The sequence below is a fragment of the Sphingobium agrisoli genome (assembly GCF_041877245.1).
Taxonomy (GTDB): domain Bacteria; phylum Pseudomonadota; class Alphaproteobacteria; order Sphingomonadales; family Sphingomonadaceae; genus Sphingobium.
On record NZ_JBHDJI010000018.1, the window covers coordinates 1 to 49,375 of the forward strand.

45 protein-coding genes and 2 pseudogenes are annotated in these 49,375 nt (G+C 64.1%); 24 read left to right on the top strand and 23 right to left on the bottom strand.

The features are described 5' to 3' along the window. Positions 1-91 precede the first annotated feature (91 nt). A pseudogene (locus ACETPF_RS19720) lies at positions 92-460 on the bottom strand (phenylalanine 4-monooxygenase); the annotation flags it as partial. A 185-nt stretch (positions 461-645) separates the two neighbouring features. Here ACETPF_RS19720 and maiA point away from each other — a divergent pair. Further along, positions 646-1,290, top strand: a complete 645-nt coding sequence (gene maiA / locus ACETPF_RS19725) for a maleylacetoacetate isomerase (protein WP_373936362.1) — start codon at positions 646-648, stop codon at positions 1,288-1,290. After that, the gene (locus ACETPF_RS19730) at positions 1,287-1,757 is read left to right on the top strand and encodes an Lrp/AsnC family transcriptional regulator (protein ID WP_373936317.1); all 471 of its coding nucleotides are present in this window, start codon (positions 1,287-1,289) and stop codon (positions 1,755-1,757) included. Before maiA ends, ACETPF_RS19730 begins: the two co-directional genes overlap by 4 nt. Before the next feature lie 31 nt (positions 1,758-1,788). On the opposite strand, the gene ACETPF_RS19735 is transcribed toward ACETPF_RS19730, so the two are convergent. From ACETPF_RS19735 to ACETPF_RS19745, 3 genes are all read right to left on the bottom strand, one after another. Continuing rightward, positions 1,789-2,202: a hypothetical protein gene (locus ACETPF_RS19735; RefSeq protein WP_373936318.1), complete on the bottom strand. Its 414-nt coding sequence runs from the start codon at positions 2,200-2,202 to the stop codon at positions 1,789-1,791. Positions 2,203-2,212: 10 nt separating this feature from the next. Then, on the bottom strand, positions 2,213-2,572 hold the full coding sequence (locus tag ACETPF_RS19740; protein WP_373936319.1) for a RidA family protein: 360 nt from the start codon (positions 2,570-2,572) through the stop codon (positions 2,213-2,215). A 141-nt stretch (positions 2,573-2,713) separates the two neighbouring features. Continuing rightward, entirely contained in the window at positions 2,714-3,622 is a 909-nt protein-coding gene (locus tag ACETPF_RS19745) for a LysR substrate-binding domain-containing protein (RefSeq protein ID WP_373936320.1), read from the bottom strand. Between the two features lie 174 nt (positions 3,623-3,796). On the opposite strand from ACETPF_RS19745, the gene ACETPF_RS19750 reads away from it, so the two are divergent. Genes ACETPF_RS19750 through ACETPF_RS19760 form a run of 3 tightly spaced genes read left to right on the top strand, consistent with a single transcriptional unit; the run spans position 3,797 to position 6,578 of the window. Next, complete coding sequence (locus tag ACETPF_RS19750) at positions 3,797-4,108, top strand: (2Fe-2S)-binding protein (protein ID WP_373936321.1); 312 nt, start codon at positions 3,797-3,799, stop codon at positions 4,106-4,108. Between the two features lie 14 nt (positions 4,109-4,122). After that, positions 4,123-5,466 carry an FAD-dependent oxidoreductase gene (locus ACETPF_RS19755; protein WP_373936363.1) on the top strand — a complete coding sequence of 448 codons (1,344 nt, stop codon included), beginning with the start codon at positions 4,123-4,125 and terminating at the stop codon, positions 5,464-5,466. Beyond that, positions 5,463-6,578, top strand: a complete 1,116-nt coding sequence (locus ACETPF_RS19760; RefSeq protein WP_373936322.1) for an NAD(P)/FAD-dependent oxidoreductase — start codon at positions 5,463-5,465, stop codon at positions 6,576-6,578. Before ACETPF_RS19755 ends, ACETPF_RS19760 begins: the two co-directional genes overlap by 4 nt. 221 nt (positions 6,579-6,799) lie before the next feature. Here ACETPF_RS19760 and ACETPF_RS19765 read toward each other — a convergent pair whose 3' ends face one another. The 3 genes from ACETPF_RS19765 to ACETPF_RS19775 all read right to left on the bottom strand — a co-directional run bounded on the left by ACETPF_RS19765 (position 6,800) and on the right by ACETPF_RS19775 (position 14,203). After that, entirely contained in the window at positions 6,800-7,669 is an 870-nt protein-coding gene (locus ACETPF_RS19765) for a hypothetical protein (protein WP_373936323.1), read from the bottom strand. 157 nt (positions 7,670-7,826) lie between these two features. Further along, positions 7,827-8,861: a hypothetical protein gene (locus ACETPF_RS19770; RefSeq protein WP_373936324.1), complete on the bottom strand. Its 1,035-nt coding sequence runs from the start codon at positions 8,859-8,861 to the stop codon at positions 7,827-7,829. 209 nt (positions 8,862-9,070) lie between these two features. After that, positions 9,071-14,203, bottom strand: coding sequence for an NACHT domain-containing protein (locus ACETPF_RS19775; RefSeq protein WP_373936325.1), 5,133 nt, complete (start codon positions 14,201-14,203; stop codon positions 9,071-9,073). A gap of 120 nt (positions 14,204-14,323) precedes the next feature. Between ACETPF_RS19775 and ACETPF_RS19780 the strand changes: the two genes are divergently transcribed. Next, positions 14,324-15,214, top strand: coding sequence for a hypothetical protein (locus ACETPF_RS19780; protein ID WP_373936326.1), 891 nt, complete (start codon positions 14,324-14,326; stop codon positions 15,212-15,214). Here the strand turns inward: ACETPF_RS19780 and ACETPF_RS19785 are convergent. Beyond that, positions 15,209-16,288, bottom strand: coding sequence for a DUF4238 domain-containing protein (locus ACETPF_RS19785; protein ID WP_373936327.1), 1,080 nt, complete (start codon positions 16,286-16,288; stop codon positions 15,209-15,211). The two genes, ACETPF_RS19780 and ACETPF_RS19785, sit on opposite strands and share 6 nt — an antisense overlap. Before the next feature lie 35 nt (positions 16,289-16,323). Between ACETPF_RS19785 and ACETPF_RS19790 the strand changes: the two genes are divergently transcribed. Next, positions 16,324-17,745: a hypothetical protein gene (locus ACETPF_RS19790; protein ID WP_373936328.1), complete on the top strand. Its 1,422-nt coding sequence runs from the start codon at positions 16,324-16,326 to the stop codon at positions 17,743-17,745. Positions 17,746-18,056: 311 nt separating this feature from the next. Here the strand turns inward: ACETPF_RS19790 and ACETPF_RS19795 are convergent, their stop codons facing one another. From ACETPF_RS19795 to ACETPF_RS19835, 9 genes are all read right to left on the bottom strand, one after another. After that, positions 18,057-18,242: a hypothetical protein gene (locus ACETPF_RS19795; protein ID WP_373936329.1), complete on the bottom strand. Its 186-nt coding sequence runs from the start codon at positions 18,240-18,242 to the stop codon at positions 18,057-18,059. Positions 18,243-18,297: 55 nt separating this feature from the next. Next, positions 18,298-19,257: a GAF domain-containing protein gene (locus ACETPF_RS19800; RefSeq protein WP_373936330.1), complete on the bottom strand. Its 960-nt coding sequence runs from the start codon at positions 19,255-19,257 to the stop codon at positions 18,298-18,300. Beyond that, positions 19,254-19,502 (bottom strand): hypothetical protein, encoded by a 249-nt coding sequence (locus ACETPF_RS19805; protein WP_373936331.1) that lies wholly within the window; start codon positions 19,500-19,502, stop codon positions 19,254-19,256. Before ACETPF_RS19805 ends, ACETPF_RS19800 begins: the two co-directional genes overlap by 4 nt. A gap of 464 nt (positions 19,503-19,966) precedes the next feature. Beyond that, positions 19,967-21,334 (bottom strand): MFS transporter, encoded by a 1,368-nt coding sequence (locus ACETPF_RS19810; RefSeq protein ID WP_373936332.1) that lies wholly within the window; start codon positions 21,332-21,334, stop codon positions 19,967-19,969. Next, positions 21,331-23,076, bottom strand: coding sequence for a hydantoinase B/oxoprolinase family protein (locus ACETPF_RS19815; RefSeq protein ID WP_373936333.1), 1,746 nt, complete (start codon positions 23,074-23,076; stop codon positions 21,331-21,333). The genes ACETPF_RS19810 and ACETPF_RS19815 overlap by 4 nt, the downstream gene beginning before the upstream one ends. Positions 23,077-23,088: 12 nt before the next feature. Next, positions 23,089-25,128 carry a hydantoinase/oxoprolinase family protein gene (locus ACETPF_RS19820; RefSeq protein WP_373936334.1) on the bottom strand — a complete coding sequence of 680 codons (2,040 nt, stop codon included), beginning with the start codon at positions 25,126-25,128 and terminating at the stop codon, positions 23,089-23,091. A gap of 145 nt (positions 25,129-25,273) precedes the next feature. Continuing rightward, a complete protein-coding gene (locus ACETPF_RS19825; protein ID WP_373936335.1) occupies positions 25,274-27,769 on the bottom strand; it encodes a TonB-dependent receptor plug domain-containing protein in 2,496 nt (831 codons plus the stop codon). Positions 27,770-28,010: 241 nt separating this feature from the next. Continuing rightward, on the bottom strand, positions 28,011-28,733 hold the full coding sequence (locus ACETPF_RS19830) for an alpha/beta fold hydrolase (RefSeq protein WP_373936336.1): 723 nt from the start codon (positions 28,731-28,733) through the stop codon (positions 28,011-28,013). A gap of 129 nt (positions 28,734-28,862) precedes the next feature. Continuing rightward, positions 28,863-31,202 carry a TonB-dependent receptor gene (locus ACETPF_RS19835; protein WP_373936337.1) on the bottom strand — a complete coding sequence of 780 codons (2,340 nt, stop codon included), beginning with the start codon at positions 31,200-31,202 and terminating at the stop codon, positions 28,863-28,865. Positions 31,203-31,681: 479 nt separating this feature from the next. Between ACETPF_RS19835 and ACETPF_RS19840 the strand changes: the two genes are divergently transcribed. From ACETPF_RS19840 to ACETPF_RS19865, 6 genes are all read left to right on the top strand, one after another. Next, positions 31,682-32,686, top strand: coding sequence for an alpha/beta hydrolase family protein (locus ACETPF_RS19840; protein WP_373936338.1), 1,005 nt, complete (start codon positions 31,682-31,684; stop codon positions 32,684-32,686). Positions 32,687-32,791: 105 nt separating this feature from the next. Continuing rightward, positions 32,792-33,577, top strand: coding sequence for a LuxR family transcriptional regulator (locus ACETPF_RS19845; RefSeq protein ID WP_373936340.1), 786 nt, complete (start codon positions 32,792-32,794; stop codon positions 33,575-33,577). A 72-nt stretch (positions 33,578-33,649) separates the two neighbouring features. Beyond that, positions 33,650-34,252, top strand: a complete 603-nt coding sequence (locus tag ACETPF_RS19850; protein ID WP_373936341.1) for an acyl-homoserine-lactone synthase — start codon at positions 33,650-33,652, stop codon at positions 34,250-34,252. After that, the gene (locus ACETPF_RS19855) at positions 34,249-35,112 is read left to right on the top strand and encodes a phytanoyl-CoA dioxygenase family protein (protein WP_373936342.1); all 864 of its coding nucleotides are present in this window, start codon (positions 34,249-34,251) and stop codon (positions 35,110-35,112) included. Before ACETPF_RS19850 ends, ACETPF_RS19855 begins: the two co-directional genes overlap by 4 nt. A gap of 7 nt (positions 35,113-35,119) precedes the next feature. Further along, complete coding sequence (locus tag ACETPF_RS19860; RefSeq protein WP_373936343.1) at positions 35,120-35,308, top strand: transcriptional regulator domain-containing protein; 189 nt, start codon at positions 35,120-35,122, stop codon at positions 35,306-35,308. Positions 35,309-35,378: 70 nt separating this feature from the next. Further along, positions 35,379-35,855 (top strand): DNA -binding domain-containing protein, encoded by a 477-nt coding sequence (locus ACETPF_RS19865; protein WP_373936344.1) that lies wholly within the window; start codon positions 35,379-35,381, stop codon positions 35,853-35,855. Between the two features lie 25 nt (positions 35,856-35,880). Here the strand turns inward: ACETPF_RS19865 and ACETPF_RS19870 are convergent, their stop codons facing one another. Then, complete coding sequence (locus ACETPF_RS19870; protein WP_373936345.1) at positions 35,881-36,096, bottom strand: helix-turn-helix domain-containing protein; 216 nt, start codon at positions 36,094-36,096, stop codon at positions 35,881-35,883. A gap of 74 nt (positions 36,097-36,170) precedes the next feature. On the opposite strand from ACETPF_RS19870, the gene ACETPF_RS19875 reads away from it, so the two are divergent. From ACETPF_RS19875 to ACETPF_RS19890, 4 genes are all read left to right on the top strand, one after another. Further along, on the top strand, positions 36,171-36,434 hold the full coding sequence (locus ACETPF_RS19875; RefSeq protein ID WP_373936346.1) for a hypothetical protein: 264 nt from the start codon (positions 36,171-36,173) through the stop codon (positions 36,432-36,434). Between the two features lie 365 nt (positions 36,435-36,799). Beyond that, the gene (locus ACETPF_RS19880) at positions 36,800-37,771 is read left to right on the top strand and encodes an ArdC family protein (RefSeq protein WP_373936347.1); all 972 of its coding nucleotides are present in this window, start codon (positions 36,800-36,802) and stop codon (positions 37,769-37,771) included. Continuing rightward, the gene (locus tag ACETPF_RS19885; protein ID WP_373936349.1) at positions 37,768-38,202 is read left to right on the top strand and encodes a DUF2958 domain-containing protein; all 435 of its coding nucleotides are present in this window, start codon (positions 37,768-37,770) and stop codon (positions 38,200-38,202) included. The genes ACETPF_RS19880 and ACETPF_RS19885 overlap by 4 nt, the downstream gene beginning before the upstream one ends. A gap of 89 nt (positions 38,203-38,291) precedes the next feature. Further along, on the top strand, positions 38,292-40,049 hold the full coding sequence (locus ACETPF_RS19890) for a ParB/RepB/Spo0J family partition protein (RefSeq protein ID WP_373936350.1): 1,758 nt from the start codon (positions 38,292-38,294) through the stop codon (positions 40,047-40,049). Between the two features lie 89 nt (positions 40,050-40,138). Here ACETPF_RS19890 and ACETPF_RS19895 read toward each other — a convergent pair whose 3' ends face one another. Genes ACETPF_RS19895 through ACETPF_RS19905 form a run of 3 tightly spaced genes read right to left on the bottom strand, consistent with a single transcriptional unit; the run spans position 40,139 to position 42,661 of the window. Continuing rightward, positions 40,139-41,335: a hypothetical protein gene (locus ACETPF_RS19895; RefSeq protein WP_373936351.1), complete on the bottom strand. Its 1,197-nt coding sequence runs from the start codon at positions 41,333-41,335 to the stop codon at positions 40,139-40,141. Between the two features lie 31 nt (positions 41,336-41,366). After that, entirely contained in the window at positions 41,367-42,296 is a 930-nt protein-coding gene (locus tag ACETPF_RS19900) for a RusA family crossover junction endodeoxyribonuclease (protein ID WP_373936352.1), read from the bottom strand. Further along, complete coding sequence (locus tag ACETPF_RS19905; protein ID WP_373936353.1) at positions 42,251-42,661, bottom strand: thermonuclease family protein; 411 nt, start codon at positions 42,659-42,661, stop codon at positions 42,251-42,253. Before ACETPF_RS19905 ends, ACETPF_RS19900 begins: the two co-directional genes overlap by 46 nt. Positions 42,662-42,978: 317 nt before the next feature. On the opposite strand from ACETPF_RS19905, the gene ACETPF_RS19910 reads away from it, so the two are divergent. The 7 genes from ACETPF_RS19910 (at position 42,979) to ACETPF_RS19940 (ending at position 48,885) form a co-directional block, all read left to right on the top strand. Further along, a complete protein-coding gene (locus tag ACETPF_RS19910; protein WP_373936354.1) occupies positions 42,979-43,278 on the top strand; it encodes a DUF736 domain-containing protein in 300 nt (99 codons plus the stop codon). A gap of 165 nt (positions 43,279-43,443) precedes the next feature. Beyond that, a complete protein-coding gene (locus ACETPF_RS19915) occupies positions 43,444-43,683 on the top strand; it encodes a helix-turn-helix domain-containing protein (protein WP_373936355.1) in 240 nt (79 codons plus the stop codon). Beyond that, positions 43,670-44,254, top strand: coding sequence for a S26 family signal peptidase (locus ACETPF_RS19920; protein ID WP_373936356.1), 585 nt, complete (start codon positions 43,670-43,672; stop codon positions 44,252-44,254). Before ACETPF_RS19915 ends, ACETPF_RS19920 begins: the two co-directional genes overlap by 14 nt. Continuing rightward, a complete protein-coding gene (locus ACETPF_RS19925) occupies positions 44,242-44,850 on the top strand; it encodes a lytic transglycosylase domain-containing protein (RefSeq protein WP_373936357.1) in 609 nt (202 codons plus the stop codon). Before ACETPF_RS19920 ends, ACETPF_RS19925 begins: the two co-directional genes overlap by 13 nt. 206 nt (positions 44,851-45,056) lie before the next feature. Next, positions 45,057-45,425, top strand: a complete 369-nt coding sequence (locus ACETPF_RS19930; RefSeq protein WP_373936358.1) for a hypothetical protein — start codon at positions 45,057-45,059, stop codon at positions 45,423-45,425. 261 nt (positions 45,426-45,686) lie between these two features. Further along, positions 45,687-47,663 (top strand): relaxase/mobilization nuclease RlxS, encoded by a 1,977-nt coding sequence (gene rlxS / locus ACETPF_RS19935; RefSeq protein ID WP_373936359.1) that lies wholly within the window; start codon positions 45,687-45,689, stop codon positions 47,661-47,663. Between the two features lie 49 nt (positions 47,664-47,712). Then, the gene (locus ACETPF_RS19940; protein WP_373936360.1) at positions 47,713-48,885 is read left to right on the top strand and encodes a DUF3800 domain-containing protein; all 1,173 of its coding nucleotides are present in this window, start codon (positions 47,713-47,715) and stop codon (positions 48,883-48,885) included. Here the strand turns inward: ACETPF_RS19940 and ACETPF_RS19945 are convergent, their stop codons facing one another. Both ACETPF_RS19945 and ACETPF_RS19950 read right to left on the bottom strand, forming a co-directional pair. Further along, on the bottom strand, positions 48,886-49,017 hold the full coding sequence (locus ACETPF_RS19945; protein WP_373936361.1) for a hypothetical protein: 132 nt from the start codon (positions 49,015-49,017) through the stop codon (positions 48,886-48,888). Next, positions 49,017-49,375, bottom strand: a pseudogene (locus ACETPF_RS19950) (hypothetical protein); the annotation flags it as partial. The gene ACETPF_RS19945 and the pseudogene ACETPF_RS19950, both read right to left, overlap by 1 nt.

A 49,375-nucleotide genomic window follows, 5' to 3' on the forward strand; every position in this document is an offset into this window, starting at 1 on the left:
TTGAACTCTTCACTATGCTTGATCATCTCGTCGGTCTCCTTGAACGAGCCTTAAACTCTCAAGTGACCGGCACAAAACCGTTACAAGTCCAGTCGGGCTCCTGTAGATAATCGAGCTGCTCGGGTGTGCGGATGAAGCGGCCGGCAACGAAGCGGCGATTGGCGAGGTGTTCGAAGAACATTTCGTCGGGGACGAGGCCGGGCACCGCGACGACCTGCCAGCCGGTCGCGCGATGCAGCCGTTCATTCAATTCGTCGAAGTCGGGAATGCCGGGCTTCGACATGCGAAGGACATCGAGCCCTTCCATAAAGGCGGGAACAACTCGGTGGGGCAGCATCTCGGCCTGACGGGCGAACAGCCGATCCCACATCGCATGCTCTTGCGCCGTATATGAAGTCCAATCCTGCGGAATGGTCCAGTCGGGGGCCGCACCGGGCGGCAGTGGGTCTGTGTTTGCCATGATGGCAATATATCATGGTGGATCGGAAATCCGTTTCAATCATCAGGCGTGTTGGACCTAGTTTGTAACAAAACCATCATCATTGGCTGATTGGGGATTTGAATTTATCATGCCCTTCGTGCGAAAATGTGGTGGATCGGCGCCCGTCGGCGACAAATGACAATGCGGAAAGTGAAGCAATGACGATGACCCTTCATGGCTATTGGCGATCTTCGGCCTCGTATCGCGTCAGGCTCGCCGCGAACCTCAAGGGGCTGGCTTATGACCAAGTGAGCTACGACCTGAGAAAAGGCGAGCAGGGATCGCCCGCGCTGCGCCGACTTGCGCCTCTCGGTCTTGTGCCCGCGCTCGAGGTCGACTGCGGCAGTCTCACGCAGAGCCTTGCGATCCTGGAATGGCTGGAGGAAGCCCATCCCGCCCCGCCGCTGTTGCCCGCCGGAGCGATGGAGCGCGCGACCGTGCGCACGATGGCCTCGACCATCGCGTGCGACATTCATCCGCTCAACAACTTGAGGGTGTTGCAGGCTCTCAGGAAGGACATGGGCGCATCCGACCAAGCGGTGCAAGATTGGATTGCCCGCTGGATAAGGGACGGCTTTGCTGCGCTAGAGGTCATGGTCCGCGATCATGGCCGGGACTTCTGTTTCGGCGACACGCCTACGATTGCGGACTGTTGCCTGATTCCGCAAATCTACAATGCGCGGCGCTTCGGTGTCGATCTGACAGGTTTTCCCGAACTGCTGGCTGTGGACGGCCGATGCGGAGAGATCGACGCATTTGTCCGCGCGTTGCCTAAAAACCAGCCCGATGCCGATGGAGCGAACGCATGACCGAAGAACGCAAGATCGATGCGATCGACCGCAAGCTGCTACATGAACTGCAGCGTGACGCGTCGATCAGCCATGCCGAGCTTGCCGAGCGTGTCGGTGCTTCGACAGCCTCCTGCTGGAGGCGGATGCGTGCGCTGGAGGCCGATGGCGTACTGGGACGGCAGGTCCGGCTGGTCGATGCAGCGCGGCTCGGCCGCGGCGTCAACGTGATCTGCCACATCAAGATCAAGAACCATTCCATCGAGACGACGGAAGCGTTCGAGAGCTTCATCGCGTCGCGCGACGAGATCATGGAATGCTACTCGATGTCAGGGGACTGGGACTATCTTTTGCGGATTCTGGTTGCTGACGTAGAGGACTACAACCGCTTCCTGATGCGGACTGTGCTGCGACACCCTTCGGTCGCTACCGGCGCGTCTCACTTCGCGTTGTCGCAGGTCAAATACACGACCGCCGTACCGCTTTGACACGATGGCGCCTGCTTGCACCTATGATTGATCAAGCGACCGAACGAGGAAGGGCGGCAACGGCATCGCGCACCCAGATGATGAAGCCACGGTTCGCCTCACGCATTTCGCGGACCGATGCGATGTAGCCGGGGTCGGCGGAATCGATCGAAACAATCGGCCAGGATGCCTGATGATGGGCGAGGATCGCCCTCATGCTCGAGAACTTTCGCTGGAATGTCGCGCTCTGATCGGTATCCCTGAACGCCGCTTGGCCAAGTTGGCTGACGATCAGCAGTTTCTCTGCGATCACCCGGCGGAGTTTGATGCCCTCCTGCCGATTGTCGTTGTCCCTGTCGTCGGCAAGGCGCGCCGAGGCAAGAAGGGTTGCTTCGAGTTCGTCGATCACGGACAGGAATTGTTGCCTGAGCGCTGCGGCAGTTGCCGTTCCGCCGGAGAGGGTCATGATTTCGAACTCACTGCGGCAGCGCGGCCGTCGCTATGATTTCGATTAGAACATCGGCAGCGCCCATTTCACACTGCGCCGTCGCGCGGGCGGGAGCATGCTCGACATCGACCCAATCATCCCAGACGGCGTTCATGCCGGCAAAATCGCGCTCAATGTTCTGCAACCAGATCTGCACCGACAACAGACGGCGTTTGTCGACGCCTGCGCTTTCGAGAATCTGGTCGATCTTTGCTAGTACCTGTCGTGTCTGATCTTCAATGCCCGAGGACCTGTCCTCGGCAGCCTGACCGCCCAGGAAAAGCATGCCGTTGAAACCCACCGCCCGGCCCCGCCGGGAATTGGTCACCAGTCTGAGGATGTCGCTCATGTCCGCTCCGAAAATATGCATGGCGCATGTCGCCGCCGATCGACGCTATGGCCTCGCGCGCATCGGGTCCAAGTCGGAAAGGCGTGGCTGCTATTCTTGAAGGCTATGGGCTAGTCGGTGGCAACGAGCCGGGTGGGAGGCTCACCCCAAGCCCTGATACCGCGCCGATGCCTTGGTCCGCAGCTCCTCTACAAAAGCCTCGACGATATGGGCGTTGCGGCTGTCCGTGCTTCGGCAAAGCTGGAAATTATAAGGGATCGACGGCTCGAAGCGCTTGATCGTCAAGCGATCCTCAAGGCCGCTCACCATCAGTGGATGGATGAGCGCGATGCCAAGTCCCGCTGCGACGAACTCGCACATCGTTGGCGCTGCGTTCGTGACCAGCACGGTTTGAGGCTCTACTTTATACTTCGCAAAGACGTTGCTCACCAAATGCGCAACGTAGACGTCCGAGTCGAACGATATGAAGGGATGATCGTCGAAATCGGCGGGCTCGACCGACGTCTTGCCCGCTAGGGGGTGGTCTTTGGGCATGATGCAAATCAGATCCTGATCGAGGATCGGTTCGAGGGTGATGTAGGGGTTATCAACCCGTGCGCTGACCAGGCCGACATCGAGCTTCCGCGAGACCAGCCACTCGACTATCCATTGTGATCCAAGCGCCTGTACAGTGCAGAACACGTTTCTGCGCTCCTGCAGGAACGGCGTTGTCACGCGCTGGATAAAGGTGTTGGCCAAGGCCGGAAGGACACCGATGGCGAGACGCCCCTGTTCCTCGCGGCGGATGGCTTCGACTGCATTTTCGACCTGACGAACACCGGAAAAGATCCTCCCAACTTCGTCATACAGGCGCATAGCCTGCTCGGTCGGGGCGAGCCTACCCTTTACCCGATCGAACAAGCGGAGGGCCGTGTCGAATTCGAGATGGGCAATCAGTTTGCTGAGAGCGGGTTGCGAGATATTCAGGACTTCCGAGGCGCGGCTGACGGTACCGTTCTCGATGACGGCCTTGAACGCCTCGATCTGCCGCAAGTTGATGTGCCTCGGCATCCTCTGCTCCTCGTCTAAAGCGTGGCAAGCCGATCCGTCCCGAAAAAGCCGGCGACGCCCACGCCACATGCACGGGTATAACTCCAAAGAATACATCTCGCATAAAGCGATCTTTGACGTTCTGCAATCCGCGGACCATTTCCGACGGCCAAAGATCCTGCCGGGAGCAGCAGAATGTATCGCAAGATTGGCGGCGAGCGAGAGCAGGCCAAGGTGAATGTCAGGGTGGATGGCGAGGTCCACAGCGTAGATCGTGGGGAACCTGTCGCTGCCATTCTTCTTCGCTTGAGTGACAACGGGGTTCGTCGGACGCCGATCAGCGGCGCGGTTCGGGCCCCCTTTTGCATGATGGGTGCCTGCTTCGACTGCCTCGTCGAGATCGATGGCAGACCTTCCACGCGCAGTTGCATGACCTTTGCGCAGGAAGGAATGGAAATACGTCGCCAGATGACGCGCCCGAATCCCTCTCGGGAGCATGCCGCGTGAGCAAAGTTGTCATAGTGGGAGCGGGACCGGCTGGAATGTCTGCGGCGGTCGAGTTGCGGCGGCTTCGATGCGAAGTCACGGTGATTGATGACCAGCCGTCGCCGGGGGGGCGGATTTTCGCGGGCATCGAGACCCGCCAGCCCCACGGCCGTGAAGACAGGTCTGGGGCGACATTGGCCAGGCATTTTCGGGAGAGCGGGGGCACTTATCTGTCTGCAACGGAGGCGTGGCAGATCGAAAGTGGTGCAAAGGTATTCGTCACGCACGCCGGGCAAGCTCGTGTGCTGGAAGCGGATTTCGTTTTGCTCGCGGTGGGCGCGCAGGAGCGCCCGATGCCGTTCCCGGGTTGGGAGCGGCCCGGTGTCATGACAATCGGAGCGGCTCAGATCCTTCTCAAAACAGCAGCCCAGGTCCCACGAGAACCGGTATGGCTCGCTGGCAGCGGACCGCTCCTGCTGCTGTACGCACGCCAGCTTCTTGACGCAGGCGGTTCGATTGCGGGTCTGCTCGACACCACGCCCAAGGGTCGGGTCTGGCAAGCCAGGGGCAAGGTTTACGGCGCCCTGCGATATGGCTGGCGGGACATGGCGCGCGGCTTGAACTGGCTCGTGCAAATGCGCGGGGTGAGGGTAATCCGGCACATCGTTGGACTTGAGGCTGTGGGGGACCCGACCCTTTCAAGCATTCGCTACAGGACTGCGAATGGTGTGGCAGATGAGGTGGGCGCCAATCTCCTTTTGATCCACAACGGTGTCGTTCCGGCGATCCACGCAACATTGTCGGCCGGCTGTTCCCACCGTTGGAACGCTGACCAGCAATGTCTTGAACCGGCTTGTGACGAATTCGGTCGGACTTCTCAGCCTGATCTTTTTGTCGCGGGCGATGGCGCCGCTATCAATGGAGCCCGTGCCGCCTTCCTGTCAGGGCGTCTTGCCGCCCTCGGGATTGCCCACGCGGCTGGTCTCCTGCCAGGCGAGGAGGTGGCCCGTTCAGCCGCCAGGCTGACGCGGGTGTTGAATGATGCGCGAGGCTTCCGACGCCTGATCGATACGCTCTACCCGCCGGTGGATCTCGATCTTCCCGACGATACCATGGTCTGCCGATGCGAGGAGGTGACCGCCTCACAAGTGCGGGAGGTCTTGAGCGGGCGCCCCCACCTGGGAGCGGACGGCGTCAAGATGATTACGCGAGCTGGCATGGGGCCGTGCCAAGGACGTCAATGCGGCTATACAATTCACAGGCTGATCAGGGAGTTGCACGGAGGCCCACCCGAGGATGCAGGGTTCCTGCGCGTGCGGCCTCCTTTGAAGCCGCTCACGCTAGGCGAGCTTGCCAGCCTGGAGGCGCAATCGGCATGAGCCTCGAAACCGCAGATGCCATCGTTATCGGTGGAGGGCTGCACGGTCTGTCCGCAGGTCTACAGCTCGCGCGGCGCGGGTGCCGTGTGGTCGTTCTCGAGCGTTCGCGCGTGGGTCGACACTCTTCAGGCGCTTCCGCCGCCGGAGTTCGGACACTCAATCGTTCGCGCGCCGAATTGCCGATCTCCTTGGCCGCCATGGATATGTGGCATGAGATGATCGATCTCGTCGGGGACGATTGCGGCTTTCATGGCGATGGGCAATTGCAGCTCGCCGAAACCGAGGAGGAGCTCGACCAGCTTCGAGATCGGGTCCGAGGTTTGCAGTCTGACGGCTTTGACCACGAAACCATCGTCTCGCCCGACGAAATCAGGGAAATCGTACCGGCTCTCGCACCCTTCTATGTCGGGGCTGCCTTCGCGCCACGCGATGGCGCTGCCGATCCCCATCGAACCTTGGCCGCATTCTTGAGAGCTGCCATTGCTGCCGGCATTGATGTCCGGGAGGGTGTCGCCGTCACCCAGGTTGACCGGCTCGAAGGCCTTTGGCTCGTCGGAAATGAAAGCTCCCTGTTTCAGGCCCCTATGCTGGTGAACGCAGCCGGGGCCTGGGCGGGTCAGATCGCCAGCATGGCCGGCGACGCCATTCCAATAGACACCAAGGCCTCCATGATGATCGTCACGGAGCGCGTGGCCCCCTTCATCAAGCCGACTGTCATCTCGATGCGGCGGAAGCTGTCGTTCAAGCAAAGCAACCAAGGCACCCTTCTGATTGGCGGAGGGCAGCAGGGTCGCCCCGACCTTGCCAATGAAGCGTCGCATGTCGATGTAGCACTGCTCGCGAAATCCGCTGCTGCCGCCACGCAGTTGTTCCCCGGTGTACGAGGGGTAAGGATTTCTCGTACTTGGGCCGGGCTCGAGGCGAAGACCCGGGACAACGTCGCCATTGCAGGCTTGTCGCCCTCTGTGCCCGGCCTCATGCATTTGTTCGGGTTCAGCGGTCATGGTTTTCAGCTGGTTCCCGCCCTAGGCGTTGCGACTGCTGAGCTTTTGCTGGACGGGAAAAGCCGAGTTGACGTGAGCGGTTTGGCACCAACCAGGTTGATGTTGTGATCAGGGCCGGGAGCCGTGATCGTTTTTGAGAGCATCTGGCACTCAATGCGGGCGGCCTCGTGAGTGTCGATCGATGACGTCTGTTTAGCTTTTTGGGGCAAAGGTCCGACGTGAATTGGGGCAAAGCGGCCATTCGCGGTGTCGCCAGTGAGGGACTGATTATGCCAGCACCTGCCGGTCGGTTAGCGCGCTTGGAAGCTGTCATATACTCCAAGAAATCCTTATCCCTCCGCGGCTTCGCTCGGCGCCGCCTGCTCTGAATCGGGTGGCACCTTCGCATAGTTTAGGGACCAGCGGAGCAGCAGCTTCCCGCCACAGTCGCAGGGAATGGTGCCCCACTCGTGCCTGGCCATTTTTTCAATCGAGGCGGCGGTCACGAAGTGCGTCCTTCCGCACAGGCATTCCAAGTCGTGCCCACGTCTGGCGAACTCATATTCGCCATCACTGATCTCGACGTCCCATGTCTCGGCGCATTCCGGATTAATGCAGCTGACGATCTTGCCCTCTGGAAGGCATTGCATCCGGCGCTTGTTGGTCGCGCCGCACAGGCACTCGAACTTGACCTCTTTACCAAGCCCCGTGGAGATCATCGTGCTGGTTGCGATGCGCTCGATCTCGGCTAGCGCTACTTCGACCTGCTTTCTGATTTTGGCGGCGTTTCCATATGCCTCGACCTGATCCGCCTTGTTGACTGGCAAATTGGCGTGCAGCGCCACGTTCGAGAGGGCGTTCCAGAGCTTCTGAACATAGTTCGCCTTGAAGCCGACCTGGGTGCCAATCTTGATATATTCCTGCGCGTCGTAATCTTCCCGTGTCGGCTCGAGGCCATTTGGCAATGGATGGCGGCTCATCGAGAGCGTGTAGGTGTCAGCCACATGGGGATCGACGCCCTCAGTCAGTATTTTGATCACGCGAGCCGGCTGCCAGCGGATCTCGTCATGCGAGATATAGTCATGCATGGCGCGCAGCCGCTCATAACAAATTCGCTCTAAGGCGAGCCGACACTCCAACGCAGCGTAGGTCAGGTTGCGCGAGGAACCTTCTTCGAGTTGTGCTCGGATGGTGGCGATGCTGTCACGCAGGTCGATCATTTAGCTTAAATAGCATGGAGGATCGGGGCAAACATGGTCCATCTGTCACTGCCCCGTGGCACGATGAAATTCTCTGAAAAAACAAAGGGATTATCAATGATTGCGAGCCGATACGACGGAGGTCATGGTGTTCGAACCCACGATGCAAGGCCAGCTTTTACTGGTCTGCTGGCCGCTCTGTATCCTCGCCTTCGGAACCTCCTTTTCCGATGTCCGACATCTCTGCACCAAGTTCTTGGGCAAATCCGATCAGTGCGTAACGAAGCACTCGCTCAAGCCCAACGAAAGTGGGAGCTCTATACAAGATCTTAGCAAGCTCCTTGTCTTCCTCAATGACCGGCTGACCATGCTGCACCTCCGCACCATCATTTCTCGCCGCAATCCAAGTGCCGAACGGTCTGCCGGTATGAACCGACTTGCTGCGCAAGTCATAAGCTGCGCCGAGCCGCTGGGAGAAATTGTCGGCGCGAAAGGCGGAGAATGCATCAGTCGCCTCGGTCCGTTCGAAGAAGCCCGGATCGATGTAGGACGCTATCGCTGACACGAACCGCCGCTTGATGCCGCGCAGCTTCCCGCGAAGCTGAGAGGCCAATGCTTTCCCACCCTCCATCTCCTGTTCAATCCGCTCGAGCGCCGTTCGCGTCTGCTCGTCGAGATGCTCTGCCTCAACGAAGGGCTTGTGGTTGGCGATGATCTCTCCCGCGGTGATCAGATGGAGATAAGCAACCTCTGGATCGTCCTCGATCGCCTGGAGCGCGCGCTGATAAAAACGCGCGGCTGCCATGAACGCCGATCGTGCCGCTGCGTCCGGATGATCGCCAAGAAAGAGCATCTGCATTCTACGGGCTTCCGAGATCTCGAGCGGCACAGGATGGTCGGCCCGCAAGTTGGAGCCGATGTGCGGGAGAGACGGATTGTTCGGCACCGCAAATGTGGAGAGATCGGGAACGCCGAAGCTTCCCGACATTTCCAAGGGGCCGTGGGTTTCGAACTTCTTGCCGAAAAGCACGCTGAGCACCGCAGCGACAATTTGGCCCGCTGCCTCGTAGTTGGGAACGACAAACCCGGGCAGTTTGGGCGACCGCACCGTTCTGAAAGAGAGCACGAGGGCCGTCCGCGAAAGTGGTGTATCCTCGCGAAACCAATCGCGCCGCCCCGCATGAAAGGGCGGCCACGCGTGCGTGATGAGCAAATTAGGTGAAGAGAACTCGCCGGTGAAGCGTGATGCACTCGAGATCAGGATCTTCTGAATCGACTCGTCTGGCCTAAGATCTACCCCGACGACGGGCTCCGACGCTGGCTGCCTACTGTCCTGATCTGATCTCTCCATGCGTCATGGATAGAGGTAAACCCGTGTTGCCGCCATCATGTCGTTGGCGGTTCATAAGCCTTCTAGAGGGCCTAGGTTAAGCCACCTCGCTCAACTTTGACTTTTAGTTCCAGCTCATGGGCTTCTGACACTCCAAGGCTGATCAGTCGTCCAAGCATCGTGTCGATCCGGCCGCGCTCGGCGTGATCGCGGTTGTAGAGAGTCGGATCATCGAGTGACACCGATTCTAACCATTCTGCGACCTTCCGGCCGATCGAAAGCTCGTGCCAAATGGCCCGCTCTCCGCCCGTCGCCGAAAGCCATGTTTCAACCGCAAACAGGAGAAAGTCGAGGTGCCGTGATCGGGGTGCCACCATGAGGGTATTCATCGTGCAGAGCGCGATAAATGCCGTTGGCCCACCTGACAACATCGGTCGCAGCGTCTCTAGCACCGGATCGATCCGGTCGAATATAGCCGGTACTAGATAGCTCCTGGCGCTCGAAACCAGATTATATTCGTTCATCAACATGACGCCGATTGTGGGACCAGATTCGAAGTCGATGCCGAAATCCCCGGGTCTGCGATCCCAAGACCAGCGATCCAGTGCCATGGTTCGGGTGATCAACTGCCGCCGTATCTCGCATAGACGATCGGCCGGACGAGCCCGCTCATTGAAATAAGCCGCATCGGCGGCTCGCGTGAGCGTGTCGGCGACGTCGCAGAACGATCGGTCCGGGAGTTCGAGTATCGGTGTCAGGATGGAGCCAAGCCGCTCCGGAGTCACGTCCATGATGACCGCAGCGGTCAGCAGATAGAATTGGCTGTTCCAGTCGTCGGGGGTCCGATCCAATTCGGCGTCCGCGGGATAGCCATGCGCGTTCAGCCGCGCCGACCACGGCGCATAGGCGTCGACGATCTGCTCGTACCAGGCCGGTCTCGGATGCCCGTCGGTATTGAGGAGCGCGAGCCAATTCGCAATGCCTTGGGCATCGACATGGATGGAGGCCTTCTTCGGCTCCGGCGCCCATTCGTCTTCATCCCTCTCGAACTCTGTGCGGGCCCGGTCGCGAGAGAGGATCACACGCGGCCGATTGCGCAGCGATGGCTCATCGTCAGGAAGGACGGGCCATTCGGGCTCCGACCCGCCCTCGAGCCAGGTGATCTCTGCGGCAATGACGTCGCCGGCAATGCATGCCTTCTCGGCCTCATAGGCAGCCTCGTCGGCAGTATCTTCGTCATAGGGAGCCCATCGCCATCGCCGGGTGGCGAACGCGATCCGAATGGCGGACTTGAGGAGGCGCGGATCCGTCTCGTCAATGCAGGCCCGCCCAGCAGCGAAGGCGGGAACCGCCGCCCGGTCGCCGCGGGCGGCAGCCGCCACCAGGGCATCGCGATCCGGCGTTAGCCTGCGCCGATGCCAGAGGTGGATCAGGGCGCAGATGCCCATGCCGGGGCGATTGAAGCCGAGCGTTTCGCTCGAGCCATAGGGATCGACCTCTTCCTTCAAGGCCTCGGCGATGACGGTCCGTACCCAGCCTTCGTGCTCATCGAGAAGTGCATCGTCGCCGTCGCGTGCGACCAGCATCGCGGTCGCGATCAGGCGGGTCGACCGCGACTTGAGATAATCGGTGTCGGTGCCATCGGGGAGATCGCCCCCCGCATAGACCACGGCCTCGCGCGCCACCTCTGCCGAACCCTTGGTGGGATCGTTCGTCGCTAGCTGGATCTTCGCTTCGGTATTGCTCGAATTGACGAGCACCTGGCGCCTGGCTTCGAGCCTTGCGAGATGATCGGCCTCGACCGGCGGCGACGTATAGCCGAGACCGCCCTCCACCTCGACCCAATTGGCGATGTCGAGCATGTTGAGGACATAGGTCCCCATGAACGCTGGATCACTGAAACTTGCATTGTCGCCAAAGGGTTCGAGCGCGTCGACGGCGGACTTGAGCAGCGCGCGCAGGTTGCGTCCGGCCTCATCGTCGGCCAGATAGTACGGAACGAGCTGCTCGAGCATGATCTGGCGCGACAGGCGTTTCGCAAGGTCCCCCAGCCTGATCCGACCGTTCGGCTCTTTTTGTCCGAACAGCATGAGCCCCAATGCTCCATGCGTCGAGCGCACGCGGTCGTTGGCGAGCAGGTCCGGATTGGCCATGAACGGAACCAGCGCATCTCGCGTCGCGGGCCAATGGGACAGGAGAACATCGACCGCGATCATCAGATAAGCGGCGCAACTCCCCTCCGGCCCGAGGATGTCGCGCAGAACCGCCTGGATATCCTCGCCCTTGTCGAGCCGCTCCTGCGACCATGCCTCAAGCGCCATGAGCCCCGATGCCGCCGAATATTCACGGGCCTGGCCACGGGGCCAGAAGTAGGTCTGGACCCACGGGATAAAGCGCCGCTTTCCATCGAATATGATCGTGTAGCCGTTGGTCTGCGTCGTCTTGCCTTCAGCGTGACCATCTACTGCCGCCGCGACGAGCTTCCGAATGAGCGCGAGGCCGATTTCGGGATCGGCGTCGAGAAGATCGAGAAACGGCGGCTGCGCCGGCGATGGCGGCATATAGTCGGTGTCGGCGAAGCTTAGTACGCGGCCCATGGAATCGCGGCGCGAACGGCCTTTTCGCGGCCGCTCGATCAGGCTGGCCACGATCAACGCGGCAAGTTCGGCCGGAGCCACCTTTGCCAGCGCGCTGCTGAAAGGCCGGATTTCCTTCGCCTTGTAATAGTCGTTTTCTTCCACCGCGGCCGCCAGATAAGCTTTTGCCTCCTCCGGGGCATTGGCCGCGAGCAGAAGCGTCATCGCCCGAAGATCTTCGATCATCCGCTGGCGCACCTGCCCTTCGAGCCTCGGCACGTCGGCAGGCGACGGGATGGTGATCGCCGTGTTCCGCAGATCGAGCTGGATCAGCCATTTGAACAGCATCCTGGCTGCCGCCTGCCCATAGGCGGAGACGGTCATCGCCAGGAAAAATTGGATCTCGACCAGCTTGACGACAGCGCCGATCGCCTGAATCGGGATTTCCGCTTCATGGGCGAAACACCACCTCAGGGCCGCGGGCGCCGAGGGCGAAGTCGCGGCGCGAAGCGACGTCTGTCCTTCGGGGACGTTGACACCAGCAGTCCGCATCTGCGCAAACAACGCAGCGGTCGACATGGTCTCGACCGCGGTGATCGCGGTACAGAGCTCGACAAGCAGTGCGCCGCCCTGCGCCAGCAACGCTGCGCTGCACCGCGCGAGCAGTTCGGCCGAGAGCTCCGACCTTACGATCGCCAAGAGAGCTTGCCGCCGCCACGCATCATGGGCGCCGGTGCGAGACAGGGCCGCAAGCAAGGCCTGCCAGTCCGAACCATCCGTGCCCTTTTCAAGGGCGAACCGGCCCGCAAACTCGATGCCGCGCGCGACGCCAGGCGACGGCGGAACCGTGAGATCCAGACCATCGAGCAGCGACAGGTCTTCGTTGAGACGCGCACCGATCGCCCAATCACGCAAAACGTCATGGTAGAATGCGAGCTTGTCCCGCTTCGGCTCGTTCAAGGTCAGGCTGCGTAGCAGGTGATCGCGCGCCGGCGAGTCCTTCGTGGCGTCGATCGTGTCGCGGCCGGCGAGCGCCGCTTCGGCGAGGTCGGCCAGGATACGCTGCGCTGCGCGCACATCTTCCGGCTTCGCGCCGTCAGCACTTTGCCACCAATGGTCGGCGAGCGCCGCCTCGGTGCGGATATCGACGCTACTTGGTACCTTGAGCAGCTGGGTCAACCGATACAGATTGCGGGCAATGGCCGCGGCCGGATGGTTGGCCGCCAGCAGCGCGCGCAATTCCGGTGCAAGCGCAATAAGAACCGCGACCTCATGGTCGTCGAGCTCGCCAACGATCACCTGGTGCGGGGTGCCGAGCACGGACAGCGCATCGTCGGCAAGCCAATTCCCGCCTTCGACGCCCTGATCCGGCCTGGTCGAGATGACGACAGAGAAGCCCTCAATGCCAGCGACCTCGCGCAGCACATCGTTGACGGTGCGGCGCCGCTCCGCCGTTGCGAACATCTCAACGCCGTCGATAAACAGCACGCCGCCACCGCTCGCCGCGATATCACCGAGGAATTCCCTTGCGGTACCTGGCACGTCGAGGCGCTGGCCGAGCGCGGCCCAGCCACCATCGGGTGTCCCGATAGGATCGAGGACGATCACATGCCCCTCGCGCGCCTGACGTTCCGCAAGATGGCGCAGGACCCAGGATTTGCCGACGCCCGGCTTGCCGGTGATCTCGATGAGGCGATGCGCGTCGCGCGCTTCCTCCACTGCGGCCAAAGCGCCAAGGCGCGGCAGGGTGGTGCCGCCGACGCTCGTCCCGATGTCCGCCAGGGCATGGCGTGTCATCTCGCCAAGGCGCGCGCGCGCAAGTGCGAAGTCGCGATTACCCGCCAAGCGGAAACCCCGCGACTTCAAGGTCGCGGTCAGCGCGTCGCGCGTGATCGAACCGCCGGCCTTGCCCGTTTGGATGACCAGCTCGATGAGATTGCTCCAGAGCGCGGTGATCCGGTCCGCATCCTCTGGCGCAAGAATTTGGGCGGCGATCGTTAAGGCATGGGCCCGCGCCTGCGGCGCCCCGGACTCGAAATCAAACTCCAGGATCAGGAACCGGCGAATGATGTTCCAGATGACTTCGTCGTCGGCGGCGATCCCGTTCGCGACAAGATGAGTCCGAAAGGCCTGTGCGAAGCTGCGCATCGGCTCGCTGGCGACGCCCTTGAGCGTCAGCCGTGCGAAGAAATCGTTGCCGGTCTTGCTCGTGCGGGCCCATTCGAGCACGTCCTGATAGGGACCGGAAATGGCGAAGCTGGTCCGCTGCGTCGCGGCCGCGAACAGATGGCGGTCGGTCGGATGCTCCGCCGGCGCGCTGCGGGCGATCTGCTCGCAGATGCTCTTGAAGATTGGATCCTTGGGCGCGAATGTCGCAGTGCGCTTCGACTGGATTTCAAGGATCGAGCTGCCCTTGTCCGACACGCCATGAACGATCAGATCGTCAAGCGCATAGCCGTCGCTCTCGCCCTGAAATTGAACCCGATTGATCTGAGCGTCCGGCAAACCGCGCGCTTCACTGCCGGCGAGCATCTGCAGAAGATAGAAAGCGCCGAGTTCCCCCTCTATATAGGTTCCAGCGCCCCCGCGCCCGACCGGGCTAGAGCCTTCTTCCTCAACCTTTGCGGCCTTGGCCGGCTCCTGGTCCATTGCGCTCGATCATCTCTTCGCGGCTGTGATACCGCCCATCGTTCCCAATAGCGTAAGCATGGTTCCAACTCGACTGGTTTCGCACGCCGTTTTGAGTAATCTACGCCTCGACAGCTACACTTGGGGGGAAGGAACACGGCCAATATTCGCGCGTGGCTCGACAAGGGCGACAAGTCGTCGGCCCGGATGGTCGAGCTTCTTCCCATCCTCATCCGCCAGGCTCGGCTCGAAAAGCCGATTACTTATGGCGACGTCGCGCGCGAACTTGGCGTTCACCACCGCGCCGTACATCATATCGCGGGCTATATCGGCTACACGCTGAGCGCGGTGGCGGATCGCCGCGGCTGGACCCGGCGATGCCCGCCGCCGCTGCACGCGCTGATCGTCAACGACATTACCGGCCTGCCGGGCCGCGGCATCGATGGGTTTCTCTCCGACCTATACCAGAGCGCCGAAACCAATACTGAAAAGCTCGCCGTTCTGAAGGCGGTCTATGCGCAGGCGCATGCCTATGCCCATTGGCCAGAACTGTGCGAGCTGCTTGAGATCCCTCTCGATGGCGACGCGTTGGCCGATGCCGTCGAAAAAGCCCGCCAGGCGCGTGGCAGAGGCGGCGAGGGGCCGGATCATTTGGCGCTCAAAACCTATGTCAGCGAGAATCCCCATGTCGCCGGGCTGGCGCAGGGCAGCCCGAACGGCACGGTCGAATGGCCGACCGCTTCGGGCGACAGGATCGACATAGTCTTCGAACGGCGCAGTCTGCGTCTCGCGGTCGAGGTAAAGCCTTTTCATGCGCCGGAAGGCGACATGCTGCGCGGCGTCTTCCAGTGCCTCAAATATCAGGCGGTGCTGGCGGCCGAAGCCGCCCTTGCCGATGAAGCTGTAGAAACGCGCGTCCTCCTGATACTAGGTGGACCGGCATCCGATGATGTCATCAGCGTCGCCAATCGGCTGGGCATCCCGCTCCGTGACAATGTCCGTTTCGCGAGCGACCGGAGCGGCGCGTCATAGCTCCATCTGTCCGAACATGCGATCGACGCGCGCAACACGGTCGGCCTCGCGAAATGGCGGAATGTCCCAGGCGCCGAGCGGCTCTGGCTGGGGCAGGATGCAGCGCACGAACGAAAGATCGAGCATGACCGCCGACGGTGCCGCGCCCGATCCGTGGCGCGTGCGCATCTCGTCGTCCGATTGCTCGACGACCGCCTCGCGAAAGATGGTACGCTCCCGCTGCCGTAGTGCCGCCCATGCCGTAGCAGAGGCTTGCAGGAGCGGCTCGGGCATGTCGGGCGCAGTAAGCAGGACGGCATGCGCGGCCTCCCACTGAAGGTCGTTGATGAGCTCGACGTCGGAAGGATCATCGAGCTGGACGACTCCCCGCGCATCGGCCGCGACTTCATAGGCGGCTGCGTCGAAACCGAACAGCGCGAGCCGTGGTCCGAGCGGCAGGAACAGCTGCAGCCCAACATTGGCGTATCCCGTCACGCCGATGTGTTGACCTTCATAGAGCCGGTTGTGGAAGACCACCGGCGTGTCGGAGGCGATGAACGGGACCGCGGCGCAATTTTCGACCAGCACAAGCTTCAAGTCAGCGAGCAGGCTGGCGCCGATTGTCGTATAGCCCATCAGCTCGGACACCGCGTTCGTCCGCCTGATGCGCACGCGATCGAGCGCTTCAACGATCGCGCTATTCCCTTCGAGCTCCGCCTTCGTGCGCAGGATTGACTTGGCGACCTTCTCCGAGCCCTCATTGTGCTGCTCGGCCGCGCCGACCGTGCGGGCGTGCTGCATGCCGATATAGAAGATCAGCCATTCATGATCCTGGCTGCATGCTGCAGGCAACCGCCTGTCGCGACCGACCACGCCGAAGATCCGGGCAGCGTGCCCCTCGATATCTCCGAGAGCTCGCTCGGTGCGGCCATCCTTGCCGTAGAAATAGTCGCGGCACGCCTGACCTTTGATCGGCGCGCCAGGAATGAACTTGCGACGGTCGATGACGAAGACGCCGATCCGGTTGTCACCCTCGCGTGCGAACAAGCGCATGTACATCTGCGGCACATAATGATGGCTCTTGTTTTGGGGCATGCGCGCGTCGGACTAAAGACTGCTAAGGGCGGATCATGCCGATTTTCGCGCGCCGTCGAATCCAGTCAATGCTTGATGCGCTCGCAACCGTCCTCGGACCGGAAAAGGGCCGAGACCTCCTACGCCGGCTCAACGATTCCAAGCAGGTTGAGCAGGCGCTCCCCGCGGAAATGGAACTTGCCCTGCTCTGGGCGATCCAGTCGCTCGGCGACCTGGAGATTGAGCCGGAATGGTGGGGCGACAGCCGGCGACCCGACGCGATTACCGATGCCTTCGTCGAAGGGCGCACTACTGCCATCGAGATCGCGGCAACGACCGACAACGCGATTTCGGGCGAGGAGGACATGGACGCGATCGCGATCCAGATCTCCGAGGTTGCCAGCCGCGCCAGCAAGGGCACTGGCGACTATCTCTATTTCCGGTATCGCGAAGAGAGTGGATATGTTGACGGTCGCTACATCCGCCGTAGGCTCGCGCCACGTGGCTATCGTCTCACCGACGATGAGCGCGCGGCGATAACGCACTGGGTCGGTTCGGGTCAGTCCCGCTCGGCACGACTGCGCCTCCAGGCCAAGGGGCTCGACGTCGAGATCGAGCACACCGAGCGCAAGCAGACACGCTACCACAACCTCTATTCTTCGATGCCGCCGGAAACGCATTCACTCGAGGAGAACCCGCTGTTCGACTTGCTGGTGCGCAAGGCCAAGCAGTTGCGGGCGGCTGCGGCCGGCACCCTGCGTGTCCTCTTCGTCGCTGATGTCGGATCGACCTTGCTGCGGCGGGTCGGGCGCTTCGGCGAGCTCGACCATACCCGCCGGTTCGTATCGGCGCGCGAGATTATTCTCCACTTTCTCGCAGGTCGCGGTCGCAACGTCGATGCCGTCGTCACCGTCTCGCCGTTCAAGGAACTGAAGAGGTTCAACGGCTTTAATCCGGATGGTCGCAAGCCGCGACGCTGGACCGTCGCCTTCTTCGGCACACCACAGTTGCCGGAACCGCCGCCCGCGCTCGACATGATGGCGGGGCTGCTGCCCGATCCCCACTATGAGGGCTATCAGGCGCGCTCCCTCTTTCGCCAGGGTGCCTTCTCCCCCTCAAGGACAGGACAATATCTTGGGATGACCGTACGATCCAATCGCGGCTCCGGCCGGTTCAGTGTCGAATTCCCGGCACGGATGCTCCTCGATCTGCTTGCCGGCAGGATGACCGAAGAGCGCTTCCGCAAGCAACTCGACCCACGCGACGAAGGGCGGAACATTTTCAAGACCTGGCTGGATTTGGGCTTCACCATTAGCGCTGCCGAGCTGGCGCCTCGCAGCGTCGATGAGGATGACGATCATCTGATCCTGCATTTCACTGACGATCCTGCCGCACGGCCATTCAAGCTGCCGGAACAGCCGGCCGAAGATGCATCCGGAGGCGCCCCGGCTTCGCACCGGGATGCCAGCGATCATTGAGGGGTATCTTATGATTCGGAGGCTCGGCGGGGTGCTGGAGACCCTTCGTCGCGCGGAGGCTCGGCGCCTCGATTAGGTAGGGTATCAAGCACCCGCATCCCTTTCCCACGGAAAAGGGATGCTTCGGTCAAATGGAAGATTTCGGTGAAACCTGCCGTTCGTCCCCTAGCTCCAGACGGCCTGATTTGGTCGGCACCGGCCCTTATTGCTATCTTTAGCAAGGCTCTCCGTTTGTGGCCCTGACAAGCTCCATCGGGGCGCAGCCGGAAGCCGTCACCATCAAATAGCAGTTGACGCGAGTGGTATTGCGTTCAGGCGAAGCGGCGGACGACTTGCTGGGCGCGCATCTGCAGCCGCCGGGTAGTGACGCCCTCCATGGTACTCAGTGCCTGTCTCAAATCGCCCCTGCCAAAGCGCGCACGAACGACAGCAGCAATTGCGCGCTCCTCCTCGCGGTCGAGCAGGTCGACCGGATCGGGTTCCGTGCCAAATGTCATGAGCGGGCTCCTTCTACGAATTTCGTAACACGATATTGGGAACGTTGGAAGGACATCAATGGCTCCGCTCGAACGCTGCGGCCATCAAAGCGGTCATTCGGGCGATCAGCCGAACGGTATCGACGGCCTGCTCCTGTCGGTCGCCGGGCAAGCGGCGAAACCGGCCAGGCCGATCGGACGAGACGGCAACCACACCCCAGATCCGCACCGGATCGCCCAATCGCACCGGGACGGCCGCCATGGAGCGGTAGCGCGTGCCGTCATAGGGCTTCTGCAAGGCTTCCGGCACCTTTACGTCGTGCGCGCTGACGCCGTCCTGCCCATCCGACATGACAACGACATCCTGCCGCGCCCACGCCGCACCGACCGCGCCCTGGTTCATCTTCCAGCGACGTGAATGCTTGTGCTCGTCGGCACGCAACGCGCGCTTGGCCGAGATGCGCACCAGCTCATCACCCTGGACCTGAAAGACGGAGATGACCCATTCCTCTTCCTGCTCCAGCCCGATCGAGACCAGCAGATGCCGCAGTGCCATTTCGATCATCACGTCGACCGTACCGACCGGGTCCGCCTCCGGGATCAGCAGCGCCTGTTCCAAGGCCTCGCGCATGACCGTGTTAGCGTCTATCAACGCCAGGCGGCGGCGGTCGAGCAGGGAGGCCGAGGATTGTCGATCCTGCAGCTTGCGGCCAGCCTCGATCGCTTCCTCCGCAATTTCTTCGGCTTGGGTGAGAAGCGTGGTGAGCTCGAGCTTTCGAAAGTCGAAGCGGGCGACGAATGCCGCGCCGACACCGGCCAGGGTCGCACCCACGAACACGAGCACCGTCCCCGCGGTCCCATCGAATGCCTTGGCGAGCGCCGCCAGGAATGCACCGAGCACGCCGACGATCACGAACCAGAGCCGCAGCTGCTCCAAACCCTGGATACGCTCACTGATCTTGCGCAGTGCACCATTGCGGTTCGGCTTCAGGCGGGCTTCGAGGCTCTCGAAGACGGAAGTCACTTCCGTGCTCACCGAACACACCACAGTCGCAGTCGCAGGCATTGGTCGGTGAGTTCGCCGCCGGCGGCCGGGACGAGGCGGCGGGTGCGCTCCTCGAACTTCAGATCGATGCCGGTCGGCGGCTGCGCACGAAACGCGCTGCTGCGCCAGATGAGATCGGCCTGGGTGCTGAAATCGCCGGCGTGGACTGCGGTGGGAGAGCGCGCGAAGGCATCGTAGCGCGCGAGCAGATCGGGATCGAGTTCGAAGATGTTCACCGCTAATGATCCTTCAAGAGCACGCCAACTGATGTCGCAACCGAAAGTACGGTCTGGATGGCATCCATGACAAGTCCGGCCACATCCACAAGCATCAGGCCAGGCCCGGTGCCGGCAACACTCGCCGGCGCGTCACCTGCCGATCACCCGCCGGGCTGTCGATGCCACCGCCGCCGGTCGCACGTTCGACCGGCCGCTTTGGTCCGCGCAAGATGCTCCGTGAGGTTGAGGGGAGTGACCGAGTTTGGTCGACCCGCGACTTGCCGCCCGGTTCACGCCGCGTGGAGTTAAAGTGACACCCCCCGGGCCTTGGCCGGCGCTTGCGAGTATAATCGGCGCTTTCTTCGGCACATTCGTCGTCGCGGATACGACAACCCCGGCTGCCTCGCTCGACCCGCGCGCTAGCGACCGTGGCGGGATTGGTGGTGAATGCCGCCATTCGACATCCAACCACCGCGTCCGCCTCAGCGATCGGTGATGACCGGTTCGACGATCGTTGCCAGGAAGCCGAGGCAGACGAGCGAGGACAAGGACAGGAACAGGAACAGTTCGTTCCAGCTGTAGGCGTCGAGAATGGCCCCGGCGGCGAAGGGGAAGCAGGCTGCCCCGAGTGCGGCACCCGTGTTGAGCGCGCCGTACGCCACGGGATAGATCTCGCGGGTCGTCAGGCTCATGGGATAGATCGAGAAATGGGGATAGCCCAGACCGACGACAAAGCCGGTGGCGACCAGCAGGGCGCCGACCAGGAACGGATCCGCAGGGGCATGGATCAACAGGGCGAGCGCCGCGGCGGTGAACAACGCGCCGAACATCATCAGCGGCTTGCGACGAAGTCCCAGGACATTGTCCGAGAGCCAGCCGCCTGCAAGATTGCCCGCCACGGCGCCGCCGAACAGCGCCGAGGCAAGGACGCCGGCAGTCGCGAGGGGGAAATGCCTTGCATTCAGCAGATAGGACGGGATCCACGCCAGGAAGACATTGAAGATGCCCACCATGAAGATGGTGGCGCAGGCATTGCCGATGAGGTTCCACGACCGGAAGACGCCGGCGACGCTGTCGATCTGCTCGATCGAACGCAGGCGAATCAGCCGGTCGATCCAGCCGGGTACCCGCCCTAGCCGTTCGCTGACGGTCCTAGCCTCGCCGGCGGTGCGGCTGTCCCTGATCCGAGCGAGCTCGGCGGGCGAGACGAAGCGAGAGTCTTCGGGCCGGCCCTTGACGAAGAAGAACCAGATCAGGGCCGCGCCGAGCACCGGCACTGCAAAAATCTGGAAGATCGCGCGCCAGCCGTGCATCTGGAGGATCAGCACGGCGATGGGCGGGCAGAGCACCGGGCCCAGCTTGGACGCACCCCAGTAGAAGCCAGTCGCGGTGCCGCGATCGCGCACCGAGAACCAGTGGTTGATGGTCGTCATGCAGCAGACCGAGATGATCGCCTCGGCAATCCCCAGCAGCGAGCGGTAGACCTTGATGTCCAGGGTCGAGCCGCTGGTGCCGATGAGGTACGAGGCGCTTGCCGCCGCCGCCAGTGCACCCAGCATCAGGTGCCGCGCTCCGAAACGCCGCACGAGCATGCTCGAGGGAATCTGCGCGGCTGCGAAGCAGAAGAACATCAGGCTCGCAAAGAGGCCTGCCTCGGCATTGCTGATGCGGAACTCGCCGCGGATCGCCGGGAGCGCCACACCGAGATTGGCCCGGTCGGCGGCGACCAGCATGTAGATGAAGCAGACGAGGGCGAGGATGACCCAGCGAAAGTGCGTGATTTTCTGAATGCCACTTGCCGGCTCGCCGGAGTGGTCCGCCGACGGTGCTTGAGGTGCTTCCACCGTCATGGACGGATGGTGGCGGCGAGGGCCGCACCGACCCTGTCGGCGCCATAGTCGCGTTCGGCCGCTTCCCTGGTGATCACACCGTCGCGCAGGTCACGGGCGATCTGCTCGACCGGGCGGTCGCCGGCCGGTCCGAACCCGCCGCCACCGGGTGTTTCTATCCGGATGCTCTGCCCGGCATTCAGGACGAAGTTGGCGACCTTGGTCGGCAGCGCCTTTTCATCGTTGCGTCCGGCGTTGAAGACCACGGCGCTGAGACCGCCGGTGCCGCCGCCCGCGATGCCTTCCGCACCATGGATGTAGCTGTCCGACCGCGCCGAGAAGGTCGTTGAATCCTCCAGCGCCCGGATTTGCCGCGCGATGCCGAGGCCGCCGCGCTGGCGACCAGCCCCGCCGGAGTTCACCGCAAGTCCATATTCCTCGCACAGGAGCGGGAACTCGTTTTCCAGGGCCTCGGTCGGCATGTTGAGGCTGTTCGTGATGTGGACGTGAATGGCGTCCATTCCGTCCCCGTCCTGTCGTGCGCCGCCGCCGCCGCCGAGCGTCTCGGCAACGACATAGAAGCGCCCATTTTCCGGACGGGTGCCGGACAGCATGATCGATGGCAGCAGGTCGTTGCTCGACGCAATGAGCCGGTCCTCGGGGAGCACGTCGCGAAAGGCGCCGAACACCGCGCCTGCCACCTTCTGGCAGGTGTTGCTACGCACGCCGCACGCTGCGGGGAAGCGGGGATTGAGGATCGACCCTTCCGGCGCCGCGATGGTGACTGCGGTGAACATGCCGCTGTTGGGCATCAGGTCAGGATCGAGGAGGGCTTTCACGCAATAGTAGATGGTCGCCCGAAGCGCACTGAAGGGAACGTTGAAGGCGCCCTGCGCCTGTGGGCCCGTGCCTTCGAAATCGACATGCAGCGTCTCGCCTCCCAGCGTCAGGGTGGCGACGATCGGAACCGGCGCACTGCCGCTGCCATCGTCGTCCAGCCAGGTGGTGAAGCTGTGTGTCGCCGCCGGCAGCGCGGCGACACGCCGGCGCAGTCGATCGGCCGTGTAGGCGTAGACGTCGGCGATCGCCGCCTGGGCCTTCTCCACTCCCATCCGCAGGAACAGGGCCCTGGTCTCCTCGCCGCCCCGCGCGTTGACCGCGATCTGGACCTTGAGATCGAGACGCCTTTCTTCCGAGAGTCGTGAGTTGCTGGCGATGAGGTTCAGCAGGTCCTCGTCCACCGCACCCGCCCGGGCGATGCGGATGATCGGAATGCGCAGTCCTTCCTCGAAGATGGTGCGCGCACCCGGCGAAATGGATCCCGGCACTGCGCCGCCGAGGTCCGAATGGTGCCCGATGTTGGCGGCAAAGGCGATGACCTGACCCTCGATGAACACCGGGCTGACGATCGAGACGTCTGGGATGTGCGTGCCTCCCGCCAGGTAGGGATCGTTGCAGATGAAAGCGTCACCCTCGGCCATGTCCTCGACGCTGTAGCGCTCGAGCAGCGCTTCCACGGCGCCGAGCAGCGAGCCGAGGTGGATCGGGATGTGGGTGCCCTGCGCGATCAGGCCGCCGCGTGCATCGAAGATCCCGACCGAAAAGTCCCGTCGCTCCTTGATCTGCGAGGAGTAGGAGGAGCGCATCATGTTGAGCGCCATGTTCTCGGTGATCGAGAGCATTCGGTTGGTGAAGATTTCCATCTCGATGGCGTCGAATTGTTGGCCACTGGCCGGGTCGCGGGAGTCGTGCATGTCCGCCATGATGCTTCTCACTCAGTTCGTGATGATGATGTTGCCGTAGCCGTCGATCACGGCCGACTGGCCGGCGAGGATCACGGTGGTCGAGCTCATCTCCTCGATGATGGCCGGGCCGGAAACGGCTTCGCCCACTGGGAGTGCGGAGCGCCGGAAGATCGGTGTCGCCAGCCAGCCTTCCGACGATCCATAATAGACGCTGCGCTCGTCGACCTGCGCGTCCGCGATCGAGGCGCCGCCCGCGTGGGAGGCGTCGAGCGTCCTTGGCACCTGTCCGATGGCCCGAAGGCGGCAGCTGACGATGTAGACGGCCTGGTCGGGATGGTCGTAGCCATAGGCGGCGCGGTGGGCGGCCGCGAACTGTGCGAGGAATTCCTCGAGGCTCGTTCCGCCGGCCGCGTGAAGTGGAATGCGGATCTCGTGGCTCTGGCCCGCATAGTGCGCGTCGACGGCGAGATGGAAGCTGCGCAGATCCGGCGCGACATTCTCCGATGCCAGCCAGCTGTCCCCCTCGGCGGCCATTTCCTGCAGGGCCAGACTGGCCGCTTCCCAGCTTTGCGGCGTTGCAAGCGCGAGCTGCATCCGCACGAAGTCGAGGCTGACATCGGACAGCAGGACCCCGCGGGCACACATGGTCCCCGGCTCCTGCGGCACGACGATGCGCCCGATCCCGGCCTCGCGCGCCACCTCGGCGGCGTGCAACGGCCCGGCGCCACCGAATGCGAAGAGGGCAAGATCGCCCAGATTGTGCCCCTGTTCGGTGGAAACCGCCCGGATGGCGCGGCTCATGCTCGCGGCGGCGACCTGGATCATGCCGAACGCGGCATCCTCGACCGAGATGCCGAGCGGCCCCGCGACCTTTTCCTCGATGGCAGAGACGGCAGCGGCGCGATCGACCGGCATGCGGCCATCGAGAAGCACGACCGGGTTGAGCCGGTTGAGGCAGATGTTGGCATCGGTCAGCGTCGGCTCGGTGCCTCCGCGGCCATAGGCGACCGGACCAGGGGCCGCGCCGGCGCTCCGGGGACCCAGCTTGAGCGCCTTGGCCTCGTCGACATGGGCGATGCTGCCGCCCCCGGCACCGATCACATGGATGTCGATCATCGGCAGCTTGACGGGATATCCCGCGACCTCGCGGCTGGATGCAAGCTTGGGGACGCCATCGACGATCAGCGACACGTCGGTGCTCGTGCCGCCCACGTCGAAGGTCACGAGGTTGGGAAAGCCGGCGGCCGCGCCTACGGCCGCCGCGCCGATCACACCGGCCGCGGGCCCCGAAAGGCAGGTGGTGACGGGAAGACGCTTGGCGCTGTCGATCGAGAGCAGGCCGCCGTTGGAATGGATGATCATCGGCTCGGCCGCGATGCCGAGATCGGCGATCTTGCGCTTCAGGCGGTCAAAATAGGCCTCCATGCGCGGTCCGACATAGGCGTTGAGAACCGTCGTCGAGGTGCGCTCGTATTCGCGGAACTCGGGCAGGACACGCGAGGAGACGCTGACATAGACCCCGGGCAGCCGGCGCGCGGCGATGCGCGCGGCGGCTTCCTCATGGGCCGGGTTGCGATAGGTGTGGAGGAAGGAAATGGCGATCGCCTCCACGCCCGTCCCGGCCAGTTCGTCGAGCACGCGCTCGAGCTCGGCTTCGTCGAGCGGGGAGAGGCATTCGCCCCTGGCGTTCAGCCGCTCGTCCACCTCCAGGCGACGATAGCGTTCCACCAGCGGATCCGGCTTGCGGACCGCCATGTCGTAGAGCGATGGCCGCGTCTGCCGCCCGATCGCCAGGACGTCGCGGAAGCCCTTGGTCGTCACCAGTCCGGTCGGCACGCCGCGCCGCTCGATGATCATGTTGGTGGCGACGGTCGTCCCGTGCCCTATGTAGGATATGGTCTCGGGCGCGATCGCGAAGAGCTCGATGATCTGCGCGATCCCCGACACGATCGCGTCCGACGGATCGGCGGGCGTCGAGGAGATCTTGTAGTAAAGGTTCTCGCCGCTTTGTGAATTCGTGATGGTGAAGTCGGTGAAAGTGCCGCCTACATCCACGCCAATACGATACATTATCCTTGCACCCTTCCGATCGCCTGAAATATGCGATGCGTTGTCGAACAAGACCTGAGCGTCATTTTCAGGTCACCTGTCCTGGTCTCTGGGGGAGGGCTGCCTTCGCAGGTGCCCACCCCTTTCGCGTTCCGCTGCGACCGCCTTAGAAGTCCACCTGCAGTCGACCATAATAAGACCCGCCGGTGAAGCCGAAGGGGCTGAACCGAGGATATTGATTGTAGCCGAACTGGGCGAGCGGGATGTTGTTCGCGGGCGGATAGACGTTGAAGATGTTGTCCGCGCCGGCCGCGATGCTGACTTGGCTGGTGATGTGGTACTGGACCTGCACGTTGGTGATCCACTTGGCCGGGAAGAAGCGGTCCAGCGAGGGATTGACGCCGGGCGCGGTGAACTTGCCGTACCGGATGCCTTGCAGGTTGAAATCGAGCTTGTCCCAGTTCCAGCTCGCGCCCAGGGCAATCTTGCTCTCGGGTATCGCGTCCGTGAGATACCCTTGCGTCACGCGATCGACCAGCTGGTAGCCAGCGCCGAGGGCATCGAGCTCGGGCGGATTGGCGCCGATCCTCGTGATCTTCGTATGATTGAGATTGAGCGCCGCCGTCAGCCTCACCGTGCCGAGGTCACCCAGGCGCCGCCGATAGGTGGCGATCACGTCGGCGCCAATCGTGCGCGTGTCGAGCGCGTTGGTGAAATATTGCCCCGTGAGATTGGGCGAGAGCCCGTTGGCGACGAGGATGGCATTGACCGCAGGCCCCTGCAGGATGCTGCTGAGCGCGATGCGATTGTCGACCTTCACGATGTACCCATCGACGGTCAGGCTGAAGTCCGGCGACGGGTTGAGCGTGAGGCCCACGCTCGTGTCGAGCGACTTTTCCGGGCGCAGCGGGCGAGCGCCCAGCGCGATCGCAGCAGGATTGTCGACCGGCAGGATCTGGTTCGTGATCACCTGCCCCAGCGTTGCGGCAGCGGTGCTCGGCGTGATGCGCGCATTGGAATAATGCTGCTGAACGAGGCTCGGCGCGTGGAAGCCATTGCCGAACGAGCCACGAAGCGAGAGCCAGTCGGTGAGCTTGTACCGGCCGTCGACCTTGCCGACCACGCTGGTTCCCGACGAGTCGTTGAAATGCTCGACCCGGCCAGCGACCCCGAGGAACAGCCGGTCGTTGGGTTCGTAGCCGAGCTCGCCGTAGCCGCTGACGACATTGCGGTTCCAGGAGCCGGCATCCGCAGGGCGGAAGCCCGGCGCATATTGCGCGCCGCCCGCCAGCGGCACGCCGGCAAAGGCCTGTCCGGTGGGGCGGACATAGGAGCCGAGGGCGTAGCTCGCAGGATCGCCTTCGGTAATCCTGAAGTTCTCCAGCCGGTCCTGCAGCCCGAACGAGACCTGCAGGCTGCCTCCGCCCGGCAAGTCGTACTTGCGCGTCACGTCGAGGGAATTGACCCATTCGCGCGAGCGCAGCGTGCCGAGATAGAAGTCGGTCGGGCTCGTCGGCCCCAGGCTCGCATTGAGGCTCTGGTAGAGATACTGGGGGGCGTTGTCCTGCCCGGCTGTCGTCGAAAGGCTCCAGTCCCAGCCGCTCAGGGTCCCGCGGGCACCCAGTGCGATCTGCCCGTCGCTCTCGCGGATCTGGAAGACCGGATAGGCGAAGTTGGGGTAGAGCTCGGGAAGGGCGGCCGCGCTGTTGGGAATGATCGGCGGATAGATGATATCCTGGATGCGCCGGTTGAACGTCCCGAACGAGAAGACCTCGACGTCGCCGATCTGGTCCTTGGCGTTGTAGCCGATCTGGAACTGCTTGTACGGGAAGGCGCCGAACCCCTTGCTGATCTGGCGATCGACCGTCGCCTCGCGCGGGTCTGGCTGCCCGTTCGGCAGACGAGGATAGAGCTGGACCGTACCGGCGACCGGGTAGGATCGGTCGGAGGCATTCTGCTTCTGCGCCGAGAAATAGAGGTTGAGCGATCCCGTGTCGGAATATTTGAACCCGTAGTTGCCGCGCACGATCAGCAGCTCGCCATCGCTGCGATCCATGTTCTGCCCATATTGCGCGCTGATCGAGCCGCCTTGCGTGTCCTTGAGGATGACGTTGATGACGCCGGCGACCGCGTCGGAGCCATATTGGGCGGCGGCACCCTCGCGCAGCACCTCGATGCGCTCGATCGACGTCGTCGGGATCATGCCCAGGTCCACCGGCACCGAGCCGTTATAGACCTGGTTGCCCACGTTTATGAGCGCGGTGTGATGCCAGCGGAGGCCGTTGACGAGGACCAGCGTGTGATCGGGGTTGAGGCCTCGCAGGCCGCCCGTCAGCACCGCGCTCGACGTGCCCGCGCCGGCCTTGGCGGGTTGGTTGAACGAGGGGATCTGCATCTGCAGGTCCTGGTAGAGGTTGGCGCGGCCGCCCTGTGCGAGTTCCTTGCCACTGATCACATCGACGGGCGTGGGACTGTCGGTGACGGAACGAGCCTTGCCGCGCACGCCGGTTACGATGATGTCGGCCGCCGTATTCTCCGCTGCATCGGTCGCGCCCGTCTGTCCCCACGCCGGGGCGACCATCGCGAGGCCTCCCATCAGCGCCAGGGCCGAGATCGCCGGCCGCCCGAGCATCATGTGTTGGATGCCGCTTTTTTTCTGCATTTTTCCTACCCCTCGTTCTTTTCCCCGCGAGGCCGACGGCGTCGCAAAGCCGAACTATGAGGATGGCAATCAATTCACACAAAGACCGACTTTCTAGTCGACTATTCTCTGAGGTTATAGGAATCGAGCGCGCGGCGCCAGCATGGACGGGGGAGCTTATTGCGCGCGCTGGAGCCGGACAGGCCGAGATCTTGTGCGCTCGTCGCGCCCGGCGAGCTTCGTGTGCTCGCGAGCGAAGGGGCTAGAGGCCGAATGCCGACGCGGCAGCGGCAAGATGCCTGGCGAGTTCGTCGGGTGCCTGGAGGAACGGCGAGTGGCCGGTTTGCATCACGAAGACCGGATCGCAGGGAAGTGCCGCCTGCTGCGCGCGTTGCAGGTCAGGCGCCATGGCATTGTCGTGGGCACATTCGACATAGGCCCGCGCGAGGCGTCCAAAGCGGTCGGGCGAGAGCCGAAGCGCCTCGGCCATCGGGCGCGCCGGCTGGGAACAGAGCCGTGCGAGCGCTGATGATGCGTCCGCATCGTCGCAGCCATTATAGTAGCGCTCCCTGGCATGCCGTGGGTCGTCGGCGAGAGACAGGCCATCCTCGCTGAGGCTCAGGCCTTCCGGCATGGCCCTGCCCGCGAAGAGATCGATCGCAGCGGCGCCGTCGGGCAGGAGTACGCCCGAGACATAGACAAGGCCGCCCACCGCTTCGGGCACCCGTTCGGCCGCCTCGCTGATCGCGATCCCGGCCAGGCTATGTCCCACGAGGACGGTGCGTTCGCCTTGCCGGCGAGCAAGGTCGGCCAGGAAGTCGCCATAGACGGCGAGGCTCACGTCCTGGTGCGCCATCCAGTTGCCGGCCGACCCGGGAAGGTCGGGCGCCAGCGCCCGGTGCCCCATGGCCTCGAGCCGGGTGGAAACGCGATCCCAGCACCAGCCGCCGTGGAGCGCGCCATGGACGAGAATGAATGTAGCCAAGCGTTCCTCCCTGCCAGCCCATCGCGTAGCGGCATCCTACCCCGTTGGTGTTAGCCGAAGCCGGCTATTCCTTTCAGGCTCCCTGGGTCGAACCGCGGCGTGCCGGGTTCGCCCAGAAAACCATCACAGTCAGTATCGTACGGTGAACGTGGCGCCGTAGGTAGCGGGCATGCCGGTCAGGCGGGCGACCGTATCGAGAACATGGGTGACACTCGTCGCATAATATTTGTCGGTCACGTTGCGGCCCCATATTTCCGCCCGCCACCGGCCGGTCGCGGACTGGATCCCGGCTCGCAGGTCCACGATCGCATAGCCGGGCAGTTCGAAGGCGGGCTGGCGCCCGAAGGCGGCATAGCTGTCGCTGCGATAGCGCACCGAGCCCCCGACATATCCTTCCAGCGCATCGCCCAGCGGAAAATCATACTGGGCGTCGCCGTTCAGCTGCCATTTCGGGGTATTGGGGAACTGCTCGCCCTTCAGGTCGACAGGGTTGGCAAACGGGTCGTTGGCGAGAAAATGCGCATCGACGCGCGTATCGACGTAGGTCGCGCCCCCGCTCAGGGTCAGGGCCCGCACCGGCTTCCACGTGATGTTCAGTTCCGCGCCGCGGACGCTGCCCTTGGGGATGGACACCAGCGCCGGTGCGTTACCAAAGGCCGTGGCGATGTAGCCCTGAATCTGCTTGTTCTTGTAGTCGTAGTAGAAGGCCGCGCCCGTGACCTGGAGGGTCTGGCCGAAGAAGCCCTTCTTGAAACCCGCTTCGTAGGCGAGCACGGATTCCTGCGTCACGGGCGTGTATTGCACGGGGGTGAGTGCCGCGATCGTCGGGAAGCTGCCCGCCTTGTAGCCCCTGGTGACATTGGCATAGAGCAGGGTGCTGGCATCCGCCTTCCAGCTGAGCCCGGCCCGCCAGGAGAGATTGTCCTCGTCGAGCGACGCCTGGACCAGCGGGACCGCGGCGAGCGTCGTCGGATCGAGCGTGACGCAGCCGCCCGGCGCGATCGGCGCGGAGGCGAGGAGCGAGAAGGCGGCGGCGAGCTGGCCGTCACCCGTGTCGTAGGGACAGCCTTGGAAATCGTTACCCACGCGGGTGTAGCGCAGCGACCCCGAGGCCGTCAGCCTGTCCGTGAGCTTGAAGTCGAGGCTGCCGAACAGGGCCTTGGTCTCGATATCCTGGTTGTTGGAGTTCACGAATTCCGAGAAGCGGATCGGGCCGACCCCTGAATTGGTGCCGTGGATATGGCCGAACTGGTTGTCGTGCGTGACATTGTGCTCGTAATTGCCGCCCAGCATCCAGCGCAGTCGGTCGTCGAGGGATGTTCCGGACAGCCGCAGCTCCTGGGCGAAGGAGCGGATCTTCGCGCGGATCGTGAGGCGGAAGTTGTCGTAGGGCGTGCCATCGGTGTCGCTGGGCGCGTTCTGGCGCAGTTCGGAGTAGCTGGTGAGCGACGTCAGAGTGACGGCGTCGGCGATGTCCCAGTCGGCGCGCAGGGACGCCTGGAAGAAATCGTCGTCGCGGCGCAGGCGAGCGCCCGCGTCCCAGTCGGCCACGCGGTTGTCCTTCGGCGCGGGCCGGAAGGCGGCGATCGCCGCGGTGAGGTCCGGATAGCCGCCGGGCACCGCGGGCGCGCTCGCCACGAATTGCGCCGCCTGCGTATCGCTCTTGTTCATCCAGCCATTGAGGTTCACTTCGAACCGCAGGCTGTCGGATGGCTTCCAGTCGAGCAGGAGCCGCGCGGTCGAGAAGTTGCGCTCGCCAAGACCCGCGTCGCGCGTCTGGCTGCGCTGCCAGTCGCCTCGTTGGTCGGTGCTGGCGGCAAGGCGCGCGGTCAGCGTGCTCGACAGCGGGCCGCTGACATAGCCACTGCCCGTATAGGATGCGAAATTGCCGTAGCTGATGCTGCCCCCGGCCGCGAACCGGTCCGTGGGCTTGTTGGCGATGAAATTGATCGCGCCGCCGGTCGAGTTCTCGCCGAACAGCGTGCCTTGCGGCCCCTTCAGGGCCTCGACCCGTTCGAGATCGAGCGTGGCGCCCTCGGTCATGACCGAATAAGGCAATGGGATCTGGTCGACATAGACGCTTACCGTCGGTGCGACGGCGACGGCCTGGTCGAAGAACCCGATCCCGCGGATGCTGTAGACGGGCGTGCCGTAATTGCTGGGCTGGAAGGTAAAGCCCGGTACGACCTTGGCAAGATCGGCGACCTGGGTCACGCCGCGCTGCGCAAGCTGTTCGCCTGTGGCGGCACTGATCGACATCGGCACGTCGCTGATGCGCTCGCTGCGCTTCTGGGCCGTGACGATGATCTCCCCGGCGTCACCCGTGCCCGCTGTACCCGTGGTCGCCGGAGAGGCAACGCCCGTTTCCTGGGCCACCGCCACCATCGGCATCGCCGCCGCCACCACCGTTGCCATCACCGACGCGGTTGCCAGGAGATGGCGATGCCTGTGAATTGCTTTCCCCGTCATGTCTTGCCTCCCTTTTGTGTCGGGCGCTTTGCGGCACCCCCGACTCTCGGGAATGGTGGCGAAATTCATGTGAAACAAAGACCGATTTGGCCGCACCTTATTCGCAAAGGTTATGGCCCATCCGGCGGTGCGGCCACAAAAATCCATAACCTGAGGCATGGGAGGTCCCGCAATTGGAATTGGACGCGCCTTGTCGCCCCTCATAGCCTCGAGACACGGACTGTCTCGGCTGGGCCGCGCGGGCGGTGCGATGGACTTACCGGTCGAGGCACGAGCAGCGCCATGCGCCGCATACGAGGGAGAAACACTTGGCTGTCGAAATACGCATGCCGCTCAGCGGTGGTCTCGCTCGCGGCGGCCGGGCACGGAAGGAGTGGGCGGTTTCCCGGGCCTGCCTCGCGCCATCGCCTGAAAAACGAAAGACACGGTTGATGCGACAGTTGCTGGCCTGCACCTTGATGTTCGGAGAACTGTTCGCGATGCCCCTTTCCCTCGAAGCCGCGCCCTCGGCGCCAACCCCGTCCGGTCCGCTGGTGCTGGACGCCACCGGCAGCTTCTTCGTGGGAGGCCGGATGAAGGCCGAAAGCGACGTCGAAGTCGGTCTCTACAGCGCCGGGCCGGTGGCGGTGGACCAGATGTACGTCCAGTACATGGTGCCGCATGGCGCGCGAAGCACGTCGGTCGTGATGGTCCATGGCGCGACCCTGACCGGCGCGAGCTACGAAACCACCCCGGACGGGCGCATGGGCTGGTACGAATATTTCGCGCGCCGCGGCTTTCGTAGCTATGTCGTCGACCAGGTCGGCCGTGGGCGCTCGGGGTTCGACCAGGCGCCCTTCAACGCCGCGCGGGCAGGACAAGCCTCCCCATCGTCGCAGCCCTTGTTGCGCCGCGTCGCCAACGATGTCGCATGGGTCAGATTTCGGGCCGGGCCAACGCCCGGTGTCAAGTTCGAGGACACGCAGTTCCCGGTCGAGGCCGTCGACAGCTTTGCCCGGCAGGCCGTGCCCGACCTCGGTCAGAGCCTTCCGGCCGACGATCCCAACTATGCGGCCCTCGCCGAATTGTCGGCGAAGCTCGAGGACACCGTCCTGATCGGGCACTCGCAGGCGGGCCGCTTTCCCTTCGAGGCGGCGCTGCGCGATCCGACCGGCATGCGCGCGCTCGTCGCCCTCGAGCCGCCCGGCTGCAATGCCGCGACCTATACCGATGACCAGATCCGCAAGCTGGCGCGCCTGCCGATCCTGGTCGTGTTCGGCGATCATCTCGAGACGCCGCAGAGCGTGGGTCCCAACTGGTTCCCCTTCTTCAAGGACTGCGAGGCCTTCGTGGCGCGGGTCAACGCGGCCGGCGGCAAGGCGAGAATGCTGCATCCGCCAAAGCTCGGCATTCACGGCAACAGCCACATGATCATGCAGGATCGCAACAACCTCCAGATCGCCGACCTTGTGATCGACTGGATCGAAGGGGAGCGCGCCAAGTAGCAGGCGCCTGCCCCGGGTATCGCATGGGGCGGCTGGCTGCGATTTCACTGCCCGCTGCCATGATGACAGGTGGGCGTCGGCCTGCAGACCGGCAGGGAGATCGAAATGCCAGGACCGGTGGATGGCCTCCCTCATTTCTGTCTTTCGCTGACTCAATCGGTCATCTCCGCGCTTCGCACCAGCACTGACCTTCTCGACCTCAGGCGGCTGATGGAGGCCGTCACCCTGGAGATGGGCTTTCGCTACTATGCGATCGTTCATCATGACGACCTGCGTGCGCGGCGCGCTGATCGCATCGACATCCGGGACTATCCCGCAGCGGTGATGGATCGCTTGCTGGAGGCGCGCCGATATCGCCGGGATCCGGTCGTTCGCGGCTGCATCTTTGCCGACAGCGCCTTCCTCTGGTCCGATCTGCCGCGTCTGATCGAGATGGACAGGCAGGATATCGCCAGCCTCGAGCACGGCCGTCATGCCGGGTTGAACCAGGGGATCACCGTCCCGTGCGTCCGGCTCGGCGAATGCATGGGGTCGTGCACCTTCGCCGGCTCAAGCCAGCCCGACCGGGCCGAGACATTTCTCGGGGCGGCGCAGATGATCGGAATCTTCGCCTTCCAGACTGCGCGGCGGCTGCTCGGCGTGGCGCCGGGACCGATGCCTCGGCCGCCAAGGCTGCATCCTCGCCCTCGTGACTGCATCGTCCTTGCCGGGCGCGGCCATTCGAACAAGGAGATCGCCCGGGCGCTGAGCCTGACGCCGCGCACCGTCGATGGCTACCTGACCGAGGCCCGCCGTCTCTACGGCGCGCATGACCGCACCGAACTCGTGGTGAGCGCGGTTCTGGCCGGCGAGATCGGTCTCGACGAGCTTCGCCCTCGTCAACCCGGGTAATTGCTCGGTCTATGATGCTGGGGGCATCGCTGGCTTTCTCGCAGGACGCCATCCCTCGTCCCGGAGAGCTTCATGATCCACATCGTCGACAACCATCTTGCCGTTGGCAGCCGGCCGCTGCTTCAGTCCATGTTCGCGGACAGGAAGCGACTTTTCGTCGACCTGTTCGGCTGGGACGTGCCGGTCGTCGACGGACAGTATGAGATCGATCCGTTCGACACGGCGGCAGCCGTCTATGTCGTCGCTGCCGACGATGACGGGCAGCACGAGGCCTCGCTACGGCTGATGCCGACGACCGGTCCTCATATGCTGGGCGCCTTGTTCGCCCATCTCTGCCCCTTGGGCGTGCCCGTCGGTCCCGACATCTGGGAGACGACGCGGCTGTGCCTGCCGCAGCGCCATGGCGCCGTGCGGCGGCGGGAGCTGCGCAACGCGCTGTTTTCCGCCACGATCGATTTTGCCCTGGCACGCGGGATATCGGGACTGACCGGCCTCATTCCCGATGGCTTTCGCCGTGAGCTGCTGGCGATGGGCTGGCGGGCCGAGCCGCTCGGGCCCTCGCTCCGCGTCGACGGTGACCTCGTCGGCGCCTTCATGGTCCATGTCGATGCCTCGACGCCGCAGCGGCTGGCCTGGACCAGCGTCTATGCGCCCGCCGAAAGCGCCGTGGCATGAGGACGCCAGCCCGCCATGGCGGCATCCTCGCTCGCGACGGCTGGTGCATCGTCGACCGCGCCGTGGGAGCGGACCTCATCGAGACCATCGACCGCGATCTCGATGCGCGGTTCCGGTCGACGCCCTTTGGCCAGGGCGCCTTCTATGGCGAGCAGACCAGGCGTTTCGGCGGCCTGCTCGCCCGCTCGCCCGCGATCGCCGAACTGGTCATGCATCCCCTCGTCCTCGATCTGGTCGAGCAGATGCTACTGCCCTGGTGCGACCGCATCGCTCTCAATTTGACCCAGGCGATCGAGATCCACCCCGGCGCGCCGGCGCAGGCGCCCCATCGCGACCAGGACATGTGGGGCGGGCCCAAGGGCTGCATGGAATATCTCGTCAACGTGATGTGGCCGCTCGCACCCTTCACCCGCGCCAACGGCGGGACGCGGCTGTGGTCCGGAAGCCATGGCGACCAGGACACAAGCATCCTGCCCGAGGGCGATGCGGTGACACCGCTCGTCCTTCCCGGTGATGCTCTGGTTTTCCTCGGCTCCACGCTCCACGGCGGCGGCGGCAATACGAGCCTACGCCCGCGACGCGGCATCGTGATCAGCTACTGTCTCGGCTGGCTCAAGCCCTTCGAGCTGCAATGGCTGGTTTATCCGCCTGCGGTCGCGCGCCATTTTCCGCCCGAACTCGCCGCGCTGGTCGGCTATGCCCAGCATCGGCCCAATCTCGGCAATGTCGAGGGACAATGCCCCTCCGTGCTCCTGCGCGACAACGTGCCCGACCATCTGCCGGCGATCGATGCGCTGCGCCCCGACCAGGCTGAGGCCGTCGACCTCTACCTGCGTAGCCAGCTCGGCGAGATAGGCTGATCCCCTGATGCTGGTGCGCCCTGCCGAGCCTGCTTCCTACACCGCCGCGGCCCGCCTCGGACGATCCGCGCTGGCGTGGGAAGTCCTGCGTCGCGATCCCGGCTACCAACACGATGCCGTGCTCTGGCGGGATCGTATCGGCGACCCCATCACCGATCGCGCATTCACCGCGCGCTGGGGGCTGCACTTTCCCTGAGGATCCGGGGCTGGACTGTACCCATGCCGCGCCCCTGTGGAGCGCGGACATCGACCCGTGCGTCCTTTCGGTGGCCGCCGATCCAGCATCCTCGGCCCGGGCGGTCGACCTTGTCGCATTCGCGCCGCATGTTCTGGACCGCGATGGCGTCGAACATGTCCGGATGATGGTCGGCGACCTGACCTTTCGGCTGGATGTCCATCGCGGCTCGATCACTACCGGTCCATGCGCATTGACCTTCCTTGTCGCCCATGATGCCCGCTTGCCGCACCAGCTCGTCACTGTCCGCCGTCTCTCAGCGCTGCTGGCAGGCGATGCCGTGCCGCCTGAGCCCGGCATGATCCGCTTCTCCCGGCTGGCCATGGCGTTGCGCGCCTGGGACCTGCGAGACGTCGGGACTTCGTTGCGCCGGATTGCCGACGAACTCTGTGGGCCGGGGGACTGGCCTGGCCCCGGCGAGTACCGCAAGTCGGCGGCGCGGCGCCATGTGAAGATGGGGGAAGCGCTGGTCGCGCGCGGGCCGGGGGCGCTGCTGGCAAGTCCTTAAGCTGTGCCGATTGAGGCTCGGATTTTCAGTCTGGTACCGGTTGAACCAAGTCGGCCGGCATCGCGTCGACCGACTGCGCCAAAAGCCAAAGGGAAATGGCGGTCGGGTTGCGTTGGCCGCGCTCGAGCCAACCGATATAGCTTTGCGAAAAGCCAGACCGCTCTGCCACGGCCTCCTGCGTCAGTCCTTTCTCTTTCCTGAGCCTCGCAAAGTTGCTGCCGATGACCTTGCGCATGTCCATCGGAACTCAGTCGAGCAATTGCTCAGTCGCTTTTATTCATTATAGTGAATAATGGCAGATGAGAGGTAGCGCAGATGAGCAATCTTGAGCCCAGAGCGCCCACCCAGAAGAAGGTGGTCGATTATGACCAACAGCACCTCGCGCTTTACGCCGAGTTGATCTCGGCGGATGATGCTGGTCGCTCTTGGATCCGCGTCGCGCACGAGACGATGGGATTGGATGTTTCGAATCCGGACGCTGAGGCTTGCTGGGCGTCTCACCTAGAGCGTGCCCGCTGGATCATCGGGGATGGCCTAGAAGCTGCGATACTCGCGTTCGGCCGTAGATTGTTGTCCTGAGGCATGATGAGGCGCCTCGCAGCATCGCTGCGACCGCGCTCTACGGCTCGCATGCATGCTCGCCGCCGAGCCCCTCCGGGTCTCGGCCTGGCGGTGACGATCGCTGACGCTGGCATGGACGCCGCGCCTGGGGCGCGGCGGCGCTGTGTCTCTGCCTCTCCTGGTACGGCGGGTGCGGGCAGCGCTCCCTGCTAGGCCCGACGCGGCCTGCGGCAACCCCTCCGCTACGCTTCGGGGTGCTCCACTTGCGTTCCGCCCTGACGGTGCCGCCGGCCACTGGAGCCGGGCCTCTTGGTCGCTTTTCGCCGCCCACCCCCGCCTTCCGGGGAGGCTTGCTGCTTTTTGGGTGGCGATGGAGGATAGCGATGCGAAATGCCGCCAACCGTCGTTCCCGCCGCAACGGTGCGGGCGAAGATCGTCAGACCGAGAACCGGGTCAGCCTCTATGACGAGGTGACCGCGCGCATCGTGTCCGAGCTTGAGGCCGGGCGCTTGCCGTGGGTCCAGCCGTGGGGCGCAGCGGGCAGCGCCGGACCCGGACTGCCGCGCAATGCCCTCACCGCGCGCAATTATTCGGGCGTTAATGTCCTGATCTTGTGGGGGGCGGTCATCGAGCATGGCTGGCCGTCGCAATCATGGCTGACCTTCCGGCAGGCGCAGGAGGCGGGCGGATGCGTCCGCAAGGGCGAGCATGGCGTGACGGTCGTCTATGCCGACCGCTTCACCTCCGAGGCAGAGAAGGAACGCGCCTCGCGCGAGGGTGACGAGGCCAAGGCGGTGCCGTTCCTCAAGCGCTTCACCGTCTTCAATGCCGCGCAGTGCGAGGGCCTGCGCGCCGATTTGGCGTCCAATCCCGCGCCGCTGCCCGAACGCGAGATCGTGCCCGCCGCGGAGGAAATCATTGCGGCGTCGGGTGTCGATTTCCGCATTGGCGGGACCAAGGCGTTCTATGCGCCCGACCCCGATTTCGTGCAGGTGCCGCCGCAGCCCGCTTTCTTCGACCAGATCAACTATTACCGGACCTGCCTGCACGAATTGACCCATGCCACCGGCCACGCCAAGCGGCTGGGCCGTGACCTTCGCAACGTCTTCGGCAGCAAGGATTATGCGCGCGAGGAACTGGTCGCCGAAATGGGATCGGCCTTCCTCTGCGCCGCGCTCGGCATCGTGCCGACCGTCCGCCATGCCGACTATATCGGCTCGTGGCTGGAGGTGCTGCGCGAGGACAATCGCGCGATCTTTCGCGCGGCAAGCGCCGCGACCAAGGCCGCCGACTGGCTGCTGGCACGGCATCGCGAGGCGCAGGTCGCGCGGCAGGACGGGAGGATCGCGGCATGAACCTCCTGACCGCCGAACTGCGTTTCGCGCTGCGCGCCAACGACATTTCCCGCCGCGCCTGTGGCGAGAAGGGACAGCGCTTCGATCCGCCACCAGTGGTCAAGCTGTTCAATCCGCTTGGCGCGGCGACGTGGCTGGCGACCGAACTGGACGAGGACGGCGACACCCTGTTCGGGCTGGCCGACCTTGGGTTCGGCTGCCCCGAACTCGGCTATTTCAGCCTGTCCGAGATCGCCGAAGTCCGCCTGCCATTTGGCCTGTTCATCGAGCGCGACCTGTCGTTCGAGAGCGCCTTTCCGCTGACCATCTGGACCGAGTGGGCGCGCCGCGCCGGTTCGATCCTGTGGGCCGAACCCCTGTTGCGCCGCGCCGTCCAGACTGGCGCGGCCCCTGACCTTCCGCACCGTCCGGGCGAGCCGGACGACGGTTGAAGCGCGGGCGGCGCGCTTCGCCGCCAATCCGAAAACCGGTCCGCCCTCCCGCAAAGAACGACGGACCGGCACTCACAAGGAGTTGTGCCATGACACTCGTTTTCATCGACCAAGACAAGCTGTCCGTCAGCAAAACCAACATGCGCTATGGCAAGAAGGTCCCCGATGTGACGGACATCCTGCCGACCGTCCGCAAGCGCGGCGTCATTCAGACGCTGCTCGTGCGCCCCAACTGCCAAGACGGCCATTTTGAGATCGTCGCGGGATCGCGGCGCTTCCACGCCGCCCGGATCGTGGCGGCGGAGACCGGCGAAGCCGACCCGCTGCCGTGCCGCATCCTCACCGAAACCGATGACGCCGCCGCGATCGAGGCGTCGATGATCGAGAACTTGGCAAGGCTCGACGCCGACGAAGTGACCCAATGGGAAACCTTCACCCGACTGGTGAAGGAAGGTCGCGATGTCGCCGACATCGCCGCGACCTTCGGGCTTCCCGACCTGACGATCGCGCGGGTGCTGGCACTCGGCAACCTGTTGCCGCGTGTCCGGAGCCTCTATGCGGCGGAGAAGATCGACCGCGCCACCGTCCGCCACCTGACGCTTGCCAGCAAGAACCAGCAGCGCGCGTGGCTGGCGCTGTTCGACGACCCTGACGGCTATGTCCCGACCGGCCACCAGTTGAAGGCATGGTTGTTCGGCGGGCAGTCGATCCCGGCCCGCTTCGCGCTGTTCGACCTCAACGGCTTCAAGGGCGCGACCGTCGCTGACCTGTTCGGCGACGACCGCTATTTCGCCGACGCCGATGCCTTTTGGGCCGCGCAGAACGACGCCATCGAGGCGCGCCGCGCCGCTTATCTTGAGGAGGGCTGGAGCGATGTCGTCATCGTCCCGCCGTCCGACTACTTCCACACCTACGAATATGAGAAGGCCCCCAAGCGCAAGGGCGGACGGGTCTACGTCGATGTCCGCAGTAATGGCGAAGTGACCTTCCACGAGGGCTATATGACCCGCAAGGAAGCGCAGCGGGTCGCGCGCGGCGAAGGACCGGAGATCGCCAAGATCGCCCGGCCCGAGGTAACTTCGACGATGCAGACCTATCTCGATTTGCACCGTCACGCCGCCGTCCGCGCCGCGATGATCGGCCACCCCGGTATCGCGCTGCGCTTGATGGTCGCCCACGCCATCGGCGGATCGCACCTCTGGCGCGTCTCGCCCGAGCCGCAGACCACCCGCAACGACGAGGTCCGCGAAAGCCTCGAAACCTGCCGGGCCGAGACGGTCTTCGACGAGCATCGCCGCGCGGTGCTGGCGGTGCTCTATTTCTCGTCCGAGGAGCCGACCGTGACCGGCGGCAATGGCGACGACTATGGTGTCGCGGGCATCTTTCTGCGCCTGATCGAGCTGCCCGACCCGGTGGTGATGGACATCATCACCATCATCATGGGCGAGACGCTGGCGAGCGGCAGCGCCGCCGTCGCGGCGGTCGGCACCCAGATTGGTATCGACATGGCCGCTTGGTGGCAAGCAGACGCCGCCTTCTTCGAACTGATCCGCGACAAGGAGGTGATGGGCAAGATCGTCGCCGACGTGGCGGGCGATGTGGTCGCGACCGCCAACGCTGGCGAGAAGACCAAGACCTTGAAGCGCATCGTCCGCGACCATCTTGATGGCGCGGAAGGGCGGACCAAGGTCGAGCGCTGGGTGCCGAAATGGCTGGGCTTCCCGGCCTCTGCCTACACAACGCGCGGCGGTGTCGGCACCGTCGCGGCCCATGCCAAGGTCGAGTCGGCGCGGCCTTCCGCGCCGGCCCCCGACGAGAGCCATGAGCCGTTGAAGCAGGCGGCGTAACCGCTGTGGGCGGGCTTCGGCCCGCCCATTCTTCGGACCCTGAAATCCGGCCGCGTGGCCTCGCCGTTCCGGCTCGGCCACGCGGATTTTTATATGGCCTCCGGCTCCCCTTCGCCGCCCATCGTCAGGTCATTCCAGTTCGGAAAGCTCCCCCGAGCCGCGATCGCCGCGAGGGCGCGCGCCACAAGCTGATCCGCCGCCGCGAGATCGACCCTCGAACTTGAACCCAGCTTGCCCGAATGCACCGCCTCCGATCGCGCCTTATAGAGTTGCTTCATCTGGTCGAAGATCGTGGCGCGCGCGCCCGCATCGTCGCCAAGCAGCCAGGCGGCGCGGCTTCCGATCTTGTAGGTTATCTCGGTGTTGGATGGGCTATTATCGTGCATCAGCGCGATTTCCGCGGCCATGCCGAGTTCCAGCGCCTTGTCGACGTCCGACACCGCGAGGCGCGAGCGCCCCAGCCGATCAATCGCCCGCGCCAGACTGTCGGCCTCCGGAAAGCCCCCCAATTGGCGAAACAGCGCGGCGACCGCCGGTGCCTCGGTCGGGAATGAAACCAGAGGATGCGGCGTGAAGGGTCGGTCCGAGGTGCTGACTGCGCCCGACACGAGGCAGGAATCCCGATCCGGCTGGACGGCCGTGATCGGCAGTTCGACCGCGCCGGCACCGGCGAGCAGACACGCCAGCCGCACGCGCCGGCGCGTCGCGTCGCGCGCCGCATAGGGCGGTGCCGTCGCCGTACTATTCTCTTGGAGGGGCCGCTCGCTATTGGGAACGAAGGCCGGCGTCACGGTGTAGGACTGGCAGAGCATCGCCGTCCCGGTCGGCATCTCGACTCGTTGGAAGGGCCAATAGCGTAATGCCTGCGCGAAGATGTCCTCGGCCGGCGGCTCGATCGTGATGCCATTTCCAAGGTCGCATGGGGCGTCGATCGAGACACCGAACAGCGGCGTCAGTTCGGTGTAGCGGCCGATATTCCGCACCACTTCAGTGTTGAATAATTCGAGGATTTCCGGCGGCGACTTGTGCGCGACCAGCCGGTCGATGACCCATCCACCGAACCGCCTCTGCAAGACCATGCCGCCGCCGTCGCCGGTGCAGAGCCAGATATCCGCAAATTCGCGGAACGGCTCGACCTCGCTGAGCGCCGCATCGAGCACGGGCTCGGCATCCTGCCGCCATAGGCCGTAATGTTTGCCGCGATGGATTTCGGACAGCTCGAGAGCGGCCTTTTCGATCAGCGCCGTCGCCTGACCATATCGGTCTTCAGAACTCTGTTCGGCCATGCTCGCCCCCTTTTTCTGAGGATAGCAAGCCTCATGGGTTATGTCCCTGATGGGCCATCGATCGATAACGGAGCTTCGCCATGGCCGAGACCACCTTATCGTGACTCTCCCGCATATCGCGCAGCGTCTCCTCCAGTTTCGACCAGCGTTCCGGGTCTGTCGCTGCCCACCGCGCACGCCCTTCCTGCCAATCCCGTCGCTTGTGCATCGGGAACCCCTCCTCAATGCGGCTGCGATGAAAGCCCCGAGCGCTGGTCGAGAGATACTTCGCTTGCTGATAGGCGCGAAGCCGATCGGCGCCGACTTTGCGCATCTCGATACGCGTGCGTCGCTTGGTCGAGCTCATCAATTCCATGATCGAGAGCCCCACGAAATGATTGAAGTCATCGCATGGCTCTTTGCCGCCCTGGCTCCAGAGATAGCGGCCGTGCGGATACCAGAGCCCGTCCGGCATCTCGTAGAATTCTTGCGGCTTGAGCACGAACTCATCGGGCGAGCCTTTCGCGGCGATCGTGAAGGCGGGTGGCCCATAGCCGTCAATCCAGCTGATCGTGAGCGCCTGGACCTGCGTGTCATCGATCATGATTCCATCCGGGCCTTTCAGTCCGTCGAGGATCGCCTTCGCATAATTGTCGAGGTCGGCGGCTTCGTCGGTTTCGAGCGTCGTCTGCACATCGACATGCAAGGTGATCTCAAGGTGGATCTCGTTCGAGAAGAGCCAGCGATTCTTTAGCTCGGCCTGGATCGCGGCACGGAAATCACCGCGTTGTGCCGCGCCATTTCCGTAGGGCACGGGCGGAAATTCGAAGCGGTGCTGCCACTCTCCGAACATCGGATTTAGGCCGGCATCGGCACCTTGCCGCTCCAGTCGCAGCTGCTCCTCAAACGACATCTCGTCGGGCAAACCATCCTCCGTCAGCGGGAACACCAGTCGGGTTTCGGCCGCCCACGCGGCCACCATGCCGCGACGCCCATCCGAACCAGTTCGGAACCAAGGTCGCGGCCATCGAGCATGACGGTCGCGACCGTGCGATTATAGCTGCGGCCGACCCGGTGGAACGTCACCTCGCGCCCCGCGAGCAACGATGTCGCCTGATCCTTCGCGCGCAAGCCCAGCACGACCTCGCCTGCACATTTGGCCTGATCGCGGTGCGTTTCCGGGGCGTCGATCCGCGCGATCCTGATGCGCTCACCGCTTTCCAGCCGGAACGTGTCGCCGTCCGTCACCCAGGCGATCTGGCCCGAACTATCATCGTCCCGAGCGCTGGCGGCAGCCGGGATCATCATGGCCGCGGCAAGGCCGAAAGGGAAAATGAGACGGAGCATGGGATGGATTATCGCCGTGCCGACCGTCTCTTGTCGAGAGCAGGCTTGCATCCGCGCGATCCTCCTGGCCATCCGGCGACCGCCCTGAACGGACCTCTCTCGCGGCGGGTCTGGCGGGGTCCGCCGCTCCCGCTACGGCGTCGCCGACTTTCTTCCCCTGCGCCTTCGGCGCATTCCTCGCGAGGCAAGAAAGCCGGCTTTTGGCCGTCCTCCGCTGCCGCTTCGGCCCTTCGGGTGCGGGAGCGGCCTCCGCCCGCCCAATCGACCGCCTGTCGAGGCCGCATCGGGCGGCATCGCATCAATCGAAGGAGGTTATCATGGCACAGATTGGCAGCTTCACCCGTGGCGAAAATGGCATCTACACCGGCGAAATCCGGACCCTGTCGCTGCGCGTCAAGGCAACCATCCGGCCTTGTGAGCGCGACAATGAGAAGTCCCCCGACCACCGCGTCAACGCTGGCGGCGTCGAGTTCGGGGCGGCCTGGACGAAGGCGGCGCGCGAGACCGGCGCGGAATATCTGAGCCTCAAGCTCGACGATCCGTCCTTTCCAGCGCCGATCTACGCGACGCTCAGCCAGGGCGACGATGGCGAGCACAAGCTCATTTGGTCGCGCTGAACGCGAAGACCCCGTGCGCCACGGCGCGCGGGGCTTCCTTATCTCCCCGGCAGGTGTGTCGAAATCGGCTACCGCCATTCCGACACTCCCGCCACGCGGTCGCGCCGTTCACTTCCGATGCCAGCGACGGCGCTTTGCCGTCCCCCTGAAGCGACGGAACCCATCATGGACAGCGACGACGACATCTCGCGTGCGAACCGCGCCAAGCGCGGTTCGCCCTATCTCAACACCGATCAGGCAGCGGCCTATCTGAAGATCTCGGGCCGCCTGCTCAGGCGGCTCAGGCGCGCCGGCAAAGGGCCGGCATTCCGCCTCCATAGCCGCTTCGTCCAATATCATATCGACGACCTCGACGCCTGGTCGAAGGCCCAGTCGAGCGGAGGCGCGCGCCATGACGAAGCGTGACGCGCGCGGCGGCGACACACCGCTTCTCGACTGGGGCGACGAGCTTCGCGCCCGGAAGCAATGGCGGCGGCGGCTCGGCCGGCGCATCGCGGCCGCCAGCGGCGGCATCAGCCTGCTCGGCCTGACGATCGCCTTTCCGCCGCTTCCGCGCCTCGTCTGGAACGCCAGCGCCAGCGCACCGATCGGGCTCTATTCGGTCACGCCGAACGCATCGATCGAGACGGGTGACATGGTGATCGCACGCGTGCCGGACCCATGGCGACTGCTCGCTGCGAAGCGCCGCTATCTCCCTGCCAATGTCCCGCTGGTGAAGCATGTCGCGGCAGCGGCTGGCGACGAGGTTTGCGCGCTCGGGCAGGAGATTTTCGTCAATGGCCGGTGGCTCGCCGGGCGCCACCTCGCCGATGGCCAGCATCGCCCGATGCCTTGGTGGACCGGCTGCGTGCGGCTGCGAGGACGCCAGCTCTTCCTGTTGATGACTCAGAGTCCGGCGTCGTTCGATGGGCGCTATTTCGGCATCACCGAGGGCGATCAGGTGATCGGCAAGGCGCGGCTGCTATGGGCGCGCTGACCCGGCTGATCCCGGCGGTGCTGCTGATCGCGGCATCGCCAGCGCGCGCCGACGCCGTCGATCAGTGGCGACCATATATCGAGGAAGCATCGACCCGCTTCGCCATTCCGACGAGCTGGATCGAGCTTGTGATCCGCGCCGAGAGCCGGGGTCTCACCACGCTCGGCGGGCGACCGATCCGCAGCCGGGCCGGTGCGATGGGCTTGATGCAGTTGATGCCCGCGACCTGGCAGCAGATGCGCGCGCAGCTTGGACTTGGCACCAATCCGGACGATCCACGCGACAATATCCTCGCCGGCACCTGCTTCCTTCGGTTAATGTACGACCGCTTCGGCTATCCCGGGCTGTTCGGCGCTTACAATGCGGGGCCGGGCGCCTATGCAGCTTTTCTCGCCGGCAGAAGGCGCCTCCCCGACGAGACGACGGCCTATCTGGCATCGGTCGGGAGCGTCGGGGCACCCGGGCCGACAGTGTCCGGGCCGGCACCGTCACCGCCGATGTTCGTCGTGCGCCGCGATGTCGCGGCCGATCCAAAAGCCCTCGATCTACCCGGCGGCCAGAATATGCTGTTCGTGGTTCGAAAGGACGTCCCATGATCGCGAGCGTTGGAGGGGCTCGTCTCGATAGGCCCAGCATGACGGCTGGCGAAGCGGCTCTCAAGGCCCGTGGGTGCCCCCCAATTTTCTTCGAAAATCGGTTCCCCCCACGCCCGCTTCGCGGCGCTTCGCTTCGCTACGCGGCCCTGACACCCGCTCCGCCAACCGTCGTCTTCACGCTGTTCTCGATGAGGAGAACAGAAAAGATGGAGATGATCATGGGCATGTTTCAACCAATTTCGGTGGCCTCTGACCGGGTGATGGCAGCGCTGATTTCGGGGCTGGAGGTCGAGTTCGGACATGATGCCGCGGATGCATTGGCGCACCGGTTTCTTGAGGCTGAAGAGAGCGATTTCCTCTGGGATGCGCGGGACATGGAGCGGTGGATCGGTGCCTATGAGAGCACGGACGAGGACGAAATCGACCTGGATCGGGTGCGGATTTTCGGGAATCTGGAGGGCAAATGGTTCGTCGCTGTCATGATCATAGATGGCGATGGAAACCCGCATGGCCTGATGGGCAAGCGCACATTCGGGCCGCGGAAAGCAGCGCTGGCGGCATTCGCGGATGCGTGAGGGATTACACATTTCGGGCCGGGATACGGTGTCGCATCGGCATCGTGTCCTGGCCTTTCCTTTGAGCCAAGGAGATGGGGAGGCAGGGGAAGAAGAGGAAAAGCGAAAGCAAGAGAAAGGCAATGCCTCGCAGGCATTGCTAAGCGATTGTCTGCACATCGTTTTTCCACGAGACATGCCGCGCTGCGCGCGAGACATGCTCGTGAAGATTGGCGGAATTCCGCCGTTTGCACTGCAAAATCGCGAGATTCGGCGGACGCAATGAGCGAGGACGACGAGTTCACGCCCCGGCTTGGACGGCAGCGGCAGCGAAGCGGCAAGAAGGCGCGCCGCTACCTTGGCCGGGTCGTCGGTGCCGCGATCCGTTCGGCCGAGAAAGGCACGGTCAGAAGCCGGCGCTTTGATGGCAGCCGGATCGGGCGAGGCGCCAGCATGGGACGGCTGCTCTCGAGCCGTGATCGCTTCGGCGGGATGCGCGCGCGGCGCGCGGTGGTGAAGACGCGCCTGGTCCGCATCGGCACCAAGGGGATGCCCGCCGCGCGTGCGCATCTACGCTACATCCAACGCGACGGCGTCACCCGCGAGGGCACGCCGGGCGAATTGTATTCGGCCGATCGTGACACCGCAGACGGCAAGGCGTTCCTTCAGCGCTGCGATGGCGATCGTCACCAGTTCCGCTTCATCGTCTCCGCCGAGGATGGTTCCGAATATCCCGACCTCAAGCCGTATATCCGCCGGCTTATGACGCAGATGGAAGCCGACCTCGGCACCAAGCTCGACTGGGTCGCTGTCGACCATTTCAACACAGCCCATCCGCACACGCACATCATGCTGCGCGGTGTCGACGATACCGGCCAGAGCCTGATTATCGCGCGTGAATATATCGCCCACGGCATTCGCGAGCGCGCCGCCGAGCTGGTGACCCTCGATCTTGGGCCACGTACCGACCAGGAGATTGAAGCGCGCCTGCGCCACGATATCGGCGAGGAGCGAATGACCGCGATCGACCGGCGCCTGCTCAAGTCGATAGAGGCCGACGGCCTGGTCACATCGTTCGACCGCGATCCCTTTCAGCAGTCGTTGCGCGCCGGCCGCCTGCAGAAGCTCGCGAGCATGGAGCTTGCCGAGCCGATGGGCGGCGGGCGCTGGCGGCTCGCCGAGGACCTGGAAGGCACGCTCCGCTCGCTCCGCGAGCGGGGCGACATCATCCGCACGATGCAGCGCGAATTGACGGCGCGGAAACTTGAGCGACCGTGGCTCGGCCGCAGCTTGTTCGGCGGCGGCGAGAGCGACCCGCAACCGATCGTCGGGCGGGTGATCGCGCGCGGCCTCGCGGACGAGCTTCGTGACCGTCACTATTTGCTCGTCGACGCCATCGACGGCCATGCTCACTATGTCGACATCGGACGTGGCGATGCGACCGCTCCGCTCGCCGAGGGCTCGATCGTCCGCGTCTCCGCGCGTAGGCTTGAAATACGCGAGGTTGATCGCATCGTCGCCGACGTGGCCGCAGCGAATGGCGGACAGTATACCCCCGACTTCCATCTGCGGCACGACCCATCTGCGACCCACGCCTTTGCCGAGGCGCATGTCCGACGGCTGGAAGCGATGCGGCGCTCAGGGATCGGCATCGATCGCGCGGCAGACGGGACCTGGACGATACCGGCCGATCATCTCGACCGCGTCGCAGCCTATGAGGCGCGCCGCCATCGTGACCATCCGGTCGAGATCGAGACACTGTCCCCGAGGCCGCTCGACCAGCTTCCAGCGATGGACGCGGCGACGTGGATCGATCGCGAGCTCACCTCGCCATCGCCGCTTCCCATCCGCGATGCCGGCTTCGGCCATGACGTGCGCGGCGCGATGGCGGCCCGCCAACAATGGCTGGTGGAGCAGGACCTGGCCGATTTCGAGGGTGATCGCGTTCGTCTGCGAGCTGGCGCAATCATGGTGCTTCAGCGCCGCGAGATGCTGAGCAGCGGGGAGCAGATCGCGAGCGAGCTCGGCAAGCCCTTTGTCGAGACGAAAGTCGGCGACAGGATCGAAGGGAAACTGACCCGTTCGGTCGACCTCGCCAGCGGGCGCTTTGCCGTCATCGAGCGCGCCCGAGATTTTACCCTCGTGCCGTGGCGGCCAGTGCTGGAAAGGCAAATGGGCAAGACCGCTTCCGGGATCATGCGCGCGGACGGGGTCAGCTGGACCTTCGGGCGGGGACGCTCCGCTCCCGAAATCTCCTGATCTCGGACTATCTCTGGTTCGTCGACGGTCACTCGGATATCAGGGTGCGATGTACGTGTTCGTCGACGAATCCGGCAATACCGGTGCCCATCTGTTCGATGAGGCGCAGCCGATCTTCCTGACGGTTGCGCTGATGACGCGCACCGACTTCGACGCCATCAACGCCAAGTCGATCGCCGTTCTCGCTCGCGAGGTCGGGGATATACAGCTGCACGCCGCCAAGCTCGGGGTGGCGCGGATCGAGGAGATCGCCCGGCCGCTCCACAAGTTGCTGCAGCGCGCCGACCCGCGTTTTTTCGTCTCACGGGTCGAGAAACGCTACATCGTCGCCACGAAGATGTTCGATCTGCTCTTCGATCCTGGCGAGAACCGCGCCGCATCACCGCATATCTATATGCTTCGCCCGCTCAGGATCACGTTTGCGGTGAAGTTCGCCGGCATCGTGACCGAGGAAATGGCGCGAGCTTTCTGGGCGTCGATGATGGAGACCAATGCAGACCGCGCGAGAGGCGGCATGATCCACTTCTGCAATGACGTTCTGGCACTGTTACCCGGCGTTGAGGACAAAGGCTTTGTCGAGCGCATTCGTCCCGCCATCGAATGGGCTCGGGAGAACCCGGAAGCGATTTACTTCCATTCGGACGGCCGCATCGCGCGGCAGGGCCATCTTCCCAACCTCGTCGGGTTTGGCAATCTGATGGACGGGGTGGAGGCGCAGTCGCAGTCGTGGCGCCGGCCGGTGCGGCGCATCCGGCATGATCGACAGAGCGAGTTCGAGGCCGCGCTACGCTTTTGGCATGAGCTCTACGCGAACGCCTCGCCGGAGCGCGTGCCGCTGATGATGGGCGAGATGTTCAAGGCGCAGCGCGCCGGCGGGAGCACCTTCGAGATATCGACCGCCGAAGCCAGTCCGGGCATCCAGGTCACCGACGTCATCATGTGGCTGTTCAACAGGCTTCACCGTGAGAAGGAGATCGGTGCAGATTCCTGGCGTCTGATGCAATGGGTGTTCCGCCGCGCCATGCAGAACGACTTCTCCTTCGATGGCGTACTCGGGGCGCTCGATGCGCGATACGCTCGCCTCATGACCGAGCCGATGGAGGAGGCTCGCCTTGACGCCGCGCGCGAGCAACTGGCGATGATCGATGCTGGAACGAAGGAGCGGGTCGAAGCCTATCGGATCAAGAAAGCCGCACGGCAGATCGAGGGCGACCAGGCCTGATCAGTTCGGGAGCGCGATGAAGCCGCTCGCGAGCGCGATTACCGCAGCGATCACCAGCCGGGCCGACCAGCGCCCAAGCTCCTCCAAGAACGCTCCTGTGAAGCGATCGAGGGGTTTGCTCGTCCCGGCCATCAATCGAGCCCCTCGAAATAGTCGGCGAGCATCTGGCGTTCGTCGACCTTGGCATCCGCCCACAGCGTCGTGATCTTGGTCGCCGCCGGATTGCGGCGGCGAGACCGGATCGCGACGACGGCGATCCTGATCGGCTCTCCGCCTGTCAGAGGCTCGGCAGTGTAGGTGCCGGTGAGCACAACGGCGGCGTGGGTGCGCTCGAGCCGGTCGACGCTATCAAGCACGTCGCGCCACAGCCGGCGCACCCGGAAATCACGATCGGGCTTCTGGACTTGTAACGTTTTTGTGCCGGTCACTTGAGAGTTTAAGGCTCGTTCAAGGAGACCGACGAGATGATCAAGCATAGTGAAGAGTTCAA

Excerpts from the sequence above, each read along its gene's own strand:
- ACETPF_RS19730 (WP_373936317.1), top strand. The coding sequence starts at position 1,287 with ATGACCGAAGAACGCAAGATCGATGCGATCGACCGCAAGCTGCTACAT.
- maiA (WP_373936362.1), top strand. The coding sequence starts at position 646 with ATGACCCTTCATGGCTATTGGCGATCTTCGGCCTCGTATCGCGTCAGG.
- ACETPF_RS19835 (WP_373936337.1), bottom strand. The coding sequence starts at position 31,202 with ATGACGGGGAAAGCAATTCACAGGCATCGCCATCTCCTGGCAACCGCG.
- ACETPF_RS19940 (WP_373936360.1), top strand. The coding sequence starts at position 47,713 with ATGTACGTGTTCGTCGACGAATCCGGCAATACCGGTGCCCATCTGTTC.
- ACETPF_RS19790 (WP_373936328.1), top strand. The coding sequence starts at position 16,324 with ATGCCGATTTTCGCGCGCCGTCGAATCCAGTCAATGCTTGATGCGCTC.
- ACETPF_RS19740 (WP_373936319.1), bottom strand. The coding sequence starts at position 2,572 with ATGAGCGACATCCTCAGACTGGTGACCAATTCCCGGCGGGGCCGGGCG.
- ACETPF_RS19840 (WP_373936338.1), top strand. The coding sequence starts at position 31,682 with ATGCCCCTTTCCCTCGAAGCCGCGCCCTCGGCGCCAACCCCGTCCGGT.
- ACETPF_RS19860 (WP_373936343.1), top strand. The coding sequence starts at position 35,120 with ATGCTGGTGCGCCCTGCCGAGCCTGCTTCCTACACCGCCGCGGCCCGC.
- ACETPF_RS19745 (WP_373936320.1), bottom strand. The coding sequence starts at position 3,622 with ATGCCGAGGCACATCAACTTGCGGCAGATCGAGGCGTTCAAGGCCGTC.
- ACETPF_RS19895 (WP_373936351.1), bottom strand. The coding sequence starts at position 41,335 with ATGGCCGAACAGAGTTCTGAAGACCGATATGGTCAGGCGACGGCGCTG.
- ACETPF_RS19760 (WP_373936322.1), top strand. The coding sequence starts at position 5,463 with ATGAGCCTCGAAACCGCAGATGCCATCGTTATCGGTGGAGGGCTGCAC.
- ACETPF_RS19845 (WP_373936340.1), top strand. The coding sequence starts at position 32,792 with ATGCCAGGACCGGTGGATGGCCTCCCTCATTTCTGTCTTTCGCTGACT.
- ACETPF_RS19750 (WP_373936321.1), top strand. The coding sequence starts at position 3,797 with ATGTATCGCAAGATTGGCGGCGAGCGAGAGCAGGCCAAGGTGAATGTC.
- ACETPF_RS19885 (WP_373936349.1), top strand. The coding sequence starts at position 37,768 with ATGAACCTCCTGACCGCCGAACTGCGTTTCGCGCTGCGCGCCAACGAC.
- ACETPF_RS19875 (WP_373936346.1), top strand. The coding sequence starts at position 36,171 with ATGAGCAATCTTGAGCCCAGAGCGCCCACCCAGAAGAAGGTGGTCGAT.
- ACETPF_RS19765 (WP_373936323.1), bottom strand. The coding sequence starts at position 7,669 with ATGATCGACCTGCGTGACAGCATCGCCACCATCCGAGCACAACTCGAA.
- ACETPF_RS19870 (WP_373936345.1), bottom strand. The coding sequence starts at position 36,096 with ATGGACATGCGCAAGGTCATCGGCAGCAACTTTGCGAGGCTCAGGAAA.
- ACETPF_RS19945 (WP_373936361.1), bottom strand. The coding sequence starts at position 49,017 with ATGGCCGGGACGAGCAAACCCCTCGATCGCTTCACAGGAGCGTTCTTG.
- ACETPF_RS19810 (WP_373936332.1), bottom strand. The coding sequence starts at position 21,334 with ATGACGGTGGAAGCACCTCAAGCACCGTCGGCGGACCACTCCGGCGAG.
- ACETPF_RS19735 (WP_373936318.1), bottom strand. The coding sequence starts at position 2,202 with ATGACCCTCTCCGGCGGAACGGCAACTGCCGCAGCGCTCAGGCAACAA.
- ACETPF_RS19925 (WP_373936357.1), top strand. The coding sequence starts at position 44,242 with ATGGGCGCGCTGACCCGGCTGATCCCGGCGGTGCTGCTGATCGCGGCA.
- ACETPF_RS19900 (WP_373936352.1), bottom strand. The coding sequence starts at position 42,296 with ATGGTGGCCGCGTGGGCGGCCGAAACCCGACTGGTGTTCCCGCTGACG.
- ACETPF_RS19930 (WP_373936358.1), top strand. The coding sequence starts at position 45,057 with ATGGAGATGATCATGGGCATGTTTCAACCAATTTCGGTGGCCTCTGAC.
- ACETPF_RS19890 (WP_373936350.1), top strand. The coding sequence starts at position 38,292 with ATGACACTCGTTTTCATCGACCAAGACAAGCTGTCCGTCAGCAAAACC.
- ACETPF_RS19905 (WP_373936353.1), bottom strand. The coding sequence starts at position 42,661 with ATGCTCCGTCTCATTTTCCCTTTCGGCCTTGCCGCGGCCATGATGATC.
- ACETPF_RS19795 (WP_373936329.1), bottom strand. The coding sequence starts at position 18,242 with ATGACATTTGGCACGGAACCCGATCCGGTCGACCTGCTCGACCGCGAG.
- ACETPF_RS19850 (WP_373936341.1), top strand. The coding sequence starts at position 33,650 with ATGATCCACATCGTCGACAACCATCTTGCCGTTGGCAGCCGGCCGCTG.
- ACETPF_RS19825 (WP_373936335.1), bottom strand. The coding sequence starts at position 27,769 with ATGCAGAAAAAAAGCGGCATCCAACACATGATGCTCGGGCGGCCGGCG.
- ACETPF_RS19815 (WP_373936333.1), bottom strand. The coding sequence starts at position 23,076 with ATGGCGGACATGCACGACTCCCGCGACCCGGCCAGTGGCCAACAATTC.
- ACETPF_RS19785 (WP_373936327.1), bottom strand. The coding sequence starts at position 16,288 with ATGCCCCAAAACAAGAGCCATCATTATGTGCCGCAGATGTACATGCGC.
- ACETPF_RS19775 (WP_373936325.1), bottom strand. The coding sequence starts at position 14,203 with ATGGACCAGGAGCCGGCCAAGGCCGCAAAGGTTGAGGAAGAAGGCTCT.
- ACETPF_RS19880 (WP_373936347.1), top strand. The coding sequence starts at position 36,800 with ATGCGAAATGCCGCCAACCGTCGTTCCCGCCGCAACGGTGCGGGCGAA.
- ACETPF_RS19910 (WP_373936354.1), top strand. The coding sequence starts at position 42,979 with ATGGCACAGATTGGCAGCTTCACCCGTGGCGAAAATGGCATCTACACC.
- ACETPF_RS19920 (WP_373936356.1), top strand. The coding sequence starts at position 43,670 with ATGACGAAGCGTGACGCGCGCGGCGGCGACACACCGCTTCTCGACTGG.
- ACETPF_RS19820 (WP_373936334.1), bottom strand. The coding sequence starts at position 25,128 with ATGTATCGTATTGGCGTGGATGTAGGCGGCACTTTCACCGACTTCACC.
- ACETPF_RS19855 (WP_373936342.1), top strand. The coding sequence starts at position 34,249 with ATGAGGACGCCAGCCCGCCATGGCGGCATCCTCGCTCGCGACGGCTGG.
- ACETPF_RS19915 (WP_373936355.1), top strand. The coding sequence starts at position 43,444 with ATGGACAGCGACGACGACATCTCGCGTGCGAACCGCGCCAAGCGCGGT.
- rlxS (WP_373936359.1), top strand. The coding sequence starts at position 45,687 with ATGAGCGAGGACGACGAGTTCACGCCCCGGCTTGGACGGCAGCGGCAG.